A 55,228-nucleotide genomic window follows, 5' to 3' on the forward strand; every position below is an offset into this window, starting at 1 on the left:
TACGCGATGAGCTGGGCGAACAGCTGGACCTCAAGAAGCAGGGCCAGCAGCTTCTGGACACCGCCAACCAGAAATTCCAGGAAGGCCGCGAGTTCGCGGCCGCACGGTTCGCCGGCGTCGGCGAATCCGTACCGGAGGACCTTGCCGGGCGAATCACCGCCCGCTGGAAGGACCTGGCCGCCTTCGGAGCTGCCGCAGCCGTTTTCGTGTTCGCATTGCGTAAGTTGCTGAAGAAATAGCACCTTTGACGCACCGAAAACACTGAAAACGAGGGGAAGGGGGACACCATGAGGCTGATCGGTGCTGGATCACGCCCTGACCGTCCCCCTGTGGACCACGACCTCATCTTCACGGTCCCCAATGTCCTGACGGTCCTGCGCTTTATGGGCGTGCCGCTGTTCGTCTGGCTCGTCCTGGCCCAGAAGGAGTACGGCTTCGCTGTGCTGGTGCTGGTGATCATGGGCAGCACGGACTGGATCGACGGCTACATTGCCCGCCGCTTCGACCAGACCTCCAAGCTGGGCAGGATCCTGGATCCCATGGCGGACCGGGCCGCCCTCATTGCCGTGGCAGTCACTTTGGCGATTGCCGGCGTCGTGCAGTGGTGGTACCTGGCCGCGCTGGTAGTGCCGGACGCCATCCTGCTTACCGCGACGCTGTTCTACTTCCGCAGCCACCCGGACCTGCCCGTCAGCATCATTGGCAAGATCCGGACCGCCTTGCTCTTGGTCGGTACCCCGTTGCTGGTCCTGTCCAAGCTGTCCTTGCCATTCACGGATGTCTACTTCGTGGCCGCCTGGACGTTCCTCAGCCTGGGGCTGGTGGGTCACTGGATTGCGGCCTACAACTACTTCTGGGCCATCCTGCGGAAAGGCAAAGAACTGCAGAACGACGACGGCGGACGCGGCTGATGGTCTGGCTTGCGGTTTTCCTTGCGGTACTTGGCGCATTTTTCCTTGCCGTCGGTGCCCAGCGCCAAGGCAGCGCGGTCAAGGCAGATACCGGTGGGTTGGCGCTCAGCTCCAATGGTTTCCTGCGGCTGCTGCGCAATCCGCGCTGGATGTTCGGGTTGCTGCTGCTGTGCCTCGGCATGGCGTCGAACGCGATCGCGCTGGTCTCGGCACCCTTGACCGTGGTCCAGCCGATTGGCGCGATCGCGTTGGTCATCACCACGGTGGTGAACGCCAAGGACCAGGGCCTCAGTATCAACCGGGCCACTGTGGTTGCCATCAGCGCCTGTGTCACGGGATCCGCGTTGTTCGTGTTGCTGGCCGTCTTTGTTACACAGGAAAACCACCATGTGAGTGGCGAGGACGAACTCACCATCGTGTTGCTGCTGGCGTTGGCCGTTGGCATTTTTGGGACGCTGGCAGTTTTGTTCAAGCACCGCATGAGCGCTTTCGTCTACATCCTCGGCGCAGGCGTGCTCTTCGGGTTCGTCGCCGTCCTGACCCGCATCATTGGCAAGCACCTGCTGGATCCCAACGGCCTGTTCCTGCTCAACGTGCAGTGGTACACGCTCATCGCCATCGCTGCCGCCGGAGGCCTCGGCTCGTGGTTCGTGCAGAGTGCCTATTCCAGTGGTCCACCGGACCTGGTGATCGCCGGACTGACCGTGATCGACCCCATGGTGGGCATCGCGATCGGCATCGTCATCCTTGGTGAGCTTCGTCCCGATGTCCACGCCGTCATGGCAATCGCCATGGCTGCGGCGGCTGTCCTTGCTATCGTGGGGGTTATTGCCCTCAGCCGCCACCACCCGGAAGTCACCAAGCGCAAGAAGGACGCGAAGGGACCACACCGGAAGGCTTAGGGGAGTGCAAGACCTTGCGCCACCGCCTTGGCGGCCCGGCGAAACCGGCGACACCGCAGCATTGCCACCATTGATGCTGTCCGCACCGTGACCATCAGGAGTTCTCCACAGTGACCATTCCCGACACCAACAAACCCCTTACCATCCTGATCGCGGCGGACACGTACCCGCCGCACGTCAACGGCGCCGCACAGTTCGGCTACCGCCTGGCCAAGGGAATGACGGCGCGCGGTCACAACGTGCACGTGCTGGCCTGCCGGCAGGACAAGGGCAAGAGCTTCACGGAATTCCGCGACGAAGCCACAGTCCACCGCCTGCGTTCACACAGCGTCCCCACGCACGAGTACTTCCGCATCTGCTTCCCGTGGGAAATCAAGAAGGAAATCAGCCTCCTCTTCGACAAGGTCCAGCCGGACGTGGTTCACATCCAGAGCCATTACATGATCGGCGAGCACGTCCTGTACGAGGCCGTCAAGCGCGGCGTGCGAATTGTTGCCACCAACCACTTCATGCCGGAGAACCTGAACCCGTTCCTGCCCTTCCCGCAGTGGTTCAAGGACATCATTGGCCGGATCTCGTGGAAGGACATGGGCAAGGTGATGGGCCAGGCACAGGTTGTCACCACGCCCACGCCCCTGGCCGCCAAGGCCATGCACCAGCACGCCTTCCTCCGCAAGGTCCTGCCCTTGTCCAACGGCATCGATTCCGCGGCCTACGAACTGCAGCCCGGCGAGACCATGGATCCGCATCCCAACCCCACGGTCCTCTTTGCCGGCCGCCTGGCCGAGGAGAAACACGTCGATGTGCTGATCGACGCCGTAGCCAAGACGCCCCGGGAACTCAACGTCCACCTGGAAATCGTTGGCGGCGGCGAAGTCAGGCCTGCACTCGAGGCGCAGGTGGCCCGGCTGGGGCTCGGCGACAGGGTAAAGTTCCTGGGCCTGGCGAGTGACGAAGACCTGCGGGCCGCCTACATCAAGGCTGACATCTTCTGCATGCCGGGTACTGCCGAATTGCAGTCGTTGGTGACCCTGGAGGCAATGTCGGCTTCCACTCCGGTGCTCCTGGCCGATGCGATGGCCCTTCCGCACCTGGTCCGCGACGGCGAGAACGGGTACCTGTTCACGCCGAATGACAGCACCGAACTGGCAGCCAAGATCACCAAGCTCGTTGAACTGCCCGAGGACCAGCTGAACGCCATGGGCAAGGTCAGCCGCGAAATGGTTGAACCACACAGCATCAATGGAACCCTGCAGACCTTCGAGGATCTCTACCGCGGTGCCACCTACGAGGACAAAGTAGTGTGACCAAAGCACTCCTTCACAGCTATTAGTATTGCTAGAGTGCTTTGCCCGGAAATGCTGCCTAACCGCGGTGTGGACGGGCATCACGGGGCTATAGCTCAGCTGGTTAGAGCGCGGGACTCATAATCCTAAGGTCCTCGGTTCAAGTCCGAGTAGCCCTACATTCACGGGAGCCGTGGTTGACGTTATGGAACGTCGGCCACGGCTCTTTTGCTGTCCAGGGCCCTTTACGTTGCGGCGAATGTCCAGCGTGGGGTAAGTTACTCATCAGTAACATATACCCGTCGGTAACTTTTCCGCGCTCTGCCGTGGTCTTCGCGGGCCATTTCTTGAAGGAGAGAACATGTCCAACGCCGCCTTCGAACCCTCCAGCCTTCCCTACGCCGATGGCGACTTCTACGCTTTTGAACAATTGCTGACCGGCAAGGAGCAGGACCGCCTGGCGGAGGTCCGCGAATTCCTCGCACGCGAGGTCAAGCCCATAGCGGTGGACTGCTGGAACCGGGGCGAGTTCCCCATGGACCTGGTTCCCAAGCTGGCCGAGCTCGATCTGGTGAGTCCGGTGCGTCGGCAGGGGTACTCCAACCTCTTCGCCGGTATCCTCCATGCCGAAGTCACCCGCGCAGACGCCTCCATCGCCACGTTCATGGGCGTGCACGACGGCCTGTTCACGGGCTCCATTGAAGCTCTGGCTTCCCAAGAGCAGAAGGATGCGTGGTTGCCCGATATCTACTCGCTGAAGAAGATCGGGGCGTTCGGCCTGACAGAGCCCTTGGGCGGATCGGACGTTGCCGGCGGCACGCGCACCACGGCCCGCCGAGAAGGGGATAGCTGGGTACTTAACGGCGCCAAGCGCTGGATCGGCAACGCCACCTTCTCCGACTGGGTGGTCATCTACGCCAAGGATGTGGCCGACAACCAGGTGAAGGCGTTCTTGGTGGACACCTCCCTGCCGGGTTACTCCGCCAGCAAGATCGAGAACAAGATCTCGCTGCGCACCGTCCAGAATGCCGACATCACCCTGGACAACGTGGTGGTGCCGGACTTCTTCAAGCTCGCACATGCCAACAGCTTCCGGGACACCAACAAGGTCCTCAAGGTCACGCGCCTGGCCGTTGCGTGGCAGGCTGTGGGGCTGCAGCTTGCGGCCTTCGACATTGCCCGCAGCTACGCGGTGGAACGCCGGCAGTTCGGGCGCCCCTTGGCGGCCTTCCAATTGATCCAGGGCCAGCTGGTCCAGATCCTGGGTAACGCCGTGGCATCGATGGGCATGATGGTGCGCCTCGCCCAGTTGGAAGACGCGGGCGCGGCCCGGGATGAGCAATCGGCTTTGGCTAAGGCTTTCACTACGGCCCGCATGCGCGAAAGCGTTGCCCTGGGGCGCAGCATCCTGGGCGGCAATGGCATTGTCACGGACTACGGCATGGCCAAAGTGTTCGCTGACGCGGAGGCCATCTACTCCTACGAGGGAACCTACGAGATCAACACCTTGGTGGCCGGCCGTGCCATCACTGGCGTCTCGGCGATCGTCTGAACCTGCGCTGGTCCGGCATTCAGTTCAACGGCAGCAGGATGGACGGCCGGAGGTCCTTAACCATGGCCAGCGGATTGATGTAGTCCTCGCCGCGGCGAACGCCCCAGTGCAGGCAGGGTCCCGGGCAATGGCCTGGTCCGGAAGCGGCGGCCACGGTGCCGACGGCATCGCCCTTGGCCACGCGGTCTCCCGGCTTCAGCTCGCTGGACACTGGCTCGAAACTGCTGCGCAGCCCGCCGCCATGGTCGATCGTGAGGACGGGGCGGTCTACGACCACTCCTGAAAAGGTGACCACGCCATCGGCGGGGGAAGTGACCTGCGCCCCCTCGGTGGCGGCCCCGCCGTCGTGGTTTGCTCCCAGGTCCACGCCGCGGTGGCCGCTGAGCCATGGCTTGTCAGGTGGATCAAAGGTCCGCAGGACCGCCGGCTTGGGGGAGAGGGGCCAGGCCCAGCGTTCATGCGCCGGAGCCGGCGTGGCCGAGCCGGTTAGAAAGGCGGCAAGGATGAGCGAAATGAGCTTCGTGAGGGCCATGGATCAAGGCTTCCGCGCGCCGTCGCGAATGGCGATGCGCGGGGTGCCATATGTGGACAACCAGGCCCGGCCGGGCGGTCAAACAGGTGGGCCCGCTGTAGTACACTAAGTGGAGCAGTTTGCTGTGCCCTCAGGCTTGTTCAGAAGCATGTCTCATTCAGATGTGCGGGGGACTCAGATTGACTACGCGTATCCAGCCCTCCACCAGCGAAGCCTTGTGGCTTCAGGCTGCGGAGGATTGTGCCTCCTGCGGTCCGGCCATGAACCCATGCCGGATGGGAAGTGCAATGGATGCCAGGAGCCGCGCCCGTCCGGGCAGCGACTGAACAACCGTCAACTATTGGCAGGGTAAGAGCGGCCCCAAGGGCTCTCTCATGAATGACCTGCCGGAAGGAGCGTCGGCATGCCCGTCGTAACCATGCGCCAGCTGCTTGACAGCGGCGTCCACTTTGGACACCAGACCCGTCGTTGGAACCCGAAGATGAAGCGCTTCATCTTCACTGAGCGCAACGGCATCTACATCATTGACCTCCAGCAGTCGCTGTCCTACATCGACCGCGCCTACGAGTTCGTCAAGGCTACTGTCGCCCACGGCGGCACCGTCCTGTTCGTCGGCACCAAGAAGCAGGCTCAGGAAGCAATTGCCGAGCAGGCTACCCGCGTTGGCCAGCCGTACGTCAACCAGCGTTGGCTGGGCGGTATGCTCACCAACTTCCAGACCGTCGCCAAGCGTATCCAGCGCATGAAGGAACTCGAAGAGATCAACTTCGAGGACGTCGCCGGCTCCGGTTACACCAAGAAGGAGCTCCTGCTCCTCAAGCGCGAACTCACCAAGCTTGAGTCCAACCTCGGTGGTATCCGCAACCTGACCAAGGCTCCTTCAGTTCTGTGGGTTGTTGACACCAAGAAGGAACACCTTGCTGTCGACGAAGCCAAGAAGCTGAACATCCCGGTTGTTGCCATCCTGGACACCAACTGCGATCCCGACGAAGTCGACTTCCCGATCCCGGGCAACGACGACGCCATCCGCTCCGTCAACCTGCTCACCCGCGTTGTTGCCGACGCCGTTGCTGAGGGCCTCATCGCCCGCAACCAGCGCGCAACCGGCACCACCGAAGCTCCGGAAGAGCCGCTGGCCGAGTGGGAGCGCGAGCTTCTCGAAGGCAGCAAGGCAGAAGCAGCGGCCGCTGAAGCAACCGAAGCTCCTGAGGCTCCCGCCGGCGAAGCCGAAGAAGCCAAGTAAATCCGTACCTTCCCTGATGCCGGACACGGCGTCGGGGGCCAACTGACAGGATGGCGGCCCACCCGGTGGGTTGCTGTCCTGTCAGTCACGTAAACACAAAATTTCTAGACAGAGGGGTTCACATGGCGAACTACACTGCTGCTGACATCAAGGCCCTGCGTGAGCGCACCGGCGCCGGCATGATGGACGTCAAGAAGGCTCTTGACGAGGCCAACGGTGACGCCGAGAAGGCCATCGAAATCATCCGCATCAAGGGCCTCAAGGGCGCTACCAAGCGCGAAGGCCGTTCCACTGCCGAGGGCCTGGTTGCTGCCAAGGTCACCGGTGGCGTAGGCGTAATGATCGAGGTCAACTGCGAGACCGACTTCGTCGCCAAGGCTGACAAGTTCATCCAGCTGGCTGACAAGGTCCTCACCGTAGCTGTCGAGTCCGGCGCTGCCGACCTCGACACCCTGCTCGCCACCGAGGTCGACGGCAAGAAGCTTGCCGACGTCGTCATCGAAGAGGGCGCTGTCCTCGGCGAAAAGGTCGTTGTCCGCCGCATCTCCCGCGTTGAGGGAACCACGGTTGACGCGTACCTGCACAAGACCTCCAAGGACCTCCCGGCACAGGTCGGCGTTCTGTTCGCTGTTGACGGTGAAGGCGAAGCCGCTGCCACCGCCGCACACGACATCGCTGTCCACGTTGCCGCCATGGCTCCGAACTACCTCACCCGCGAGGATGTACCGGCCGAACTCGTTGAGTCCGAGCGCCGCATCGCCGAGGAAACGGCCAAGGCTGAAGGCAAGCCGGAAGCTGCACTCGCCAAGATCGTTGAAGGCCGCGTGACGGGCTTCTACAAGGGTGAAGTACTGGTTGACCAGGCATTCGCCAAGGACTCCAAGAAGACCGTTGCACAGGTCCTCGAGGAAGCCGGCGTCAAGGCAACCGCAGTAACCCGTTTCCGCGTCGGAAACTAGCAAGTCGTGAAAAGGGGTGGTCACTTCGGTGGCCGCCCCTTTTTCATGCACCCGTCCGGGTAAGTACCTGCACGGACCCACAGCACTGTAATCTAGCCAAAGTCCACCAACGGGAAGGCACCATGGAAACCGAGAACACTGCAATCCAGCCCGAGAAGACCCGCCGTCGTGTACTTCTGAAACTTTCCGGCGAGGTCATCGGCGGAGGCAAGCTCGGTGTCGACCCCGAAACCGTCCGAGCCATAGCCAAGCAGATCGCCGCCGCCGTTTCCGACGTCGAAGTAGCCATCGTGGTGGGTGGCGGCAACTTCTTCCGCGGAGCCGAACTTTCGCAGAGCGGCATGGACCGTTCCCGCGCCGACTACATGGGCATGCTCGGCACGGTCATGAACTGCCTCGCCCTCCAGGACTTCCTGGAGCAGGCCGGCGTCGAAACCCGCGTGCAAAGCGCCATCACCATGGGCCAGGTGGCCGAGGCCTACATTCCCCGCCGCGCCATCCGCCACATGGAAAAGGGCCGTGTGGTCATCTTCGGTGCAGGCGCCGGCCTGCCCTACTTCTCCACGGACACTGTTGCCGCGCAACGTGCCCTTGAAGTCCACGCCGATGTGGTCCTGATGGCCAAGAGCGGTGTGGACGGCGTCTACACCGCCGACCCCAAGAAGGACCCGGCAGCCGAAAAGCTCGATGTCCTCAGCTACGACGACGCCCTGCGCCGCGACATCCGAGTGATGGACCAGACGGCCATGACCATGTGCAAGGACAACAAGCTCTCCATGGTGGTGTTCGGCATGGAAGGCGAGGGCAACGTTACCCGTGCCATCCGCGGAGAAACGCTGGGAACGCTGGTTACTCCGTAGCAGCGGCTAGGATATTTCCAGGACCATCCGCCCCTGATGGCGGAACTTTACTGTGCATGGCAGCCCCAAGCCGGGCAGCGACTATTTGAGGAGAGAACCCCGTGATCGAAGAAACCTTGCTCGAAGCCGGCGAGAAGATGGACAAGGCGGTTGAGGTAGCCAAGGACGATTTCGCCACGATCCGTACGGGCCGGGCAAACCCCGGTCTCTACAACAAGGTGATCGTGGAGTACTACGGCACGCCTACCCCGCTGCAGCAGCTGGCCTCCTTTGCCGTGCCCGATGCCCGCACCATCCTGATCACCCCTTACGACAAGTCGGCCCTGCGCGACATCGAGAAGGCCCTGAGTGACTCCGAGGTGGGCGCCAACCCGTCCAACGACGGCAACGTCATCCGCGTGACCATCCCGGAGCTCACCAAGGAGCGCCGCAAGGAATACGTGAAGATCGTCAAGGGCAAGGGGGAGGACGCCAAGGTCTCCGTCCGCAGCATCCGCCGCAAGGCCAAGGACTCCCTGGACAAGCTCGTCAAGGACGGCGAAGCAGGCGAGGACGAGGGCGCACGTGCCGAGAAGGAACTCGATGCCCTCACCAAGCAGCACGTCGACAGCATCGACGAGCTGCTCAAGCGCAAGGAAGCCGAGCTGCTCGAGGTCTGATGAACCAGGCAGAGCCGGCGCCCGCTGGGCGGGTCCCGACACGCGACACCCGCAAGGACGCCAGGCGTTCGCGCGGGAACCCTACGCCGAAGGCGGGCCGCAACCTGCCGGCCGCCATCGGCGTCGGGCTTGCCATGCTCATCGCCGTGCTGGGGGGACTGCTGTTCCTGCCGCTCGGGTTCGTCCTCTTGGTGACGGCGTTCGCCGTGATGGGTGTCTGGGAAATTTTCCGGGCGCTTGAAGCGCAAGGCACCCGCATGCCGGTGATCCCCGTGATGGCGGGCACCTTGGGTTTGCCGGTGTCGGCGTTCTTTGGCGGGCTTGAGGGCCTGCTTTTCACCATGGTGGCCAGCTGCGTGGCGGTGTTGCTGTGGAGGTCCATCGAAAGTGCCGCGGGCGCTCCGCGCAGTGTTTTTGCCGGGGTGTTCACCCTTGCCTGGGTACCGTTCCTGATCAGTTTCGCGGCCTTGCCCCTGCATTCCAGCGGCGGTGCCACGCCCGTGGGATTCTGGCCCGACGGTATTCCTGGCGGCGCCTGGCAGATTGCCACCATGCTGCTGCTGGTGGTGGCCAATGACACCTTTGGATACATCGTGGGAGCGTCCTTCGGGAAGCACCCCATGGCTCCGAAAATCAGCCCCAAGAAATCCTGGGAAGGTTTCGCGGGGTCTGTCGTTGGAGCGATGGTCATCGGCGTGCTCGCCTGCCTCTTCATCCTGGACAAGCCGTGGTGGGTAGGCCTGGTGCTCGCCGTCGGCATGGTAGCCGCTGCGACGGCGGGAGACCTTGCCGAGTCCATGGTCAAACGCGAACTCGGCGTCAAGGACATGAGCAGTATCCTCCCAGGCCACGGCGGCGTGATGGACCGCCTGGATTCAATCGTGTTCGCAGCCCCTGTGGCCTATGTTCTGTTCGCGCTGCTCAGCGGCGTCTAGCAACCCAACGAAGGATAATTGATGGCTTTGGATATTCGACGCCAGATTCCCGCAACCTTTGACCGCGTGGAGCGGAACAAGTACGGCTACAACGCCAAGCAGGTGGACGCCTTCCTGAACCGTGCCCGTAGCTCGTTCGAGAACCCGGTTGGGGCTTCCGGGCCGGTGGCCAGCAGCGATGTACGCGATGTGGCCTTCGACCCCGTCAAGGGCGGATACGATGCCCACAGTGTGGACGCTGCCCTGGACCGTCTGGAAGATGCTTTTGCGCGCAGGGAACGGGACGAGCTGATCAACCAGCAGGGCGAGGAAGCGTGGCTGCGCCAAATCGGCAAGCTCTCGGGTGTGCTCCGCGGACGACTGCACCGCCCCGACGGGGAGCGCTTCCGCCGCCCGGCAAGGAAGAAGTCCCGGAGCTACAACGTCCAGGACGTAGATGCGTTGTGCATCGAACTCATCGGCTACCTGGAAAACGACCAGGCCCTGAGTGTCGATACCGTTCGCCGGGCCGTGTTCCGCGCAGCGAAGGGTGACGCGGGGTACGAGGAAGCCCAGGTGGATGCCTTCCTGGACCGCGTCGTTGAACTGATGGCAGCCATCGACTGAATCACGTTCCCGGTCTCTCGGGACCGGAATGCATCGGTGGATTGTTCCGCCACACCTCGTCGTACCGCCGCTTGCCGCGCAGCATTGACGTGGCGAAGAACGCCAGCGCGGCCAGGACGGCTATCGCAACCGCAAGTTGCATGGCCAGCCCGGCCACCAGCAACGCCGAACCTGCCAGCAAGGCAATCAGTGCGGCATTGACCGTGCCCATGAACACCATGCTGCTTCCGGCCACCTGGTTGAAGTCACCCCGCTTGCCCAGGAAGTAGTAGGTCCGTTTGGCGCCCGCTTCGTCGTCCGTGAAAGCAGCCATGAAATAGGGCGCAAGGCCGGGATCCATGTCAACGTAGGCCGCCCGCAACCTGTTCATGGCGATGACGTACATGAGGTCTTCCATTCCGACGCTCATCACGCGGACGTGCGTGAGCAGTCCCACCACCACGTCGATGCTAAGGATTGTCAGGGCGAACGCCCGGAAGGCATCCGAGAACTGCGTGGCGTTCCCCACCAACGCAACACTGAGCAAGCTTGCTGATGTAAACGTGAGGAACATACTGATACGGGTGAGGACCTCGCCCTGGGTGGTGCTGCGGGACGCGAGCAGGCTCCAGTGTTCCGTTGCCAGCAATTGCGCCCTGATGCTGGGTGAGGACGCGGGCTGGGTTGCGGCGGCTGGTGGTTCGGTATCGGCCGGTCCCGGCTCTTGGGACATGGCGACATTGTCCACCTTGCAGGGTCCCCGGACAACAGACTCTTGTCAGGGCCGTTCCGTGGCCACCGGCCGTTCGGGGACATGGAGCCGGGACATCACCCGGTTTACCGTCACAGGAACCCGTTTCTTGGTGGCCATGGAGACGCCGATGGTCGCAGCGAACGCAGCGGGGACGCTCCATGCGGCAGGCTGGGCAAGCCACGCGGGAGCTGCTGCAGTTCCCAGGACCGTCCCTGCCACCATGGCTCCGCCACACAGCAGGCCGCCGGTCACCATGCCGGCTATGGCTCCGGCATCGGTGAGCCCGCGCCACCAGATCCCCAGGAGCAGCACGGGGCAGATGGTTGAAGCCGTAAACGCGAACACCAGCCCTACGCTTCCGGCCAGCGCCAAAGTGTCGGTCATGAAGGCAAAAGCCAAAGGCACGACGGCGGCCAGCAGCGCCGCGAGGCGGAAACCGCGGACGCTGCCACCAAACAGGTCCTGGCTGATCACTCCGGACAGGGAGACCACAAGTCCGGACGTGGTGGACAGGAACGCAGCGAATGCTCCCGCTACCACCAGTGCCGACAGGAAATCGCCCGCAGGGCCGCCCACCAGTCTTCCCGGAAGCAGCAACACCAAGGCATCGGACTGCCCGGCCCTGGCGAGATCGGGGGCGAACGCACGGCCCAGGGCCCCGGCCAACGTGGGAAAGAGATAGAAAACGGAGAGCAGGCCGAGCACGATCAGGGTGGTGCGGCGGGCCGATTGGCCGTCGGGGTTGGTGTAGAAACGAACCAGCACATGGGGAAGTCCAAGGGTTCCAAACAGCAAGGCAACCATCAAGGAGATGTTTTGGTAGCCACTCGCTGCAGCCTGGCCGGTTGGATTCACGGGCAGGGGCGCCTGCACCGGAGTGCCGCTTCCTGCGAGCGCCAGCAGGACGAAAACAACGGGTACAGCCAGGGCGGTCAGTTTCAACCAGTATTGGAAGGCCTGGACAAACGTGATGGACCGCATGCCACCTGCCACCACCGTGAGGCACACAACCAGCACAACCGCCGTCGAACCTACCCACGACGGCAGCCCGGTGGTGATGCGGATGGTGAGGGCGGCGCCATGCAGTTGGGGCACGATATACAGCCAGCCGACCGCGACCACCACAAGGCTGGTAACCCGTCGCACCACTTTCGAATCGAGCCGCGACTCGGTGAAGTCGGGGATGGTGTAGGCGCCCGACCGGCGCAGGGGAGCGGCGACAAAGAGCAACAGCATCAGGTAACCGGCGGTGTAACCCACCGGGAACCACAAGGCATCCGTCCCGGACAGCAGGATGAGTCCGGCCACGCCCAGGAAGCTCGCCGCGGACAGGTACTCGCCACCGATGGCGGACGCGTTCCACCACGGGCGCACCGTGCGGGAGGCAACGTAGAAGTCTCCCGTGGTGCGGGAGATGCGCAACCCGTAGAAGCCGATGGCCGCCGTGGCAAGCGAGACGGCGACGAAGGCGATCAGGCCGACCGCAGGGTTCACTTGTCCTCCACCAAATCCCGGTACCGGGCCTCGTTCCGTGCAGCCGCGCGGGTGAAGAGCCAGGCGCTCAGGCCAATGACCGGATAGATGCCAAGTCCCAGCAGCAGCCAGTCGAGCGGTACACCCAACACCCGGGTGTCAGCGACTCCGGGACCATACACGAGCAAGAGGGCGAAAGCGGCGAGGATGAGCAGGAAGCCGCAGCCCACCACCAAGGCAAGGCGCAATTGGGACCGGATGAGCGAGCGGACAAAAACCTGGCCGGCGTCGGATTCCTCGGCAGCTTCGCCGGAGTACAGGGACCTGCCCGGAGCCGTCCGGGCCCCCTGCCGTGGCGCCGTCACGCGAACGCGAGTCATCCTTGCGGCCGGGGGCGGGTTGCTTGCAGCTTGTCGCGCACGGCGGGCAGGTGGCGCCGGCTGATGGGCAGTTCGGCGCCCGCAACCGTGACGCTGGGGCCGGTCGCCGAGAGTTTCAAATGCCCCACGTGGTTGAGGGCGATGAGGTAGCTGCGATGGATACGGATGAAGCCTGCCTCCGCCCACTGCTGTTCAAGGTCGCTGAGCGGCACCCGGATCAGGTAGCTGGCCTCGGATGTGTGGAGCCGGGCGTAGTCACCCTGGGCCTGGACGTAGCTGACGTCGTCCCGCCGGATCATTCGGGTGGTGCTCCCGAGGTCTACGGTGATCATTTCAGGCGCGGCAGCGCCATCCTTGATGAGTTCGCTGATCCGGTCCACGGAACGGGCCAGGCGTTCGGCCCGGAGTGGTTTGAGCAGGTAGTCGATGGCGGCGAGGTCGAAGGCCTCCAGCGCGCAGTCTTCATCGGCGGTGACGAAAACGACGGCGGGCGGGTTGTTGCTCCGGGAAATGGCGCGCGCGATGTCCAGGCCGGACAGGGCAGGCATATGGATGTCGAGGAAGACGGCGTCAACGGATTCCGTTTCCAGGGTCCGGAGGGCCTCGGCGCCGGAGGATGCACGATGGATGGCGCCAATCCGGCCGTCACGCCCCAGCAGGAAGGCCAGCTCCTCGACGGCGGGGAGTTCGTCATCAGCGACGAGCACGTTGATCATGATTAAAAGACTAGCCTCACGCGTCATGGCCCGGTTGTGACTTGGGCACGCGCATGGTGATCAGTGTGCCCTCACCGGGAGCGGTTTCAATCACCAGTCCATGATCGTCGCCGTAGACCTGCCGAAGCCGGGCATCGACGTTCCGGAGCCCCACGTGGTCCCCGTCCGTGTGTCCGGCTAGCACTGACCGCAGGTGCTCCGGGTCCATCCCGACGCCGTCGTCCTCGATGGTGACCTCAGCGAACGCGCCGGAATCGTTGGCACAGATGGTGATGTGCCCCGGTCCTTCCTTGGCCTCGAGGCCGTGCCGGACGGCATTTTCGACGAGCGGTTGCAGGCTGAGGAAGGGGATCACCGTACTGAGCACCTCCGGGGCCACCCGCAGGCTGACCTGCACCCGTTCGCCAAAGCGTGCGCGCTCCAGGAGGAGGTAGCGGTCGATGCAACGCAGCTCCTCGGCCACGGTGGTGAAGTCCCCGTGGCGCCGAAACGAGTAACGGGTGAAGTCGGCGAACTCCACCACGAGTTCGCGGGCGCGGGCGGGATCCGTATTGATGAAGGACGCGATGGCGTTCAGGGAGTTATAGATGAAGTGGGGGCTGATCTGGGCACGCAAGGCGCGGACCTCGGCCTCCATGAGCAGGGTCCGGGATGACTCTAGTTCGGCCAACTCAAGTTGGGTGCCGATCCAGTCCGCTACCTCGCTGGTGGCCCGGACCAGTCCCGCGCCGGCGCTCGGTGCCAGGGCCGCAACGGAGCCCACCACCCGGGAATCTGCACGGATGGGTGCGATCACTGCGCTGTAGCCTCCAGCGGTGTTCGCCGCCTGCGGGACAACCGCGGTCCGCCCGCTGCCCAGGACTTCCGCTGCAAGGCCCATAAGGAGGGGCCGCAGTTCCTCTGCCGCCCCGTCCCAAGCCATGACGGACTCCGTGTCGGTGATGGCGAACGCGTCGCAGGCCAGGAGGGCACGCAACTGCTTGCTGGCTTTCGCGGCTCCGACTGCCGTCAACCCGCCCCGCAAATGCTGCCCGGCGCGGGACGCCGCGTGGAGGGTGTTGTAGGTTGCCCGCTCAGCGTCGGTCCCCAGATCCCGGAATGACCGGACTACTTTCAGGCCGACACCCACCACCACGGCGACTGCCAGTACGATCACGGCGACCGCGGCAGCGGTGAAAAGCGGGGAATCGGGCATGGAGCCTAGCGTAGCCAATCCCGTGAAGGAACGACGCCGGTTGTCCGTCCCCGCCGCCGTTGGGCGCAGCATCGTGACCGCTGGGCGACAACGGTGCCCGATGTGCTGGAACGTGCCATGCTGCCCGTTCGATAGTGATTGCAGTCACATTGGCGTGCGGATGGAGTTGGAATGCGCACCGGGCTGATGTGGACACATCACAACCAGGAGGAACCCATGGGTAATGAGGCCCAACCCCAGGACGCTCCGGCGTCCGTGGACTTCCAGGAAGTCCAGCAAACGGAACGGTTCAAGACACTGCGGAAGAGGCACAGGAGCTTCGTCTTCCCGATGGCGGCAGCATTCCTGCTGTGGTACTTCGCCTACGTCCTGCTGGCCGACTATGCGGTGGGATTCATGTCCATCAAGGTCTGGGGCAATATCAACGTCGGCCTGATCCTTGGCCTGCTCCAGTTCGTCACCACGTTCGGCATCACTGCGTGGTACGTGAGCTACTCCAACCGGAAGCTGGACCCCATCGCCGCCGAAATCCGTGAAGAGATCGAAGGCCACGAGTTCGACAAGTCCAGCACCATCACCCGCGGGGGAGCCCTGTGAACACCATGGTCCCGGCAGTCGAAGTTGCTGCCCTGAAAGACACCACGCTCCTGAACATGGGCATTTTCGCCCTCTTCGTCGCGGTCACCATGGTGATCGTCTTCCGTGCCAGCCGGAACAACAAGACGGCGGCAGACTACTACGCGGCCGGCCGCTCGTTCACAGGTTCCCAGAACGGCACCGCCATCGCCGGAGACTACCTCTCCGCGGCCTCCTTCCTTGGCATCACCGGCGCCATCGCCATCAACGGCTACGACGGTTTCCTCTACTCCATCGGCTTCCTGGTGGCCTGGCTCGTGGCCCTCCTGCTGGTGGCCGAGCTGCTGCGGAATACAGGCAAGTTCACCATGGCTGACGTCCTGTCCTTCCGCCTGCGCCAACGCCCGGTCCGTATCGCTGCCGCGCTCTCCACCCTCGCGGTCTGCTTCTTCTACCTCTTGGCCCAAATGGCAGGCGCAGGGAGCCTCATTTCGCTTCTCCTGGGCATCAGCGACTGGGGCGGACAAGCGCTGGTGATCATCGTCGTCGGCGCCCTCATGATCATGTACGTCCTGATCGGCGGCATGAAGGGCACCACCTGGGTACAGATCATCAAAGCCATCCTGCTGATTGCCGGCGCCGCCGTCATGACGGCCTGGGTGCTCGCCATCTACGGGTTCAACCTTTCCAACCTGTTGGGATCCGCGGCGGAAGCGGCAAACAACCCGGCCGTCCTGAATCCGGGCCTGCAGTACGGAAAGACGGAAACGTCAAAACTCGACTTCATGTCCCTGGGGCTCGCCCTGGTCCTGGGAACAGCTGCCTTGCCCCACGTCCTGATGCGCTTCTACACGGTGCCCACGGCGAAGGAAGCCCGCAAATCGGTGGTTTGGTCCATCTGGTTGATCGGCCTGTTCTACCTTTTCACCCTGGTCCTCGGTTACGGTGCTGCTGCCTTGGTCGGTGCGGAAACCATCAAGTCGGCCCCCGGCGGCGTCAATTCGGCGGCTCCCTTGCTGGCCTTCCACCTCGGCGGACCACTCCTCCTGGGCTTCATCTCCGCCGTCGCCTTCGCCACGATCCTGGCTGTGGTGGCAGGGCTGACCATCACGGCGGCCGCCTCGTTCGCCCATGACATCTACGCGAACGTCATCTCCAAGGGGAAGGCCGACGCCACCACCGAGGTCAAGGTGGCCCGCCGCACCGTTGTGGTGATCGGCATCCTCGCCATCCTCGGCGGCATCTTCGCCAACGGCCAGAACGTGGCCTTCCTTGTGGCACTGGCCTTCGCCGTCGCGGCTTCGGCAAACCTGCCAACCATCGTGTACTCCTTGTTCTGGCGGAAGTTCACCACCCAGGGCGCGGTGTGGAGCATGTACGGCGGCCTGGCAGCGGCCATCCTGCTGATCACGTTCTCGCCCGTTGTTTCGGGTGCAAAGACCTCGATGATCCAGGGAGCGAACTTCGCGTTCTTCCCGTTGAGCAACCCTGGCATTGTCTCCATCCCGTTGGCCTTCTTCCTCGGCTGGCTGGGGACCGTCCTGGACAAGCGCAAGGAGGACGCAGCCAAGCAGGCCGAAATGGAAGTCCGCTCGCTGACCGGCGTGGGTGCCGAGAAGGCGGTGGACCACTGACCTCTTGACGGAGGTGAGCCCCCGTTGCCGCCTGGCAACGGGGGCTCCTTGGTGCACGTCACTTCTTCAGTGCCAGCCACTCCTGCAGCTGCTTCAGCGGCCACGTGGTGACGATGCGTTCCGTGGGGACGCCTGCCGCCTCCGCGCGCTCCGCGCCGTACTGGAGGAAATCCAACTGGCCCGGTGCATGGGCGTCACTGTCGATGCTGAACAGGCAGCCGGCGTCGAGGGCCATCTTGATGAGCCGTTCCGGCGGGTCCTGCCGTTCCGGACGTGAGTTGATTTCGACGGCGACGCCCCACTCGGCGCATTCCTTGAACACCTTCGCTGCGTCGAATTCGGACTCCGGCCGGGTGCCCCGGGAGCCTTGGACCAACCTGCCGGTGCAGTGTCCCAGCACATTGGTATGGGGATCCGAAATGCCGCCCAGCATCCGCGTTGTCATGGTCTGGTGATCGGACCGGAGCTTGGAATGAACGCTGGCAACCACCACGTCCAGCTGGTCCAGCATCTCGGGAGTCTGGTCCAGGGTGCCATCTTCGAGGATGTCCACCTCGATGCCCTTGAGGAGCCGGAAACCATCCTGTCCTGCGTTGATGCCGTCCACGATTGCCAGTTGTTCTTCGAGCCGCTCCGCGCTGAGCCCGTTGGCGATGGTCAGGTTGGGGGAATGGTCGGTGAGCGCTTGGTACTCCCGGCCAAGGGTTCGGGCAGCCGCCACCATCGTTTCTATGGGTGATCCGCCGTCGGACCAGTTGCTGTGGCTGTGCAGGTCGCCGCGGAGGGCAGCTGCGAGGTGGTGGCCGTTGGCCGCCAGCGGTTGTGTGCCCCGCTCCCTGAGGTCCTCCAGGTAATCGGGAACGCGGCCTTCCAGGGCCTGGGTGATGACTTCGGCGCTGCGGTTTCCTACGCCCTTGAGGCTGGTGATCCGGCCAGCCGTGACCAGCCGTGGCAGTTCGTCGGGCGGCAGGTTCCGAACGACGTCGGCCGCTTTGCGGAAGGCCTGGACCTTGAAAGTGGGTGCCAGGCTGCGTTCCAGCCAGAAGGAGATTTCATCGAGCGCCTCAACGGGGTCCATCGATCCATCATCCACGAACGGGGCGCACCATCAACAGGGCAAGGCCGATGATGCGCCCCTTCGGACCTGCCCACCCTAGTGGTGGTGGCCTGGAGTGAGCGCCGGATTCACGCCCTCCGACGGAGCCTGGCCGTGTTCTCCGTGAGGGACGGCGTGCTGGCCGGCCATTGAGGCAGCCAGTCCCGGCGTCGCCACTGAGGCAACAACGACGGCGGCTCCGAACGCGGCTGCCAGAAGCCGCCCGGTCCTTGGCTGGCCGTGGGTGCCGCCGCCGTTGGTTTGGTGTTGCCGCCGCAGCCAGCCTGCTCCAGCCAGGGCCATGAGGGTTACCCCCAGGGCAGCCAAGTGGCTGATGTCCAGTGAACGGGAGGGGGCCGTGAGGCCCACAGCCAGAACGGCGACGTGGATGGCTGCAGCTGCAGCCAGGGCCGGAAGAACCAGCCGTGGAAAGACCAGGGTGTTGCGATGCAACCCCCACAACGACCACGCCAGGAAGGCCAGCCCGGCAACCAGGGCAAGGAGGCCCCCGATCAGCGGGCCGGTCCCGGATGAAACGAGATAGCCGGCAGACAGGGCAAGGTCCACCATTCCGGCGGCCATCGCCGCGAAGTAGACGAACAGCAGCGTTGCCGCTTTGAGCGTCGAGTGGTCCTGTCCAGCCATGCTGCTTGCCGTGCCTTCCTGATGGTGTGTTTGCTGGGGCTGCATCGCGTGGATCAGGCTCGGGCTGTAGCGGCAGCCACCTTGTCCTGGGAAAGGGCAACGCCCAGCAGGACCACGGCGCTGGCCAGGTGCAGCACGTTGTCAGCACCGTTCAGGGCGATGATGTTCAGCGAGCTGCCAACCAGGAAGAGGCCGAGGATGCCCACCAGCAGGTAGACGCCGCCTACGGTGGTGTTCACGGTCTTGGACAGCGTGACGCTGTTCAGTCCGGCGTAGAGCAGGGCAGCGCCGATGGCCAGGTGGATCACGTTGTGCAGGGGGTTCACGGCGAAGATGATCAAGGTTGCACCCTCGGTGGCGAAGAACCCGGTTCCCGCGGTGACAAAGAAACCGAGCACGCCTACCAGGAGGTATACGGCTCCGAAGATGGTGGCGATCAAGCGATTGGGCGAAGTACGCATGGTCCGAACCTTTCGGTGGTGGCCGGTGTTTCCGGCCTGTTCGCGAAGCTCCGGGTGGAGCTTTCACGAGTGGTTCGGACCATGCGCCCAGGTGGATGGGTGTTGTTGGTGAATTTTTTGTTTGCTCAGGGGCGAAGCCGGATGCTGCTCATCTTGAGGTCGTTGGTCCCCTCGAAGACGTACCGGAGCTCGATGCTCTTGCCATCGCATTGCAAGGTGCCCGAGATGTCCGCTTTGTTGTTGCCATTCGTATTGTTCACGTTGACTGAGTTGTAGTTGGGCTTGCAGGAGCTGTCCAGTTCCAGGCTCGCAATTCCGTCCACGAACGATTGCTTGTCCAACTGGTCCTTGAGCTCTTGCTGGAGGTAGTCGTCATAAGCCCGCTCCGTATCTCCGGCGATGACCAGGTTGGTGAATTCATCCGCAAGGGAGCGTGCCTTGGAGGTTGCGTTTCCCACGACGTTGACCAGCACCAGGACGCCCACGACGGCCAGGACGATCACGCCCGCCACGATGCCAAGGACAATCCACAGGACTTTCCGCTTCTTTGCCGGCGGTACGGGCTGCTGGCCGTATTGGCCAGGTGGGTACTGCCCCGGCGGGTATTGGCCTTGGGAATAGGGGTTTTGGGTGCCGCCCGGGTTGGCGTATTGAGGCCCGCCGTAGGATGGGCTGCCGGGTTGGGAGCCGGCGTACGACGGCGGTTGTTGCCACTGCGGCGGCGTTCCGGGCTGTTCGGGGTAGCCGGGTTGTTGTGGAGGATACTGCCCGGGTTGGGTGGGGTTGCGAGGGATGTCGTCGCGGCCGTTCGGTTCTTGCGGGTTGCTCACTGCGTGCCCCTTTCAGCCGGGAACCTCTGGCCGGCCCCCGATGCGTCCAACTGAATCAAACAGCATCCTTGCGTTCCCGGGCAAGGGGTCCAGCCGGCGGGTTGTCAGGCCTCCGAACGCCGGCCGAGAAGCGGCTGCACGCGGTAGGGGATCATTTCGCGCATTGCCAGGGCGGTGTCCGTGCGTTCCACCCCGTCGCAGGCCAGGATCTTGCCGTTGATCCGGTAAAGGTCCTCGGCATCCAGGGCCACAACCCGCAGCAGAAGGTCCGCCGAGCCGGTGAGCCCATGGCCTTCGAGTATCTCCGGGATGTCCGCCAACTCCCGGGCCAAACTGGCGAGCTTTTGTTGCTGGACATGGACGCTGATGAAGGCGGTCAACGGATATCCCAGGGCCACCGGATTGATGCGCCGCTCGAACGACAGGAAAGCATGCTTCTTCTCGAGCTGAGCCATGCGGGCTTGGACGGTGTTGCGGGACAGGCCAAGCTTCTGGGCCAAGGCCACCACGGTGCCTCGCGGATCTTTCGCCATCGCTGAAAGGAGCCGGGTGTCAGTGCCATCCAAAGGTTGCATAATGCGCAAGATTAGCACGGGTGGAAGCCTCCAAATAGGGCATAATGCTCATTTCTGGCGTGGGTAGTTGTACCCGATGCCCGTTGTGAGTAGGGTCACAAATAACCCGGGCGAAGGCGCCAGGGGGCCGGTCTGCGGCTGGATCACAAGTCCGGCTAGGGCCGACGAACACGAGCCGGAAGGTCGCGATCACCTGTGTTGACGGATAAGGCGGGAAAGGGAGTGGACCATGTCGCTCCGGACCCGGAACAAAGTGCACATCATCCATTGCGGACTGGCGGCAATCTGCTGCAGTTGATATCTCCCGACGGTGAGCGGATCAGCCACCCCGAGTTTGACCTGTGGGTCAAGGACATCGGTGACGAACAACTCTGCGCCCTTTATGAGGACATGGCAGTTATTCGCCGCATAGACACCGAGGCGACCGCCCTGCAACGCCAAGGAGAGCTGGCCCTTTGGCCGCCGCTCCTGGGCCAGGAGGCATCGCAGATCGGTTCCAGCCGTTCCCTCCGCGATGACGATTTTGTGTTCCCCAGCTACCGCGAGAGCGGCGTGGCGTATGTCCGCGGGGCACACCTGTCCGAGATCGCCAAGGTGTGGCGCGGCAATGCATTGTACAGCTGGGACCCGCAGCGCATCAACATGGCAACTCCCCAGATCATCATCGGTTCGCAAAGCCTGCACGCTACCGGCTATGCCATGGGGGTCCAATTGGACGGAGCCAGCACGGCAGTCCTTGCCTATTTCGGAGATGGCGCAACCAGCGAGGGCGACGTCAACGAGGCCATGGTCTTCGCCGCGAGCTTCCAGGCGCCCGTCGTGTTCTTCTGCCAAAACAACCACTGGGCCATCTCGGAACCCGTACGGGTCCAGTCCCACATCCAGCTCGCTGACAGGCCCACGGGCTTCGGCATTCCAAGCATGCGGGTGGACGGCAATGACGTCCTGGCGGTCATGGCAGCAACACGCGTAGCACTGGACCGGGCACGCAAGGGCGGCGGGCCCACGTTTATCGAGGCTGTGACCTACAGGATGGGTCCGCACACGACGGCCGATGATCCCACCCGATACAGGGACGCCAACGAACTCGAGGACTGGGCGGCCAAGGATCCGATCCTCCGCCTGCGCAGGTTGCTCGAGGCCAAGGGGCTGTTCACGGAGGCTTTCGAAGCCCAGGTGAAAGCCAAGGCCGACGCCGTCGGCGCCGAACTGCGCACCAGTTGCACCACCATGCCGGACCCGGAACCCCTGGACGTGTTCAACCACGTGTACAGCACGCCGAACCCGTGGATCGAGCGGCAAAAGGACCACTACTCGCGTTACCTGAACAACTTCAACGGGACCGTCGAGGAAGGTGCCTTCTGATGTCCAAGCTCACTTTCGCCCGGGCCATCAACGCCGGCCTCCGCAAATCACTGGAAAACGACCCCAAAGTGGTCCTCATCGGTGAGGATATCGGCTCCCTTGGCGGAGTCTTCCGCGTGACGGATGGCCTGCAGAAGGACTTCGGCAAGCACCGCGTCATCGATTCTCCGCTGGCCGAGTCCGGCATCATCGGAACCGCCGTTGGCTTGGCGTACCGCGGTTACCGCCCGGTCTGCGAGATCCAGTTCGACGGTTTCATCTACCCGGCCTTCGACCAGATCGTCAGCCAGGTGGCCAAAATGCATTACCGGACCCAAGGCCGGGTCAAGATGCCCATCACCATCCGTGTTCCGTTCGGGGGCGGGATTGGGTCGCCCGAACATCACTCGGAATCGCCCGAGGCCTATTTCACCCACACCTCCGGGCTACGGGTGGTGGCCGTGTCCAATCCGCAGGACGCCTACACCATGATCCAGCAGGCCATCGCCTCCGATGATCCCGTGCTGTACTTCGAGCCCAAGCGCCGGTACCACGACAAGGGGGACGTGGACGAGGGTCTGGACCTTTCTGCTGCCTTGCCCCTTGACAAGGGAGCAGTGGTGAATCCCGGCTCGGACGTCACGCTGGTTGCCTATGGTCCTCTCGTGAAGACGGCTAAGGACGCTGCGCAGGCTGCTGCCGATGAGGGCACATCCGTGGAAGTTATCGACCTCCGTTCCCTGGCTCCCGTGGACTATCCCGTGGTTGAGGCCTCCGTTCGCAAGACCGGCCGCCTGGTCATCACGCACGAGGCCGGGCAATCGGGTGGACTGGGCGCCGAAATTGCCGCGAGCATCACGGAGCGCTGCTTCAACTACCTCGAAGCGGCCCCGGTCCGGATCACGGGCTTCGATGTTCCGTACCCTTACTCGAAGGTCGAGATGCACCACCTGCCTGATCTGGACAGGATCCTCGACGGCGTTGACCGAGCCTTGGGACGCCCCAACTCCCTGAGCGGACTGGAAGGATGAGCGCCACCATGATCAAGGAATTCAGGCTGCCGGACCTTGGCGAAGGACTGACCGAGTCGGAAATCCTCAGCTGGAAGGTGGCCGTGGGGGACACCGTGGCGCTGAACCAGGTCATCGCTGAGGTGGAAACAGCCAAGGCCGTGGTCGAGTTGCCGTCGCCGTTCGCCGGCGTCGTGGCAGCGTTGCATGAACAGCCGGGCACCGTGGTGGAGGTCGGCAAACCGATCGTTTCGTTCGAGGTGGACGACGCCGGTTCCGCCAACGGCGGCAAAGCCGCCGACGGCGGGGCAGAGTCGGCGGCCACAACTTCGGAGGCGCCCGCGAAACGCGAGCCGAACCTGGTGGGCTACGGAGCCGTCGTCGAACATGCCGGACGGCCCACCCGGCGTGCCCGCGGCCGTGCTGTGGCGCCCGCGCTGCAGGACCACGCGGCAACCGAAACGCAGGCACCTGCCGCGCCGACCGGGATCGAGCAGGCACTTCCCGCCGTCGAGCAGGCGCCGGGGGAGCGGCCGCGTTCCACTCCGCCCGTGCGGAAGTTGGCCCGTGACCTCGGGATCGACCTGGAAGAAGTGACCGGAAGTGGGCCGCGTGGCCTCATCACGCGTGAGGACATCCAGAACTTCGGCGGGAAGCCGTCCCAGGAGGCAGCTTCCTCAGCGCCCGCTCCGAGCGGCGAACGTGAAACGCGTACCCCGATCAAGGGAGTCCGCAAATTCACCGCGGCGGCCATGGTGCAGAGTGCCTTCACAGCGCCGCACGTCACGGAGTTCCTGACTGTCGACGTCACCGCCACCATGGAACTGCTGGCGCGGCTGAAGGGCAGCAAGTCGTTCGAGGGCGTGAAGCTGACTCCGCTTACGGTCGCGGCCAAAGCGGTGCTGATTGCGCTCCGAAACAACCCGACGCTGAACTCGCACTGGGATGAGGGCCGCCAGGAAATCGTGCAGTTCAATTACGTCAACCTCGGCATCGCCGCGGCTACGCCCCGTGGCCTGACGGTTCCGAACATCAAGGACGCGCACCAGCTTTCGCTTCGCGACCTCGCCATCCAACTCTCGGAGCTTACGGACACGGCCCGCGCCGGGAAGACCACTCCCGCAGACCTTTCCGGAGGGACCATTTCGATCACCAACATCGGCGTGTTCGGGATCGACGCGGGCACGCCCATTGTGAATCCGGGGGAGGCCGCAATCGTGGCCTTGGGTGCCGTCAGGAAAGCGCCGTGGGTGGTCGGCGACGAACTGGCCGTCCGTCAGGTGATGTCCCTGAGCTTGTCCTTCGACCACCGCTTGGTGGACGGCGAACAGGGGTCCCGGTTCCTTGCCGACCTTGGGTCCATACTCTCCGATCCCGCCGTGGTCATGACCATGGTCTAGGTCTGTGGCGCGTTCTGCTGTTTCGCCGGGCTCAGTCTTCCGTCGGAGTGGTGCGGTTCGAGTGGACATCGCGCCAACTGTGTTCGGGATCGAATCCGAGCACGCGGCGGGCCTTGTCGATGGACAGCATGGTTTCGTGCTCGCCCAGATCTTTAACGACTTCGACGCCGGGGAACACCTCGGCGGCGAGGCCGGCACTGTTTCGGCCCATCACGGTGTCAGCGGCGGCGATGATGAACGCTTCGAAACCGGGGTCCGCCGACTCCAGGGCACGGGCCACGGCCTGTGCGCCATCCCGGGCGTCAATGTAGCCCCAGAGGTTCCACTTGCGGAGGCTCGCGTCGGAGTCGAATGACGGGAAGGCATCGTAGTCTTCAGGGTCCATGACGTTGGAGAACCTTAACGCTGTGATGCTGAGCTCGGGATCCCACCGGGTGAACTGGACGGCCATCTGTTCTTCAAGGTGCTTCACCAGGGAGTAGGTGCTTTCCGGGCGCGCCGCGTACTCCTCATCCACCGGGATGTAGGGCGGCGGGGTGTCGAACGGCAAGCCGAGCACGGTCTCGCTGGAGGCGTAGACAACTTTCTTGATGCCTGCCCGCCTGGCCGCTTGAAAGACGTTGTACGTGGACACCATGTTGTTCTCGAACGTTGCGGCGTCGGGCACCAACCCGGGGGCCGGAATGGCTGCCAGGTGAACTACCGCATCGAGTCCGCTGTGCCGATCGTCCAGGCCGAGGATCACGTCCACTACCTGTCCGTAGTTCCGGAGGTCCACCTGGACGTACCCCGGACCCCGTTGACCCGCTTTGTCCATGTTGAGCACCTGGTGGCCGTCTTGCGTCAGTCGGCGAACCACGCTCCTGCCCAGTTTTCCGGTTCCGCCAGTGACGGCAATTTTCATGATGGTTTTCTCCTTGGTGGTCGCTGTTCTTTTCAGCCTAGGGGTCGCCGCGCACGAAAACAGCCCGCCAGCGTGGCCCTGTGAGTCCTAGGAAAACCAAGCCCCTACAAGCGTGCCAGTTCGCTTGCTTCCGTCCGCGGCGGATCAGGTAATGGGCGCTTCTGGCGCTTTCGTTCGTGCCCGGACAGTGGTGGCGCGGTTGAGTGGTAGCTGTGGCCGGTGGGTGTGGTCAGTCTGAGCGTGTGGCGTTTGCCCGGTTGAGGTTTGACGCTCCATCCCGGATCTTCTTTGGTGTGGTTGCACGCTTCGCAGAGCCCTGCCCCGTTCTCAAGGCTCGTAGTCCCACCGGCGTGCCAGGCCAGAACGTGATCGAAGTGCCGGATGGGCGCGTCGCAGTAGGGGGTGCGGCAGGTGTCATCACGGGTCTCGATAAACCGCCGCATCCCCCTGGGAAACAGCCTCGCCCGCGAATCCATGGCCAACAGTTCACCGGTGTCGGGTGCTGTGTAGAGACGTCGGAGCCAGACATCGAAATCCGAGGCGTCGCGGGTCGATTCGCCGGCAGGCTCGTTTTCTCCCACGGGGTGTTGCAAGGTCCCCTGCCCGGCTGATCCGTTCCTGGCCAGCTCCCTCGCCCAGCCTGCAGGGACGATCCCGTAGCCCTTCAACCGGGCCGGCTCGGAATCACCTTGCAACAGCGCACGGTCGGTCATCACGAGTTCTACCTGCACCCCGGCGATCCCGCCCGGCGTGCCAGTAACCCGCTCCACCAGGGTATCCGCCATGGCCTGCCCCTTGGACCGTGTGTCACCTTGGGAGCGGGCCGTGCCCGCTGCCCGGGTCAGGGCAGCATAAACAGCCACACCCTGCGCAACCGGCAACAACGCCGTCAGGTAAGTCATGGTGTCAGGTGCCGGGCGGAGGCTCACATGCCGTTCGGTGGCTGCGTGGGCTGCCCGCTGGGTTACGGACCGGGGATCACGGCGGTAAGCGGCGGCTTTCGCGGCGGCGATGATAGCTTTGTCTCCTGCGCCGTCGAAGGTTCCCGTGTCCGGGGCGAGCTCCTCATCCACCGCGCACCGGTCCTCCGCCGGCAGGCAGGCCGTTTCCTTCACCAACAGCGTCGCCCGCCACTCATTGAGCTGACCGGTTTCGAGAGCTCTGAGGGTCCGCGGCATCTCAGTAACCAACGCCTTCGCCAACCCCAATAACCGCGAACCTTTATTCGGGGACTCCCGCCGCGCCAACGCTACCTGCGCCGCGACACCCTTCCCCTGCTCCGACACGGGAACCCCCGCCGCGGCCTGCTCACGACGCTGCGCCAGATCAAACGCCACAGCCACCCTCGCCTGCGCCGCCGCCACCGCAGACTTCAAATCCTCCAAACCCCGCAACTGATCAACCAACCCAGCACTCTCACGGACGGGCTGCAAAGAACCCACAGCAGCCATCAAATCCCCAAACGAGGATGCCCAAGTGCGGAGAGAGTCGGCAGCGCGGCCAGAAGGAGAGTCGCCATTGCCGTCACTCTGCCCCGCCGAAGTCTCGTCCATGTCTTCAAGTCTTCCAGCGGCATCGGTGCGGCATCAGGCCTCATTCGCCCTATGTGGAAAACTGCCGCAGGGGAGTCACCGCATTGACGGCGCGTGCTCTCGGTAGGGTGGCTGGGCCAATCGCGGTCCTGACTAGGCCATCAGCGCAGCGAAGGCCATCTGCTCCAGGATGGGCCGGGCGGATTTGGCTGCGATCCGGCGGCCGTGTTGGCGGACCGAGTGGGGCGTCGAGTTGATCAATCCGAAGGCTGCGTGGGCCCTGACCCGTAGCTCCGCGGTGTCGGTGGCTCCGTGGACCTGCCCCAGGACATCTACCCAGGTCTCCACATAGCTGCGCTGCAGCGAACGGACTTCCGCTTGGTCGGATTCGCCCAGGCTGGAAAAATCGCGGTCCTGGACTCGGATGACGTCCGGGTTTGTGAGCGCGAAGTCGACGTGGAATGCGATCAGCCCGCGAAGTGCGGAGGCGGGATCTTCGGCCTCCGCAATGACTTGCTGCCCGCCGCTCAGCAGGTCGCGGCTCACGCTGAGCAACAATTCGGCCAGCACGGCCTGCTTGCCGGGAAAATGCCGGTAAACCGCGGGCCCGCTGACCCCGGCGGCAGACCCGAGGTCCTCAAGCGAGACCCTGCTGAACCCGTTCTCGGCAAACAGGCTGGCAGCTGCGGAGAGCAACGCGACGCGACGTTCTTCCTTGGCCTGGCTTCGCTGCGTGGTGGCGGCACGGGTGCCGTCCACATCGGAGTGGCGCGTTCCAACCACGTTTTCCTCCTTGGCGACGGCCCCGTGGAGGGGCTGTGCTGGACATCACAGTTAATAAAGACTAACCTAAATTTCAGTTACGTGGCACTAACCGAAATGGCCTGGGCGAAACAAAGCAGGCCGGGAATGGATCAGTAGTCGATGGAGACAATCGCCAGCGTGGCACGGGCCGGCACCGCCTTTGAAGCCAACGAGGCAGCCCAGCGGGAGCTAGTGAGGGAACTGGCGGAACGGCTCGAAAAAACGGCCCTCGGCGGCCCGGAGAAGTCCAGGGAGCGGCACATCGCCCGGGGCAAACTCCTGCCACGCGAGCGCATCGATTACCTTCTGGACGAGGGCAGTCCCTTTCTGGAGATCGCGCCCCTGGCCGCCAACGGCATGTACAACGACGATTCCCCGGGCGCGGGAGTTATTGCGGGAATCGGTTTGGTGCATGGGCGGCATGTCCTGGTGATCTCCAACGACGCCACGGTCAAAGGCGGCACGTACTATCCCATGACCGTCAAAAAGCACCTCCGGGCGCAGGAAATTGCCTTGGAGAACAAACTTCCCTGCATCTACCTTGTGGATTCCGGGGGAGCCTTCCTCCCGAAGCAAGATGAGGTGTTCCCGGACAAGGAGCACTTCGGCCGGATCTTCTACAACCAGGCCAGGATGTCTGCGGCGAAAATTCCGCAGATTGCCTCAGTCATGGGTTCGTGCACGGCGGGCGGAGCCTATGTTCCCGCGATGAGCGACGAGACGGTCATCGTTCGCAACCAGGGCACCATCTTCCTTGGCGGCCCACCGCTCGTGAAGGCCGCCATTGGCGAGATCGTCACAGCCGAGGAACTCGGAGGCGGTGACGTCCACGCCAAGATCTCCGGGGTGGTGGACCACTTGGCGGAGAACGACCAGCATGCCCTGGAGATCGTGCGCGACATCGTGGCGACGCTGCCCAAACCGGCGCCACCGGCATGGGACGTTCTCGACGTCGTCCTCCCGCCCGTCGTCGATCCCGCAGGGATTTACGGCGTGGTTCCAACAGACGTCAACGCCCCCTACGACGTGCGCGAGGTCATCGCCCGGCTCGTGGACGGCTCTGAGTTCCACGAGTTCAAGAAGAACTACGGCACCACCCTGGTCACAGGGTTTGCCCACCTGCATGGCCATCCCGTTGGAATCGTGGCCAACAACGGGGTGCTCTTCAGCGAATCGTCGTTGAAGGGCGCACACTTCATCGAACTGTGCGATCAGCGCGGCATTCCGCTGATCTTCCTGCAGAACCTTTCCGGCTTCATGGTGGGCAAGGACTACGAGCAGGGCGGCATCGCCAAGAACGGGGCGAAGATGGTCACTGCCGTTGCCACAGCCCGGGTTCCCAAACTGACGGTGGTCATCGGCGGCAGTTTCGGGGCAGGCAACTACTCGATGTGCGGCCGGGCCTACTCGCCCAGGTTCCTCTGTATGTGGCCTGCCGCCCGGATTTCCGTGATGGGTGGCAACCAGGCCTCCAGCGTCCTGGCCACGGTCAAGCGGGAACAATACGAGGCCCGCGGAGAGGAATGGTCCGCTGAAGAGGAAGAGGCCTTCAAGGCCCCCATCAAACAGCAATACGAGGACCAGGGAAGTCCCTACTACTCCACGGCCCGGCTTTGGGACGACGGCATCATAGACCCGGCAGACACCCGCCGGATCCTCGGCATGGCCTTGGATGTCGTGTCCCGCCAGCAATTGCCCGAGACCGCTTTCGGCCTTTTCAGGATGTGACCATGACACTGCCGGCAACCACCGCTGCACCCATGAACAAAGCAAGCACCAGGCCTTTCACCACCGTCCTTGTCGCCAACCGCGGAGAGATCGCCTGCCGGGTCATCCGAACGCTGAAGGACATGGGCATCCGTTCGGTCGCTGTGTACTCCGAGGCCGACCGGCACGCGAAGCACGTGGCGCTCGCGGACACGGCTGTTGCCATCGGGGGGACGGCCCCTTCCGAGAGCTACCTCAAGATCGACGCCATCATCGACGCCTGCCGCAAGACCGGCGCGCAAGCGGTCCACCCCGGTTACGGCTTCCTGTCCGAGAACGTGGACTTCGCCAAGGCCCTGGCAACGGCCGGCATCACATTCATCGGCCCCGGAGTCGAAGCCCTCGAAGTCATGGGGGACAAGATCCGCTCCAAGAACCATGTGATGGGTTTTGGCGTTCCATGCACACCCGGCATCGCCAAGGCCGGTCTCACGGACCAGGACCTCATCGAGGCAGCCCCGGGCGTGGGGTTCCCGTTGCTGATCAAGCCCTCCGCCGGGGGTGGCGGCAAAGGCATGCACGTGGTGGAGCGGCCTGAGGATCTCCCCGCGATCCTGGGCACGGCCCGTCGGGTAGCGGCCTCCGCGTTTGGTGACGACACGCTGTTCCTGGAGCGGTTGGTGAGCATGCCCCGGCACATCGAAGTCCAGGTCCTTGCCGACAACCACGGAAACGTCATCCACCTTGGCGAGCGCGAATGTTCGCTCCAGCGCAGGCACCAGAAGGTGATCGAGGAAGCTCCTTCGGCACTTTTCGATTCGCTTCCGGATGGGGAGGCGCAAAGGGCAAGGATCGGAGAAGCGGCCTGCAACGCGGCTCGTTCCGTAAACTACAGCGGCGCCGGCACCGTGGAATTCCTGGTCTCCGATGAGCACCCGGATGAGTTCTTTTTCATGGAGATGAACACGCGACTCCAAGTGGAGCACCCCGTGACTGAGATGGTGACGGACCTCGACTTAGTGGAATGGCAGGTGCGGATCGCCGCCGGTGAGCCGCTCACGGTGGCGCAGTCCGACGTCGTGCTTAACGGCCACGCCGTGGAGGCGCGCGTGTACGCCGAGGTGCCGGAGCGGAACTTCATGCCGTCGTTGGGACGGGTGGAGTTGCTGGATGAACGGGGCACCGACGCAGAGGTCCGGATCGACTCGGCCATGCGGGCCGGACTTGAGGTAACCGGCGACTACGATCCCATGCTCGCCAAGGTCATCGCCTGGGGTTCGGATCGCTCCGCTGCCCTGGATACCCTCGATGCCGCACTGTCCAGGTACACGCTGCTTGGGCTCGACACCAACGTCGAGTATCTGCGGCTGCTGATCAACGATCCCGAGGTTCGCGCCGGGCACCTGGATACGGGGCTGATCGAGCGGAAGCTGCCGGGCATGGCCTTCAGGCACGTGGGCGCTGACGAGCTGACGGCCGCCGGGGTGGCCCTCTGGCTGGGGCGGCGCGGTTCGCGGCAGGCCGGACATGCCTGGGCCAGCCCCGACTCCTGGCGCCTTGGCGCGCCCGCCGCGTGGACCGCGACGTTCGGCTGTCCCGATGGTGCAATCGCGACTACCTCGGTCACCGGTCAGGAGGGGCAGCTGACGGTGATGGTCGACGGCGGCCCTGACGCTGGGCGCTCGGCCACGCCCGTCGTCGTGCTGGACCATCGCGAGGACCGGCTCGAGTTGGAAATCGACGGCGTCCCGCTCACGTTCGCCTTGAGCGTCGCCAACGGCGTCCTCTACCTCGGCACCGACGGCTGGTCCTGCCGCCTTGAGGTGCTGGACCGCGCCCAACGCCTCAAGCGGATCCTGGCCGGCATCCAGCGTGAGGACGGTACCGCCGATCCCGAAGTGCGCTCGCCGATGCCCGGAACCGTCGTTTCCGTGTCTGTGGCTGACGGGGACGCAGTCCAAGAGGGCCAGGTCCTCTTGGCGGTCGAGGCCATGAAGATGGAACACCAATTGGTGGCGTCTGTGGCCGGCACGGTCCGCCTGACCAGCAAGACCGGCGACCTGGTCAAAGCAGACCAGGTCCTCGCCACCATCCACGTTGCAGGACGCCCCGAAGAACCGGCGGTCCCAACAGAACAGGCAGCCACAGACACGGCCAACACAGACAAGGCCAACACAGACAAGGCCAACACAGACAAGGAAGTCCAGCCATGAGCGCCTTTGAATTGAATGAGGAATACCAGGACCTCAGCGACTCCGTCCGGGAGTTCGCCGACGAAGTAGTGGCTCCCGTATCCGCCAAGCACGACGAAGAGCACAGCTTTCCCTACGAAGTGGTGAAGCAGATGGGGGAGATGGGCCTGTTCGGGCTGCCTTTCCCCGAGGAGTACGGCGGCATGGGCGGGGACTACTTCGCCCTCGCCCTGGCCTTGGAACAGTTGGGCCGCGTGGACCAGTCGGTGGCCATCACCCTGGAGGCAGGGGTCTCCTTGGGAGCCATGCCCGTCTTCCGCTTCGGCACGGAGGAACAGAAGCAGCAGTGGTTGCCACAACTGGCTTCCGGCCAGGCGCTCGCCGGTTTCGGGCTGACCGAGCGGGAAGCAGGCTCCGACGCCGGCGGAACGAAGACCCACGCGCACGTGGAAGACGGACAATGGGTGATCAACGGCAACAAGGAGTTCATCACCAACTCGGGCACGGACATCACCAGGCTGGTAACGGTCACTGCGGTGACCGGCAAGGAGGAGCGCCCGGACGGGAGCGTCAAGAAGGAGATTTCCACCATCCTGTTGCCAACGGATACGCCCGGTTTCAAGGCGGAGAAGCCGTACAACAAGGTTGGCTGGAACGCCTCCGACACCCACCCACTGACCCTGGACAACGTCCGTGTCCCCGAAGCCAACCTCCTGGGCCAGCGCGGCCGCGGCTACGCCAATTTCCTGTCGATCCTCGACGAAGGCCGCATCGCCATCGCGGCCTTGGGCACGGGCGCGGCCCAGGGCTGCGTGGACCTGTCGGTGAAGTATGCCAAGGAGCGCAGCGCGTTCGGGCAGAACATCGCCAAATACCAGGCCATCCAGTTCAAGATCGCGCGCATGCAGGCCCGCGCCCACACGGCACGCCTGGCCTACTACGACGCAGCCGCCCGGATGCTGGCAGGCAAGCCGTTCAAGACCGAAGCGGCCATCGCTAAGATGGTCGCAGGCGAGGCGGCCATGGACAACGCGCGGGATGCCACCCAGGTATTTGGCGGCTATGGCTTCATCAACGAATTCACCGTGGCGCGCCATTACCGCGACTCCAAGATCCTTGAGGTCGGAGAGGGCACCACGGAAGTCCAGTTGATGCTCATCGCCCGCGAGCTGGGTCTGTAACCGCAGGGGAAGGATCAAGGATGATTGACAAGGTTGTTGCCAGCGCCGCGGAAGCGGTGAAGGACATCCCGGACGGTGCTTCGCTCGCCGTGGGTGGATTCGGTTTATGCGGCATACCAGTCTCCCTCATAGATGCCCTTCACAGCCAAGGCACCACGGACCTGGAAACCGTGAGCAACAACTGCGGCGTGGACGACTGGGGCCTCGGGATCCTCCTCAAGGATGGCCGCATCCGCCGCACCATCAGCTCCTACGTGGGCGAGAACAAGGAATTCGCACGTCAATACCTCGCCGGGGAGCTGGAGGTGGTGCTGACTCCGCAGGGAACACTTGCTGAAAAGCTTCGGGCCGGCGGCGCCGGAATTCCCGCCTTTTACACCAAGGCCGGCGTGGGAACCCAAGTGTCCGAAGGCGGCCTCCCGCAAAAATACGACGCCGACGGGAACGTTGCGCTCGCGTCTTCGCCCAAGGAAGTCCGCACCTTCAACGACGCCGACTACGTCCTGGAAGAGTCCCTGACACCGGACTTCGGGTTGGTCCATGCGTGGAAGGGAGACCGCCATGGGAACCTCGTTTTCCATGCAACGGCCCTGAACTTCAACCCGCTGTGTGCCATGGCGGCGAAGACCACCATTGCGGAGGTCGAGGAACTGGTGGAGCCGGGGGAACTTGATCCGGAGCACATCCACACGCCAGGCATCTTCGTGCAGCGGGTGGTGGTGGCGCCTTCCAGCGAGAAGCGGATTGAGAAGCGGACCGTCGCCTTGCCGGCATCGGCAAGCAGTGAACAGGCAGGAGCCTAGTCATGGAATCGAACAGCCTGCAGGATATCCCGCCCCGTCCCGAAGCCGTGCGGCACGAGTACCGTCGTGCCGACGTCGAACATCACGAAGCCAAGGGCTGGACCCGCAACGAGTTGGCCGCCCGCGTAGCCAGGGAGCTGGTCAACGGCCAGTACGTGAACCTCGGTATCGGCATGCCCACGCTCATCCCCAATTACATCCCGGACGGTGTGGAGGTGATCCTTCACTCGGAAAACGGGATCCTGGGTGTCGGCCCATATCCGGAGGAGGACAAAGTCGATCCGGATCTGATCAACGCCGGCAAGGAGACCGTGACCACCAACGCAGGTGCCGCGTTCTTCGACTCGGCGACGTCTTTCGGCATGATCCGCGGTGGGCATGTGGATGTCGCTGTCCTGGGTGCCATGGAGGTGGCAGCCAACGGCGACCTCGCCAACTGGATGGTCCCGGGCAAAATGGTCAAGGGCATGGGCGGAGCCATGGACCTGGTGTTCGGGGCGAAGAAGGTCATCGTCATGATGGAGCACGTGGACCGCAACGGCCGGCCCAAAATCGTGAAGGACTGTACCCTGCCACTGACCGGCAAGGGATGCGTGGACCGCATCATCACGGACCTCGCGGTGATCGACGTGGTGAAGGACCAGGGCGAGCCGCGTTTGGTGCTCCGTGAGTTGGCGCCCAACGTGACGCTGGACGACATCCTGGCTGCCACGGGTGCCGAGCTGTTCGAAGAAGACCAGGAACTGACTGTATGAGCCGGGTTGTGGAGCAGCGGGGGCTGTATTACGACGAACTGGATGAAGGCGTGGTGTACGCCCACAAGCCGGGCAGGACGGTGACCGAAACGGACAACGTCCTGTTCACCACCCTCACCATGAATTCGCAGGCCTTGCACTTGGACGCTGCCTGGAGCGCGGGGCAGCCCTTTGGCCAACGGCTCATGAACTCGATGTTCACGCTCTCCACCATGGTTGGCCAGTCAGTGACCCAGCTGACCCAGGGCACCATCGTGGCGCAGTTGGGGCTCACGGATGTCACGTTCCCGCACCCGCTCTTTCACGGCGATACGCTGTACACGGAAACGGTGATCACCGGCAAGCGGCTCTCTTCCTCGCGTCCCGGGCAGGGGCTGGTGACCATGCAGCACACCGGACGCAACCAGGACGGCGAGGTGGTGGCAGTGGCCACCAGGACCTGCCTGATGTGGACCAAAGAGGCCCACGCCGCCCAATCGTCCGTTTCCGCACAGTAGAACTCCAAAGCAGCAAGGATTTTCATGCCCTCTTCCGACGTCGCTCCCTTCACCATGGGCCCGGCCCTGCTGTTCTGCCCGGCCGACCGGCCCGAACGGTTCGGCAAAGCTGCCGACCGTGCCGACGCCGTCATCCTGGATCTCGAAGATGCCGTGGCGCCCGGGGACAAAGAGCGGGCCCGGCGGGCGATCGTAGAGCAATTGGCGGACGGCGGCTCTCACCTGGACCCGGCCACAACCATTGTCCGGGTGAACCCGGTGGGCACCGAGGAATTCCGCCGGGACCTTGAATGCCTGGCGGAAACCCCCTACCGGACCGTCATGCTGGCCAAAGCCGAGGATGCCGCGCAGTTGGAGGCCCTGGATGGTTACCGCGTCATTGCGCTCTGCGAGACGGCAGCGGGCGTGGTCAATGCCGCGTCGATCGCCGCCGAACCGAACGTCGTGGCATTGATGTGGGGCGCCGAAGACCTCCTCGCGTCGTTGGGCGGCCTTTCCAGCAGGAACGACGACGGCGGCTACCGGGCGGTGGCGCTCCACTCGCGTTCGGCTGTGCTGCTTGCCGCTAAGGCTGCAGGCAAGGAGGCCATCGACGCCGTGTATGTGAACATCCCGGATCTTGAGGGATTGGGTGTGGAGTCGCGCGATGCCATTTCCAGCGGATTTGGTGCGAAGGCTTGCATCCATCCTTCACAGGTGGCTGCCGTACGGAAAGCCTATGCTCCTGCCCCGGAAGCCGTTGCCGCTGCCGCAGAGTTGTTGGAGGCTGCCTCCGCGGCTGGATCCGGAGTGTTCCAGTTCAAGGGCAAAATGATCGACGGCCCCATTCTTAAGCACGCCCAAGCCACACTTCGCCGCGCAGCCCTCGCGCCAGATGGCAGTTAATGACAATGTTTCCCCAAAACATTGTCATTAACTGCCATCTCGGCGGGCTGTCTGAGCGTTAGGCGCGCACCGTCGTCGCGAGTTCCGTCAGTTCAACCGTGGCGGGGCGACTGGCCGTGCTCTTGATGGTGACTGCTTGGCCGGTTTTCGCGGATTCGAGGACGGATTCCATGACCTCCAGGGCGTGGAACGCAAGTTCCCCACCAGCCCGCGGCTCCTGTCCGGAGGGTGTGGCGGCGAGGTCGGCGATGCCGAAGCCACGGCCTGAATCCACGTAGCCTGCCGATACGGGCAGCGTCTCCCAATCTGCTGCTCCCAGGGCAAACAGCTGGACATCGCCGTCGAAGTGGTTGGGATCCGGAACCACCAAGGAACCCTTTTCACCATGGATCTCGATGTTGGGGCTCTTGGTCTGGACAGCGTCGAAGCTCATGAACAACGTGGACAGTGCGCCGGAGGCATGCACCAGCACGCCGGTGACGTGGGAGTCAATGTCCACGGGTACTGTCTGGCCCTCGCGGGGTCCGGAGCCGATGGTGCGTTCGGTGCGGGTGTGGCTGGCCGCACCTATCACTGAAACCACTGGGCCCAGAAGGGTTACGAGTGCCGAGACGTAGTACGGGCCCATATCCAACAGTGGTCCGCCGCCGGGCTGGTAATAGAAGTCCGGGTTCGGATGCCACCGTTCGTGACCCGGAGTGGCCATGGTGGCGGTAGCGGAGATGGGGGCTCCGATCAGGCCATCGTCAATGGCCTTGCGGGCCGTCTGGATCCCTGTCCCCAGCACAGTATCCGGTGCACACCCCACCGTAACTCCGGCAGCTTTGGCCGCAGCGAGCACCTGCTGTGCCTCTGCGGTGGTGGCAGCCAAGGGCTTCTCGCCATACACGGCCTTACCCGCGGCAATGGCTTTCAGCGCGATGTCGGCGTGGGCGGCAGGAATGGTGAGGTTGAGGACCAGGTCCACGTCCTCGGCTGCCAACAGCCCGTCCACGGACAACGCTCGGACGCCCTCATAGGAGTCCGCGACCGACTGCGCACGTGCGTGATCGAGGTCGGCAACAGCCACCAGGTTGACCGACTCCAGGCGGCGGAAGTTGGTGAGGTACTGCTCCACGATCTTGCCGCAGCCGATGATCCCTACGTTTAACGGCTTGCCCACAGCATGCCCCTTTCAATGATGGTGCGGACGTTGGAGTCCTCAAGGACCTCCACGCGGTGGCCGGGCGTGCAGACGAAGATCCTGCCCTTGCCCCACTGCCGGGTCCAGATGGCCGGGGACGTGACTTCCCGGTTCCAAGGGTCCCATTCGCGGACCTTTTGGGTGGTGGTGGCCAGGACATCGATGTAGTCATCGGCCAAGACCCAGTACTGCTCGGTGACCAGATCGAAGTCCGCCAGGCCTGCTGTGATGGGGTGGTCCGCAGCGGCGGGAAGCATGTTTACGGTGTAGGGGACGTAGTTGTCCGACTGCTCGCCAATCAGCTCGTCCGGGTGTTTGCCCGGGTGGCAGGCAAACTGGCCACCGATGAGATGCAGGTAGTCCGAGTTGTTCCGGTATGAATCGGCGATGCCACCATGCCATCCGGCGAGCCCGGTGCCGTTCTCCACTGCAGTCCGCAGCCCCTCGAATTCGTCCCTCTCGATGGTGGACATGGTCATGCACTGTACGATCAGGTCGACGCCGGCCATGTACTCCGGGTCGGCGTAGATCTTGGGGGACTCTTCAACGCGGACCTCGAATCCCTGGGCTTTGAGGTACGGGATAAAGAGTTCGGTGGCCTCAACTGGCTGGTGTCCGTCCCAGCCGCCTCGCACCACCAGTGCGCTCTTGGTGTTCTTTGTCATGGTTTCCTTCGTTTCGGGGCGTATCCGTTGGGGTCTTAGCGGGTGGCGAAAGCAGCGTCGAACGCCGCGGCCGGCGGTTGGATCGTGGCGAGGTCGCGGACCATGGCAAGCGCTTGCGGGGCGCCGATCAGCCGGTCCATTCCGGCGTCCTCCCATTCGATGCTGGTGGGTCCTTCGTAGCCGATGGCGTTGAGGGTGCGGAAGATGGGTTCCCAGTTCACGTCGCCGTGGCCGGCCGTCACGAAGTCCCATCCGCGGCGGGGATCTGCCCAGGGCAGGTGGGATCCAAGGCGTCCGTTGCGTCCATTGAGTTGCCGTACTGATTCCTTGACGTGGACGTGGAAGATCTTGTCCGCGAAGTCCTGGAGGAACATCACTGGGTCCAGGTCCTGCCAGATGAAGTGGGAGGGGTCGAAGTTCAAGCCGAAGCCCTCCCGGTGCCCAACGGCTTCAAGGGTCCGCTTGGCAGTCCAGTAGTCGTAGGCGATCTCGGACGGGTGGACCTCCAAAGCGAAACGGACGCCTACCTCGTCAAAGACGTCCAGGATGGGATTCCACCTCTCGGCGAAGTCCTGGTATCCACGGTCGATCATTCCCTCCGAGGCCGGCGGGAACATGGCCACGCATTTCCAGATGGACGACCCCGTAAAGCCGGTGACGGTCTTGACGCCCAGCTTCGCGGCGGCGCGGGCCGTGGTTTTCATCGCTTCCGCGGCCCGCTGACGGACTCCCTCGGGGTCTCCGTCGCCCCAGACTCCGGGGGAGAGGATATCCCGGTGCCGTTCATCGATGGGGTCGTCACACACGGCCTGACCGGTGAGATGGTTGGCGATGGCATGGACGGACAGGTGGTGCTTGTCCAGGATGTCGAGCTTGTTCTGCAGGTAGGCGTCGTCCTCCACAATCCGCTGGGGGTCCAGATGGTCGCCCCAGCACGCAATCTCCAAGCCGTCGAAACCCCATTCGCCGGCTAGCCTGGCCACCTCCTCGAACGGGAGATCTGCCCACTGGCCGGTGAAAAGGGTGATGGGTCGCGTCATGGTTCTTCCTTTCAGACGTTCTGCCAGCGGCTTGCGTTGGTGGCGCTCGCCTCAACGGCGGCGAGCACCTTTTGTACCTGCAATGCATCAGCGAACGACGGCGAGGGCTGCTCGCCTGCGTGGATGGCGTTCACCAGGTCCACCACTTGATGCGTGAAGCCGTGCTCATAACCGAGGCCGTGCCCCGTGGGCCACCAGTTGGCCGTGTAGGGGTGCGACGGCTCGGTGACCATGATCTTGCGGAAGCCTGCGTCGGGTTCCAGCGCCGCTTCGTAGAACTGCAGCGAATTCATGTCCTCGAAGTCGAAGGCCAGGGATCCCTTGGTTCCGTTGAGTTCCAGTCGCATGGCGTTCTTCCGCCCCAAGGCGAACCGGGTGGCCTCGAAGATACCGATAGGGGCTGTGCCTGCCCGGTCTCCGGTGCCGGTCGCGCCCGAGGTGGTGCCGGCGTCGTGCCTTCTGCCGAATCGCGCGGTGAACAGCGCGGCGTCGTCAACCGTCACCGGGCCCTTGGGGCCATCGGCTCCGCCCTGGCCGCCGAGGCCCACAAAGTCGCCGGCCACAGGGCGCTCTTTCACGAAGGTTTCCAGCAGCGCTGAAACTCCCGTGATGTCCATGCCGGTGATCCATTGGGCGGCATCGATGCTGTGGGCACCAATGTCCCCCAGGGAACCGGATCCCGACTTCGATTTGTCCAGCCGCCACGTCAGTGGGGCATTGGCGTCGGAAAGCCAGTCCTGCAGGTATTGGGCCCGGACATGGCGGATCTCGCCCAACCGTCCCTCGTCCACCATGCGTTTGGCGAGGGCCAAGGCAGGAGTACGACGGTAGCTGAAGCCACACATGGACAGCACTCCGCGAGCAGCCGCAGCCTGTGCAACCACCGTCATCTTTTCGGCCTCGGCCACGGAGTTTGCCAGCGGCTTCTCGCACAGCACGTGCTTTCCGGCCTCCAAGGCCGCAATGGCGATCTCGCCGTGGGTATTGCCGGGGGTGCAGATATCGATCAGGTCGATGTCGTCGCGGTCGATCAACCTCCGCCAATCCGTTTCCACGGAGTCCCAGCCGTACTTTGCGGCTGCTGCCCGCACGCCTTCTTCATTCCGGCCGGCGACGGCGGTCAGTTGCGGGGCGAGGGGAAGATCGAAGAACCGCGGTGCGGTACGCCAGGCGTGGGAGTGGGCGGCGCCCATGAAGGCGTAGCCCACCATGCCCACCCGGAGGGGTCGTGTTTCTGTCACCAGAAAACCTTTCTACTTGCTGAATCCGGCCGTGAGGCCGCTGAGCAGTTGGCGGCGTCCCACGACGTAAAGCACCAGGATGGGGAGGGTGCTCAGGACAACCGAGGCCAGAACGGCGGGGATGTTGACGCTGTACTCACCCTGGAAAGTCCATAGGGCCAGCGGCAGGACCCGCAGGTTGGGGCTCTGCGTGAGCACCAGTGGCAGCAGGAAGCCGTTCCACACATGCAGTCCGTTGTAAATGGATACGGTCACGATCGCCGGACGGGTCAGTGGCAGCGCCAGCCGCCACATGGTTTGCCATTCGCTGCAGCCGTCAAGCCGCATCGATTCGAACAGCTCGTTGGGCACGTCCCTGATGAAGTTGGACAGGATGAGGACTGTCAACGGGATGGCGAACGCGATCGAAGGCAACATGATGGCCAAGAGGCTGTCGTAGAGGTTCAACCGGATGATCATCAGATAGATCGGAATGATGGTGGCCTGCAGCGGAATGGCAAGGCCCATGAGGAACATGCCGTTCACTACCTTCAGGAAGCGGCCGCGGCCACGAACTATTGCGAAGGCGGCCATGAAGGAGATCAGCACTGTTGGGATGACCGCACCCAACGTGACGATCGCGCTGTTCATGAAGTACCTGGCGAAATCGGACTCGATGACCAACTGATAGTTCTCGAAAGTGGGCGACACCGGGGGAGCCAGCGGGTTCTGGCCGAAGTAGCCCTCGGAGGTCTTCAAGCTGGTAATCACGATGTAGTAGACCGGAATGATGATGATGGCCAGCCATACCCAGCCACCCAGGCCGCCGGGTATGTTGAGCCGCCTCAGCCGTACCCCGAGGCCTTGGCGGTTGGCTGCAGGTGTGGCCGGGGAAGCCTCCGTTTGCGGTCCCTTGCGGTTTGTCAGAACTGTGCTCACGCTACATACCTTCCAGTTGGCTGCCCTGTTTGTCCTTGCCACCGAGCCGTTGGAGAACCAAGGCCAGGACCAGGCCGATGACCACAAGGATGACGGCGATCACGCTTGCGGGACCCATGAGATTGGCGCGGAAGCCGCGCAGATACATATCCAATGCCAGGATCCGCGTTGAGTTGCCGGGACCGCCGCCAGTCAGGACGAAGATCAGGTCAAAGTAGGTCAGCGACCCCACCACCATCAAGGTGGAGGACGTGATGATCGTGTACTTCAACTGGGGGAGCGTGATGTGGAAGAACTGCTTGATGGTGCCTGCTCCATCGATCTGGGCTGCCTCATACAACGACTTCGGAATCTGGCGCACGCCACCTTGGTAGATCAACGTGTGGAAGGGGACGAATTGCCAGGCGATCACGAAGATGACAAGGCCCAGCGCGAGTTGGGGAACGCCCAGCCAGTCCTGTGCCAGGAAGGGCAGGCCCAGACCCATGGCCAAACCGAAGTTCGGGTCCAGCAGAGCCTTGAATGCGATGGCCACAGCGGCCGACGAGAGCAGCAAAGGCAGGAAGTAGAGGACCGCCAAAGCGGCACGGTACTTCTGGCTCCCCGCGGTGAAGACTCCCAGCAGCAGGCTGATGGGAGTTTGGACCAGCCAGGACACGATCATGATCAGGAAGGTCAGGCCCAAGGCGTTGTAGAGGCCGGGGTCCGCAAGGACACTGAACCAGTTGTCCAGTCCGGCCACGCCGATTGCGCCGATGCCGTCCCAGTTGGCAAAGCTCAGAACGAGTACGCCTGCCAGGGGGACCAGGGCAAAGGCGACAAAGAAGACCAAAGCAGGCACGGTCAGCCATGCGAGTGCGGGATTCTTTCGCCCCTCAGTTGCGTCGACAGTCCGGTGGGCGCCCGTCCTGGCTGCTGTTGAGGTGCTCATTTGCCCAGCGTTGCATTCATGTTCTCGGCGAACTGCTGCGGAGTGATCGACTTCAGGAACAGCTGGTCGATGTTGTTCAGCAGGGCCTCCGCGGCGGTGGGGCTCAGTGCCTGGTCCCAGGACTGCTGGAAACTGGGAGCATTCTTGGCGAGGTCGTAGACAAAGTTGAGGAAGTCCTTGTCCGGTGAGGACGACAGCTTGTCCTCGATGCCGTTGACGATGGGAACCGAACCTGAGTTGATGTAGGCGTCAATAACGGTGTCGGTCATGATGCCGTCCTTGAAGAACTTCTTGGCAGTCTCCTTCTCCTTGTCGGAGGCCTTCGAAGAGATGGACATGTACTGCGCGGGGTTTCCCACGCCGCTCTTGGGGTCGCCCTTCCCGCCAGGGATGGTGGGGAACTGGACGAAGCCGAGCTTTCCGTCCTGGACAAAGTTTTGTCCGTCCTTCTTCATGGATCCGTACGTCCATGATCCGTGCAGCATCATGGCGGCCTTGCCGGTGAACAAGAGCGCCTGATCCGCCTTCGAATCTGCGGTGATGGAAGAGAATCCCTTGATGAAGCCATCGGCGGAAACCAGTTCCTGGATCTTGGTGCCCGTTTCAATCACGGCCGGGTGCTTCCAGGCGTCGGGCTTGCCCTCGAAGATGGCGTTGAACACTTCGGAGCCGCCAATGCGGTCCAGGAGGTACTCCAGCCACATCATGGAGGTCCAGCGTGACTGGCCGCCGAGCGAGAACGGTGCCACGCCCATGTCGTTGAAGGTCTTCACGAGCGACATGATGTCGTCCCACGTCTTGGGCGGTTGGACACCTGCCTTGGAGAAGAGTTCCTTGTTGTAGAACAGCACGATCGGGGCGACGTACTGGTTGGGGAGCGCATAGATCTTGCCGTTGACCGTCGCTGCTCCGAAGGAGGAGGGGAAGAACTTCTTCTTCAGGTCAGGGTTGGCCTCGAACCAAGCCGTCAGGTCTTCCACTTGGTTTGCTTCGGCGTAGGTCTTCAGGCCACCGCCACCCCAGCCGTAGACGATGGTCGGGGCCTGGCCGGCGCCAATGGCCGTCTTGATCTTTGTCTTGTAAGCATCGTTCTGGAAGTAGGTCACGGTGATCTTGTTGTCGGGGTTGGCTGCCCCGAATGCGTCCACGGCCTTTTGCATGGTGGTCTGGTTCGGCTCACCCGTGAGGAACCACATGCTGGCGCCGCCCCCTCCGCTGGTTCCGCCAGGACCTGACGTTCCGCAGGCGGTGGTTGCCATGGCCGCGAAGGGCGTGAGGGCAGCGAGGGCCAGGAACGAACGGCGGGAGGACTGGAATTGCTTCATTGCTTCTCCATGGTTACTCGGGGTGCTTGAACAAGAAGATTCCGAAAAACTTCGAAATATTTCGTGACCATGATTTAGATCACGGTCTAAACTAAAGGTGTTTTGACGGAGCGTCAAGCCCGAAAAGAACGGACAAACCAGTGGACAACGTCGCCCTACCCATACACTGGGCGTTATCCAGGCAGCCGAAATATTTCGAGACCGGGGGAACCATGAACACCAGCACGCGACCATCCAAGCTGACGCTGGCCGCAGTAGCCAAGGAAGCGGGAGTGTCCACGCCGACCGTTTCCAAGGTGGTCAACGGCCGCGAGGACGTGGCCGAGGCCACGCGTGCCCGGGTTCTGGCTGCCCTGGAGCGCACAGGCTACAAGTCACCGCTTCAGCGCAAGGGCCTTCCCACGCGACGCGCCGTGGAAGTCGTCTTCGATTCCCTCAACTCCGCGTATGCCGTGGAAGTGCTCAACGGCATCATGGAGCAGGCGGCGGCCTCCGACATGGAAGTGGTCCTCTCCGTGACCAGCCGCGAAGGATCTTCGCCATTGGCGCCGGAAGAACGCGCCCAGCGGCTGATGGCCGAGGGCCGCAGCGGAATGATCGTGGTGACCTCCGCCTACAACTCCGCGGAGTTGGAGGCCTTCCAGCGGCGGCAGATTCCCATCGCCGTCGTCGATCCGCTCAACCCGCCACCGGCGGATGTCTACAGCGTGGGCGCCAGCAACTGGGCCGGCGGGAAGGCCGCCACCACGCACTTGCTGGAGTGTGGGCACCGCCGCATCGCTTTCATTGGCGGTCCTGAAGGGGCCGAGTGCAGCCAGGCGCGCCTGCACGGGTACATGGCCGCGCTGATGGCTGAGGGAATCGCGGTGGAGGATGAATACGTCTCGACCGGCCCCTTCCGGCCATCCAACGGGGTCAAGGCCATGCAGCGCCTGCTGGCGCTGGACAACCCGCCCACTGCCATCTTCGCCGGAAGCGACAGCATCGCCCTGGGTGTGCTTGCCGAAGCACGGAGGCAGCATGTGAGGATTCCGGACGACATGAGCCTGGTGGGCTTCGATGGAACCCATCAGGCTGAGCAATCGGTGCCGCCGCTGACCTCGGTCTCGCAACCGCTGCAGGATATGGGCCGGTCAGCCCTGCGCTTCATCCTGCGGCAGATCAGCGGCGAGGACATCGATTCCCGCCGCGTGGAACTTGCCACCCATTTGGTGGTGCGTGAGTCAACGGCGCCACCGCGCGACGCCGGACGGCGCTGACCCCTTCAACTGCCTTCTCCGTTCACGGCTTCGCCGGGTTTCCGTCACGTTCTGGGCCTTTCGGTCACTTGTGGTTTGTGACCGGTGCGATCGCGGCCAGCCCTGACCATTCCTTGGCCAGTTCCAGGCCGGATGTGATCGCCCAGGTGAAGCCAGAGAAGGAGAATGACGTGCCTGATCCTCAAAACAAGGGGTCCGCGAAGCAGCCGCCGAATCGCTACCGCTTGAACGTGCCGCAGGCGGACGAAGCCGTGATTGCGTGGCTGGAACTGCAAGACAACCAGTCTCTTTCCATCCGCATGCTGATCCGGGACAGCATCGTCCGCCAAGGCTACGTGGACGTCGTCAACAGGCCCGTCGTGCAACTCCCTGCCGGGAGCGGCCGGCCAGCGGGCAGTGCCGTCGTCGAGGCTTCCGGTGCCGGAAACCCGACCCCTGCTCCGGCGTCCGCCGATCCCGGGCCGTCACAGGAAGACCCGCCCGCTGCGGCACCCGTGGACGTCAACGACATCTTCGCCCAGCTCCGGCGGTAACGGCACCGAAGTCACGCCGTCTGCACAGCCGAACCACACCCACGCACACTGAAGGGACTTTCCCATGACCATTTCCACAAATCTCACCGGCGGCATCGATGTTGGCAACGGCTACGTCAAAGGCATCATCCGGGGGCCGCTCACTTCGGGTGGCTCCGATGGCGACGAGATCGACCTTCCCAGCGGCGTGGCACTCATCACCCGGTCCAACGCACTTCCTACGCCCGACCGGGAGGCATCCGCCCGGATGGAGGGTGACTTCTACAACGAGTTGGACGTGAGCTTCGACTCGTCGCTGATCGGGGACCAGTACCGGCGCCTCTTCGGCCTCAGGGCGCTGAGTGCCCAGGGAGCTTTCGAGGAATTCGATGTCATCGGGCACAGGAGCAAGGCCCAGCAGGAGCTGAGCAAGATCCTGGTCATGGGCGTGTTCGCGGCCAAGGCCGTCCGTGACCACGTGCGCGCCAACGGCTCACTGCCGCCGGCGGAGGAAATCCTGAGCGTGCGGGCCCGCGTGGCGTTGGCCCTGCCCATCAACGAGTACCTCTCGCACCGGACCAGCTACGCCGCTGAGTTCATGAACGGTGTGCACACCGTGACGGTGCACAATTTCGAGACGCCCGTGACCGTCAAGCTGCGCTTCATGGATGTGCAGGTCATTCCGGAAGGTGCATCGGCCCAGTACGCCATCACTGCCAAAGGCGAGCCCTTGATGGAGGCGATGTTGGCCGATGTCCGCCGCCGGGGTTTGGTCCTGGAAGGCATCACCCCCGGTGACGTCCTGGCCGCACAGCACACCATCGGCATCGACATCGGAGAAGGCACCGTCAACTTCCCCGTCTTCACCGCGGGCCAGTTCAACGCCGATGCTTCCACGACGTTCAAGAAGGGTTACGGTTCAGTGCTCACCGATGCGATGAAGGCGATGCGCGATCGCGGCTTCCAAACGGGCTTTACTTCCCGCAAGCAACTCTCCGAGTATCTGCACGCCGGTCCTTCCCCGTTGAAGCTGAATTTCTATGACCGAGTGAAGGGCTTCGTCGATGAGGAAACCATGTTCTTCGCCAAGGAAGTAGCCGAGCAGTTTGGGCGGGTGTTGGCCGTCGTAGGGGCCACAACGGAGGTGGCCTACGTCTATGGCGGGGGCGCCGGGGCCGGTGCCGTGAAGGAATACCTTTACAGCGCGCTCCTCGCCAAGGCGGCCGAGATGAACAGCGAGGATTCGTTCCCCACCTTGTACTTGGATTCGAGCTACTCACGGCACCTCAACCGCGAGGGCCTCTACATCGCGGCCGAGACGGTGGAACGCAGGGCCGTCTCGGCGCCCACCAGCAAACGAAGCAGCAAGCGCCCGTTGGCGGAGGAAAGCCAGGGGTTGGTGGACGCCGCGGTGTAATGGAGGGCGGCCGCTACGGCAACCACTGCCGCCTGGAATCCAGCGACAACGGCGGTATGGCCTCGTACAACGGCACGCGCACCCAGCGGTGCCCCGATTCCCGGAACTCGGCACGACTGGAGAAGCGGTACAGGTAGGTGCGCACCCGCACCCAACGCGGGCGTCCGCCGTCGAACGGGTCCTGGCGAAGCAGCCCAAGCGTTGGAGCGTCGGCCCTCAGGAGCTTGTCCAGGAAGGCGTAGAACCAGTCCTCGTGGACGGTCCGCAGGGGCAGGAACCACATGAGCCAGTCCAGGCGGAGGTGGTAGGGCGCCCACTGCCGTGGCAGGCGCCGGACGTCGCCGGGTTTGCCCTTGAAGCCATACTCCTGCCACAGATGGTCGGCGGCGTCCGGCTGTTCTTCGAGCGTCCCCTCCACCACCACTTCGATGCGCTGCTTGGTGACGGTTCCGAAGGCACCGTAGGCGTTGACCAGCCGCCACCGGTTGAAGCTCGCATTCATGAGTTGTCTGCGGGAGAACAGGTTCCGGAGGGGACGGTAACTGAGCACCAGCAACAGTGCCGTTACGGCAAGTACGACGCCGGTCCACCACACCGTGGGTTGCGCATCCCGGTGCCACTCAAGCGGAATGAAGGGAAGGACTGCGTGGGCCACGGGGTCGCTCACTGCGGCAAACGCCAGGACAATCGCGGACCAGTTGAGCCAGGCGAAGTTGCCTGTGGCCACCAGCCACAATTGGGTGACGATGATGATTCCCGCGGCGATACTGGCCAGCGGCTGGGGTGCGAACAGGAAGAAGGGGACCACCAGCTGGGCGAAGTGGTTGCCCACGACTTCCACCTTGTGCAGCGGCCGCGGCAGCAGGTGCGCCTGGCGGCTCAAGGGTCCTGGCATGGGTTGGGTTTCATGGTGGTAGAACATGGCGGTCAGGTCCCGCCACTCCTTTCCGCCACGGATTTTGATCATGCCGGCGCCGAACTCGAGCCTGAAGACAAGCCACACGACCAGCAGCAGGATGGTGGTTGGCGGGGGAGTCTGGTCGGAGCCGAGGAAGGCGACAGTGAATCCGGCTTCGAGGAGGAGGATTTCCCAACCGAAGCCGTAGAACGTTTGCCCCACATTGACGATCGACATGTAGAGGAACCAGAGGGCCAGGAAGGCCAGCATGGGCACCCACGGCGGACCCGTCTGCGGAAGGCCGAGTACGAGGGCTGCTGAGATGGCAAGGCCGGCCCGGCAGACCCACCGCAGTAGGCCGTCCGAGTAACGCCAGCGGAAAAGGGTGGGGCGGGCCATCCTGCGGGCCATGTCCAGGAAGTCCGGAACTGGAAGCAGGCCCCTTTCGCCCAGGAGCGCCGGGAATTGGTTCAGCGTGGACAGGAAGGCGAGGAAGTACAGCGCCGCGGTTCCACGTTGCAGGACCTGCCGCGCGAACTCGTAATCCTGGGCATCGAACCAGGAGAGCCACTCCACGATTTCCACGGTACGCGCGCAGGCGGTGGGGTCAACAGAGTCCCCGGATGGCGTTCACTGTGCCGCTCAGCTGCTGGGATACTGGAAACATGCAGCCGCGAAAGATCGTCATCCTCGGGTCCACCGGTTCCATCGGCACACAGGCGATCGAGGTGGTCGACGCCGCTCCACACCTTTTCGAGGTGGTCGCACTCAGCGCCGGCGGTGGGAACCTGGAACTGATCGCGCAGCAAGCCGTCCATGTGCGCGCGCAGGCAGTGGGAGTCGCACAGGGAGATGGCGCCCGGTTGCGCCAACTGATCGCCGGATTCGCCGACGTCGCAGGCCTGGCCGCCTATGCGCCGGAAATTTATGTGGGGCCGGACGCCTCCACGCACATTGCCGCCATCCCGTGCGACGTCGTCCTCAACGGCATCACGGGCTCCATCGGGCTGGCTCCGACGCTGGCCGCCCTGGGTTCGGGTGCCACCCTGGCGCTGGCCAACAAGGAATCGTTGATTGTGGGTGGCTCTCTGGTCAAAGCGGCCGCCCGGCCGGGCCAGATCGTTCCCGTCGACTCGGAGCACTCGGCCATTGCCCAGTGCCTGCGCTCGGGCACGGCAGGCGAAGTGGACAAGCTGATTCTTACTGCTTCGGGTGGTCCCTTCCGCGGTCGGTCCCGCGAACAACTCCACGAGGTCACCCCGCAGGAGGCGCTGGCGCACCCCACCTGGGACATGGGGTTGATGGTCACCACCAACTCCGCGAGCCTGGTCAACAAGGGGTTGGAAGTGATCGAGGCACACCTGTTGTTCGACGTCCCCCTGGACCGGATCGATGTTGTGGTGCACCCACAGTCTGTGGTCCATTCCATGGTCCAGTTCGTGGACGGGTCCATCATCGCCCAGGCTTCTCCACCGGACATGCGCCTGCCGATTGCCCTCGGACTTGGCTGGCCGGACCGTGTTCCGCGGGCTGCCCAGCCGTGTGACTGGACGCAGGCCACCAGCTGGACCTTCGAGCCGTTGGACTCCATTGCGTTCCCGGCCGTTGACCTGGCCAAGGACGCCGCAAAACAGGGCAGTACCTTCCCGGCCGTGTTCAATGCCGCCAACGAGGAAGCCGTGGAAGCCTTCCACAGAGGCCGCATCCGCTTCACCGACATTGTCGATACCGTGGAGTCCGTCCTCAGCGAACATTCAGGATCCTCTGAGCTAACGGTGGAGTCCGTGTTGGATGCTGAACTGTGGGCACGCGCCCGCACCCATGATCGTTTAGCCACCAGCACCCTGTAGTCCCCAACCAGCCAGACTTGATGGAAGCAGTCCCAGCCGCATGAGTCCCGTCCTACTTTTCATCCTCGGAGTCGTTTTCGTCGCCATTGGTGTCGCCGTCTCCATAGCACTTCACGAAGTGGGCCACCTGGTTCCCGCGAAGCTCTTCAAGGTGCGCGTGACCAAGTACATGATCGGCTTTGGGCCCACTTTGTGGTCGAAGAAAAAGGGCGAAACCGAATACGGCTTCAAGGCCCTTCCCCTGGGCGGATACGTCGCCATGATCGGCATGTACCCGCCGAACAAGGAAGACGGCGGCGTCCGTCCTTCCAGCACCGGAATGTTCCAGACGCTGGCCTCGGAAGCGCGTTCCGTAGCGCACGAGGAGGTAGGTCCGGGCGATGGGAACCGGGTGTTCTACAAGCTCCCGGTCTGGAAAAAGATCATCATCATGCTCGGTGGCCCTGCCATGAACATGCTCATAGGACTCGTGCTCACCGCCGTCCTGCTGATGGGTTTCGGCACGGCACAGGCAACCACCACCATCGCAGACGTCTCCAAGTGCCAAGTCGCGGCCGGGCAGACCGTGGACCCCGACTCCGCCGATTGCAAGCCCACTCCGGCGGCCGCCGCCGGCCTCCAACCCAATGACACTGTGAAAACCTTCGACGGGAAGCAAGTCACCAGCTGGGATGAACTGACTGGATGGATCCGGGCCTCGGCAGGCAAGGATGTTCCGATCACGGTTGAACGCAACGGATCCTTGATATCCACCACAGTTACCCCAGTGCTCTCGTCCCGTCCGGTCATCGGCACTGACGGCCGCCAGGAGCAGGACGCCAGCGGTGTGCTGAAGTACCAGGAAGTCGGCTTCCTCGGCATCGGCGCCCAAAGCGCGTTGGTGCCCCAACCGGCGTCGAGCGTTTTGCCCATGGCGGGAGAGAACATCAAGCAGATTTCCGGTGTGATCTTCAACCTGCCTGCCCGCGTGGTCGGTGTGGCCAAGGCGGCGTTCAGCGAAGAGCCGCGCGACCCGAACGGTCCCATCAGCGTGGTGGGCGTCGGACGCGTGGCCGGCGAGGTCGCGGCCATGGAACAGGTGCCACTGCAGGCCCGGATCGGGACGCTGGTGGGGTTGCTTGCAGGCCTCAACTTCGCGCTGGCTGTTTTCAACCTCATCCCGCTGCTTCCGCTTGACGGTGGCCATGTAGCCGGTGCCCTGTATGAGGGAGTCCGACGCCGGGTGGCCAAGTTGCGCGGCAAACCAGACCCCGGTGCGTTCGACATCGCCAAGCTGCTGCCCGCCACGTATGTGGTGGCCGCCCTCCTGATGGCCATGGGTGCGCTGCTGATCTACGCCGACATCGTCAAGCCGGTCAACATCTTTGGCTAGGGGCCCGGTGATCTCCTTCCCGATGGCGGAACTCCGATCGGGGCGGGATAGGCTAACACCATGACTGTTTTCGCTGTTGAGTATGTTTACGTCGCCGAATCCGGCGCCCTCCGCGATGAAGCCCGCCCCGCGCACCGGGCTTGGCTCGGCGATCTGGCAGGGGAGGGCAAGCTCCTCGCGAGCGGACCCTACGGCGACGGCGCAGGCGCACTGCTGATCTTCAAGTCCCAGGACGAAGCCGAACTCAATGAGCTCCTCAAGCAGGATCCGTTCGCTGACGCGGGTGCCATCGCCGGAATCCGCACCACGGAATGGTCCCCGATCATCGGCCTCCTCTCGGACCACGCGTCCTAGTCCGGGCATCCACCACCAGATACACCCCAAACCCAAGGAGTCCACGTGACCTCGGTCAGCCTGGGAATGCCAGCAGCCCCACCGCCCGTCCTTGCCCCGCGCCGTAAGACGCGGCAGATCAAGGTTGGGTCCGTTGGTGTTGGCTCTGATTACCCCATCAGCGTGCAGTCCATGACCACCACGCCCACCACGGACATCAACGCCACCCTCCAGCAGATCGCCGAGTTGACTGCCTCCGGCTGTGACATTGTGCGTGTGGCCTGCCCGTCTGCGGACGATGCCGAGGCACTGCCGATCATCGCCCGCAAATCCCAGATCCCCGTCATCGCGGACATCCACTTCCAGCCTAAGTACGTGTTCGCCGCCATCGAGGCCGGCTGCGCTGCAGTCCGGGTGAACCCCGGGAACATCCGCAAATTCGATGACCAGGTCAAAGAAATCGCGGCCGCGGCCAAGGACCATGGCACCTCCATCCGCATCGGCGTCAACGCCGGTTCGCTGGAGCCCGGCATCCTCAAGAAGTACGGCAAGGCCACCCCGGAAGCACTCGTCGAATCGGCAGTCTGGGAAGCCTCCTTGTTCGAAGAACACGGATTCCACGACTTCAAGATCTCCGTGAAGCACAACGACCCCGTGGTCATGGTTGCTGCCTATGAGATGCTCGCCGAGAAGGGCGACTGGCCCCTGCACCTCGGCGTCACGGAGGCCGGCCCCGCGTTCCAGGGGACCATCAAGTCCGCCACCGCCTTCGGTGCTTTGCTGTCCCGAGGCATCGGCGACACCATCCGCGTCTCCCTCTCCGCACCGCCGGTGGAGGAGATCAAGGTGGGCAACCAGATCCTGCAGTCCCTGAATCTGCGCCCGCGCAAGCTGGAAATCGTGTCCTGCCCGTCGTGCGGCCGTGCCCAGGTGGATGTGTACACGCTGGCCGAGCAGGTCACGGCAGGGCTTGAAGGCATGGAGATCCCGCTGCGCGTGGCCGTCATGGGCTGCGTTGTCAACGGACCCGGCGAAGCCCGCGAAGCGGACCTTGGCGTGGCGTCAGGCAACGGCAAGGGCCAGATTTTCGTGAAGGGCGAAGTCATCAAGACCGTGCCCGAAAGCCAAATTGTTGAGACACTGATCGAAGAGGCGATGCGCATCGCCGAAGAGATGGGGGAGGCCGATGGCGAAGATGCTGTCAAAGGTAGCCCCGTGGTTAGCGTCTCGTAACGGGACCGGCCTGGGCGTCAGGGTGCTCGGCGGTGCCGACACCCTGGCCCTTCGCGCGCTCGCGAACGAAGACCCCGTATCCAACGTCTTCATCCTCGCCCACCTGGACAGCGTGGGAACAGCGGCGCCCACCAGCGGTGGCGCCAGCGTCATCGGCGTTTTCGACGACGACAGGCTGCTGGGCGCTTGTTGGGCAGGTGCCAACCTGGTCCCTGTGCAACTGGACCCTGAGTTGGTTGGCGACGTCGCTGCTGCGGCCCATCAGTCGGGTCGCCGCTATGCATCCATCTTCGGGCCTGCAGAAACAGTCCTGGCCCTCTACTCGCGGTTCGAACAGTTGGGGCACTACGCCCATGAAGTGCGTTCGCGCCAACCCCTCCTGACCATTTCAGGTCCTCCCGCCATTCCAGCCAACCCGTCACTGACGTTTGGAACCATGGCGGACTTCGAGCTCATCCTTCCGGCCTGTGCCGCCATGTTCGAGGAAGAAGTGGGCTACTCGCCGTATTTGGGCGGTCAGGATTTCTACAGTCGGCGCGTCGCAGGGCTGATCCGGCAAGGTCACTCCCTTGTTCATATCGACGCCCGCGGCACAGTGGTTTTCAAAGCCGAACTCGGCGCCGTTACCAAGGATGTGACCCAGGTCCAGGGCGTCTGGATGAATCCGGAGCTCCGAGGCAACGGCCAGAGCGCCGGCTATATGGCCGCCGTCGTCAATCTTTCCCGGACGTTCGCGCCGGTGACGAGCCTCTACGTGAACGACTACAACTCCAAGGCCCGGGCGAGCTACGACCGCGTGGGCTTCAAGCAAGTGGGAACGTTCGCCACAGTTTTGTTCTAGCGCCCTTTCCCTTCCCGGGCCCGGGAACTTGTAGTCTTATCCCGCTGACGCTTGTCAGCACATCACTCGAACTTCCTTTGGGGAACAAATGAATAAGAATGCTCTGCGCGGATTCGCCGTGTCAGGACTGTTGGTCATGGGGCTCACGGCATGTGGCGGTGCAGGTACTTCCACGGAGGCAGCGTCGGCTCCGGCCAGTGAATCGGCGACGGCGGCACCTACGCCCGCTGAGGTTCCGTTCCGGACCTTTACCAAAGCCGAGCTGGGAAGCATCGTGGGTCAAGTCCGCGACACCAACGACACGAAACTGCTGGTCATGCCCGATGACAAATTGACCGACGCCATGAAACAGGTCAGGGACCTGGTGGCCAACGCCAAGGTGGAGCCCGCAGTCTGCGCCGACTTCGTCACTGGCGGTGGGGTGCAACTCGAAGAGGGTGCCACCATCAGTATCGGTGCCTCTGCGAGTTCAACGGCAGAAACCGCGCTCCTGCTGTCTGTGTTCAGCGGCGTGGCCGAGGACAAGGTCAAAGCCGTGGGTCAGAACAAGGCCAAGGAACTGGAAGCCTGCGGAACCATTCAGATGACCATGTTGGGCACGGCTGTTGAAGCGACCACGAAGACTTTGGCTACGTCTGCAAAGACACCCGGGGCCGTTGCCTACCGCAGCGTTGCTTCGGCCGGTGGTGTGTCCCAGACCCAGCTGTTCGTATCTGCCGTTAAGAGCGGAGTTGTACTGGTAGCCCAGTCCACGGGAACGAAGGTGGCCGATACGGACCTCCCCAAACTCGAGGCCATGCTGGACCAAGCCGCAGACCTCATTAAGTAGCACCCACCGGACTGGCGGCAGGGGTTGGATCCCCCTCCGTGGAGCAACCACTGCCGCCAGCTACGTGGCTGGGTCCAACTCTCCCGTCAGGTACCGCTGGACAGTGGGGGTTACCATGCGGACGACGTCTTCTTCCGCGGCGGACGCCAGGGGTTCCAGCCGCACCACGTAGCGTGCCACCATCAGGCCGATCAACTGCGAGGCCACCAGGTTGCCCCGGAGCCTGGCCTCCTGTTCGTCGCCGGGCAGACCCGTGGCGATCCGGGAGAGGACCGTCCTGCTGACCATTTCACGGAGCAGGGCTGTCTTCGCCTTGGAACCAATGGTGCCCCGGACGAACGCCACCAGCGCGTGCTGGGCCGGCCCTTCCCAGAGCCGCACCACGTTTTTGACGATCGCCTCAGCACGGGCAGGGGGATCCAAGGCATCAACGCCGGCCAGCACAGCGGCGGGGTCCGCCGGCAACTCCACGCTGGCGGCAAACAGCTCGTCCTTGCCCTTGAAGTAGTGGTGCACCATGGCCGGGTCCACTGAGGCTTCCCTGGCCACGTGGCGCAGGCTGGTGCCATCGAATCCTTGTTCGGCGAAGAGTTTGCGGGCCGCAGTGAGAATGGCTTCCCTCGAATGGTCGCCAGCGCCTCGCCGGCCACGGCGCAGGGGCTGGAGGCTCATGCGGTCTGCCTGCGCAACGTCAGTGAGGCAAGAACCAGGACACCCACCACTATTCCTCCCATCACCAGCGTGTCTTGCCAGAGTACCTGCGTGGCTTCGGTATTTCCTGCGACCTCCTGCAGTGCGTCCACGGAGAAGGTCAAGGGGAGGAATCCGGAGATCGTATCCAGGACATCGTTCATGTGGTCCCGCGCCACGAACAATCCACACAACAGGATCTGCGGCACCACTACCACCGGCATGAACTGTACGGCTTGGAACTCGGTCCGGGCGAAAGCCGAGCACAACAGCCCCAGGGCCACGCCCAGGACGGCATTGATTACGGCGATCATCACCACAAAGCCAGGGCTGCCCTTGATGTCCAGGTTGAACACCCAGTACGCGACGGCCGTGGCCACCAACGACTGCAGGGCCGCCATGATCGAGAAAGCCAGGGCGTAGCCGAACAGCAGATCCGCTTTGTGGATGGGCGTGGTCAAAAGCCGCTCCAGCGTCCCGGACGTGCGTTCCCGCAGCATGGTGATGGAGGTAACCAGGAACATCACCACGAAGGGGAAGATCGCCAGCATCATCAGGCCAACGCGGTCGAACGTGCGCGGGAGGCCCGGAGGCAAGCTCTCATTCTCGAAAAGGAAGTACACGGCTGTCAGCAAGAGGGCCGGAACCACCAGGATGAGTGCGATGCTGCGGTGGTCGTGGCGCAACTGGCCCAGGACGCGCGTGGCCGTGGCAAGGGTCATGCGGGGATTCATGACGCCACCGTCCTTTCGGGGTGGGCCGGAGGGGCGGCAGGCTCCCGTTCGATTCCCTTGATCATGGTCAGGAAGGCGCGCTCCAGGTCTTTGCTCCGCCCGCGTTCGGCAAGTTCGTCCGGCGTCAGTTGTGCCAGCAGAAGCCCCTCGCGCAGCAACAGGAGCGAAGAGCAATGGGATGCTT

Annotated in this window: 57 protein-coding genes and 1 tRNA gene (2 of these 58 cut by a window edge); 33 read left to right on the forward strand and 25 right to left on the reverse strand. The window is 63.6% G+C overall.

The genetic code is table 11. The features are described 5' to 3' along the window. From ACFVSJ_RS02045 to ACFVSJ_RS02070, 6 genes are all read left to right on the forward strand, one after another. Positions 1–239 carry the 3' end of a phage holin family protein gene (locus ACFVSJ_RS02045; protein WP_387433772.1) on the forward strand. The gene continues 610 nt to the left of window position 1, outside the view, so the window shows 239 of its 849 coding nt (coding positions 611–849); the start codon falls outside the window, past its left edge; its stop codon occupies positions 237–239. 48 nt (positions 240–287) lie between these two features. Then, on the forward strand, positions 288–911 hold the full coding sequence (locus tag ACFVSJ_RS02050; RefSeq protein ID WP_387433774.1) for a CDP-alcohol phosphatidyltransferase family protein: 624 nt from the start codon (positions 288–290) through the stop codon (positions 909–911). Then, positions 911–1,813: a DMT family transporter gene (locus tag ACFVSJ_RS02055; RefSeq protein WP_387433777.1), complete on the forward strand. Its 903-nt coding sequence runs from the start codon at positions 911–913 to the stop codon at positions 1,811–1,813. The genes ACFVSJ_RS02050 and ACFVSJ_RS02055 overlap by 1 nt, the downstream gene beginning before the upstream one ends. A gap of 110 nt (positions 1,814–1,923) precedes the next feature. Next, complete coding sequence (locus ACFVSJ_RS02060; RefSeq protein WP_387433779.1) at positions 1,924–3,120, forward strand: glycosyltransferase; 1,197 nt, start codon at positions 1,924–1,926, stop codon at positions 3,118–3,120. An 84-nt stretch (positions 3,121–3,204) separates the two neighbouring features. Next, positions 3,205–3,278, forward strand: a tRNA-Ile gene (locus ACFVSJ_RS02065). 182 nt (positions 3,279–3,460) lie between these two features. Beyond that, a complete protein-coding gene (locus ACFVSJ_RS02070; RefSeq protein ID WP_387433782.1) occupies positions 3,461–4,651 on the forward strand; it encodes an acyl-CoA dehydrogenase family protein in 1,191 nt (396 codons plus the stop codon). A 19-nt stretch (positions 4,652–4,670) separates the two neighbouring features. Here the strand turns inward: ACFVSJ_RS02070 and ACFVSJ_RS02075 are convergent, their stop codons facing one another. Beyond that, complete coding sequence (locus ACFVSJ_RS02075; protein WP_387433785.1) at positions 4,671–5,183, reverse strand: M23 family metallopeptidase; 513 nt, start codon at positions 5,181–5,183, stop codon at positions 4,671–4,673. A 403-nt stretch (positions 5,184–5,586) separates the two neighbouring features. Here ACFVSJ_RS02075 and rpsB point away from each other — a divergent pair, with 403 nt between their 5' ends. From rpsB to ACFVSJ_RS02105, 6 genes are all read left to right on the forward strand, one after another. After that, on the forward strand, positions 5,587–6,426 hold the full coding sequence (gene rpsB, locus ACFVSJ_RS02080; protein WP_387433787.1) for a 30S ribosomal protein S2: 840 nt from the start codon (positions 5,587–5,589) through the stop codon (positions 6,424–6,426). A 122-nt stretch (positions 6,427–6,548) separates the two neighbouring features. Further along, positions 6,549–7,385, forward strand: a complete 837-nt coding sequence (tsf, locus tag ACFVSJ_RS02085) for a translation elongation factor Ts (RefSeq protein WP_387433790.1) — start codon at positions 6,549–6,551, stop codon at positions 7,383–7,385. A 122-nt stretch (positions 7,386–7,507) separates the two neighbouring features. After that, the gene (pyrH, locus tag ACFVSJ_RS02090) at positions 7,508–8,245 is read left to right on the forward strand and encodes a UMP kinase (RefSeq protein WP_387433793.1); all 738 of its coding nucleotides are present in this window, start codon (positions 7,508–7,510) and stop codon (positions 8,243–8,245) included. A gap of 101 nt (positions 8,246–8,346) precedes the next feature. Further along, positions 8,347–8,904, forward strand: a complete 558-nt coding sequence (gene frr / locus ACFVSJ_RS02095) for a ribosome recycling factor (protein WP_387433795.1) — start codon at positions 8,347–8,349, stop codon at positions 8,902–8,904. Continuing rightward, positions 8,904–9,839, forward strand: coding sequence for a phosphatidate cytidylyltransferase (locus ACFVSJ_RS02100; protein ID WP_387433798.1), 936 nt, complete (start codon positions 8,904–8,906; stop codon positions 9,837–9,839). Before frr ends, ACFVSJ_RS02100 begins: the two co-directional genes overlap by 1 nt. A gap of 21 nt (positions 9,840–9,860) precedes the next feature. Then, on the forward strand, positions 9,861–10,445 hold the full coding sequence (locus tag ACFVSJ_RS02105; RefSeq protein ID WP_387433800.1) for a DivIVA domain-containing protein: 585 nt from the start codon (positions 9,861–9,863) through the stop codon (positions 10,443–10,445). Position 10,446: 1 nt separating this feature from the next. On the opposite strand, the gene ACFVSJ_RS02110 is transcribed toward ACFVSJ_RS02105, so the two are convergent. Genes ACFVSJ_RS02110 through ACFVSJ_RS02130 form a run of 5 tightly spaced genes read right to left on the reverse strand, consistent with a single transcriptional unit; the run spans position 10,447 to position 14,942 of the window. Then, complete coding sequence (locus ACFVSJ_RS02110; RefSeq protein WP_387433802.1) at positions 10,447–11,157, reverse strand: hypothetical protein; 711 nt, start codon at positions 11,155–11,157, stop codon at positions 10,447–10,449. 45 nt (positions 11,158–11,202) lie between these two features. Continuing rightward, positions 11,203–12,672: a cation acetate symporter gene (locus ACFVSJ_RS02115; RefSeq protein WP_387433803.1), complete on the reverse strand. Its 1,470-nt coding sequence runs from the start codon at positions 12,670–12,672 to the stop codon at positions 11,203–11,205. Then, positions 12,669–13,031 carry a hypothetical protein gene (locus ACFVSJ_RS02120; protein WP_387433805.1) on the reverse strand — a complete coding sequence of 121 codons (363 nt, stop codon included), beginning with the start codon at positions 13,029–13,031 and terminating at the stop codon, positions 12,669–12,671. The genes ACFVSJ_RS02115 and ACFVSJ_RS02120 overlap by 4 nt, the downstream gene beginning before the upstream one ends. Further along, on the reverse strand, positions 13,028–13,747 hold the full coding sequence (locus tag ACFVSJ_RS02125) for a LytR/AlgR family response regulator transcription factor (protein ID WP_387433807.1): 720 nt from the start codon (positions 13,745–13,747) through the stop codon (positions 13,028–13,030). Before ACFVSJ_RS02125 ends, ACFVSJ_RS02120 begins: the two co-directional genes overlap by 4 nt. A 16-nt stretch (positions 13,748–13,763) precedes the next feature. After that, positions 13,764–14,942 (reverse strand): sensor histidine kinase, encoded by a 1,179-nt coding sequence (locus ACFVSJ_RS02130; RefSeq protein WP_387433808.1) that lies wholly within the window; start codon positions 14,940–14,942, stop codon positions 13,764–13,766. A 216-nt stretch (positions 14,943–15,158) separates the two neighbouring features. On the opposite strand from ACFVSJ_RS02130, the gene ACFVSJ_RS02135 reads away from it, so the two are divergent. Together ACFVSJ_RS02135 and ACFVSJ_RS02140 are read left to right on the forward strand one after the other, a co-directional pair. Beyond that, the gene (locus ACFVSJ_RS02135; RefSeq protein WP_387433811.1) at positions 15,159–15,539 is read left to right on the forward strand and encodes a DUF485 domain-containing protein; all 381 of its coding nucleotides are present in this window, start codon (positions 15,159–15,161) and stop codon (positions 15,537–15,539) included. 5 nt (positions 15,540–15,544) lie between these two features. After that, positions 15,545–17,152 (forward strand): cation acetate symporter, encoded by a 1,608-nt coding sequence (locus tag ACFVSJ_RS02140; protein WP_387434164.1) that lies wholly within the window; start codon positions 15,545–15,547, stop codon positions 17,150–17,152. A 58-nt stretch (positions 17,153–17,210) separates the two neighbouring features. On the opposite strand, the gene ACFVSJ_RS02145 is transcribed toward ACFVSJ_RS02140, so the two are convergent. The 5 genes from ACFVSJ_RS02145 to ACFVSJ_RS02165 form a co-directional block, all read right to left on the reverse strand. Then, complete coding sequence (locus ACFVSJ_RS02145) at positions 17,211–18,230, reverse strand: PHP domain-containing protein (RefSeq protein WP_387433814.1); 1,020 nt, start codon at positions 18,228–18,230, stop codon at positions 17,211–17,213. A gap of 75 nt (positions 18,231–18,305) precedes the next feature. Next, entirely contained in the window at positions 18,306–18,893 is a 588-nt protein-coding gene (locus ACFVSJ_RS02150; protein ID WP_387433817.1) for a hypothetical protein, read from the reverse strand. 53 nt (positions 18,894–18,946) lie between these two features. Then, positions 18,947–19,354, reverse strand: coding sequence for a DUF4383 domain-containing protein (locus ACFVSJ_RS02155; protein WP_387433819.1), 408 nt, complete (start codon positions 19,352–19,354; stop codon positions 18,947–18,949). Between the two features lie 125 nt (positions 19,355–19,479). Then, a complete protein-coding gene (locus tag ACFVSJ_RS02160) occupies positions 19,480–20,184 on the reverse strand; it encodes a hypothetical protein (RefSeq protein WP_387433822.1) in 705 nt (234 codons plus the stop codon). A gap of 104 nt (positions 20,185–20,288) precedes the next feature. Next, positions 20,289–20,759 carry an Lrp/AsnC family transcriptional regulator gene (locus ACFVSJ_RS02165; protein WP_387433824.1) on the reverse strand — a complete coding sequence of 157 codons (471 nt, stop codon included), beginning with the start codon at positions 20,757–20,759 and terminating at the stop codon, positions 20,289–20,291. A 195-nt stretch (positions 20,760–20,954) separates the two neighbouring features. Between ACFVSJ_RS02165 and pdhA the strand changes: the two genes are divergently transcribed. From pdhA to ACFVSJ_RS02180, 3 genes are read left to right on the forward strand one after another with little or no spacing between them, the layout of a single operon-like run. Then, positions 20,955–22,124 (forward strand): pyruvate dehydrogenase (acetyl-transferring) E1 component subunit alpha, encoded by a 1,170-nt coding sequence (gene pdhA, locus ACFVSJ_RS02170; RefSeq protein WP_387433826.1) that lies wholly within the window; start codon positions 20,955–20,957, stop codon positions 22,122–22,124. After that, on the forward strand, positions 22,124–23,134 hold the full coding sequence (locus ACFVSJ_RS02175) for an alpha-ketoacid dehydrogenase subunit beta (protein ID WP_387433828.1): 1,011 nt from the start codon (positions 22,124–22,126) through the stop codon (positions 23,132–23,134). Before pdhA ends, ACFVSJ_RS02175 begins: the two co-directional genes overlap by 1 nt. Continuing rightward, positions 23,131–24,513: a dihydrolipoamide acetyltransferase family protein gene (locus ACFVSJ_RS02180; RefSeq protein WP_387433831.1), complete on the forward strand. Its 1,383-nt coding sequence runs from the start codon at positions 23,131–23,133 to the stop codon at positions 24,511–24,513. Before ACFVSJ_RS02175 ends, ACFVSJ_RS02180 begins: the two co-directional genes overlap by 4 nt. Positions 24,514–24,544: 31 nt before the next feature. Here ACFVSJ_RS02180 and ACFVSJ_RS02185 read toward each other — a convergent pair whose 3' ends face one another. From ACFVSJ_RS02185 to ACFVSJ_RS02195, 3 genes are all read right to left on the reverse strand, one after another. Further along, complete coding sequence (locus tag ACFVSJ_RS02185; protein WP_387433833.1) at positions 24,545–25,417, reverse strand: NAD-dependent epimerase/dehydratase family protein; 873 nt, start codon at positions 25,415–25,417, stop codon at positions 24,545–24,547. A 104-nt stretch (positions 25,418–25,521) separates the two neighbouring features. Beyond that, entirely contained in the window at positions 25,522–26,868 is a 1,347-nt protein-coding gene (locus ACFVSJ_RS02190) for a DUF222 domain-containing protein (RefSeq protein WP_387434166.1), read from the reverse strand. A 234-nt stretch (positions 26,869–27,102) separates the two neighbouring features. Continuing rightward, entirely contained in the window at positions 27,103–27,732 is a 630-nt protein-coding gene (locus ACFVSJ_RS02195; RefSeq protein WP_387433836.1) for a TetR/AcrR family transcriptional regulator, read from the reverse strand. Positions 27,733–27,873: 141 nt separating this feature from the next. Here ACFVSJ_RS02195 and ACFVSJ_RS02200 point away from each other — a divergent pair, with 141 nt between their 5' ends. From ACFVSJ_RS02200 to ACFVSJ_RS02230, 7 genes are read left to right on the forward strand one after another with little or no spacing between them, the layout of a single operon-like run. Then, on the forward strand, positions 27,874–29,481 hold the full coding sequence (locus ACFVSJ_RS02200; protein ID WP_387433838.1) for a carboxyl transferase domain-containing protein: 1,608 nt from the start codon (positions 27,874–27,876) through the stop codon (positions 29,479–29,481). Between the two features lie 2 nt (positions 29,482–29,483). Further along, positions 29,484–31,673: a biotin carboxylase N-terminal domain-containing protein gene (locus tag ACFVSJ_RS02205; RefSeq protein WP_387433841.1), complete on the forward strand. Its 2,190-nt coding sequence runs from the start codon at positions 29,484–29,486 to the stop codon at positions 31,671–31,673. After that, positions 31,670–32,833 (forward strand): acyl-CoA dehydrogenase family protein, encoded by a 1,164-nt coding sequence (locus ACFVSJ_RS02210; RefSeq protein WP_387433844.1) that lies wholly within the window; start codon positions 31,670–31,672, stop codon positions 32,831–32,833. The genes ACFVSJ_RS02205 and ACFVSJ_RS02210 overlap by 4 nt, the downstream gene beginning before the upstream one ends. Before the next feature lie 20 nt (positions 32,834–32,853). After that, positions 32,854–33,636 carry a CoA transferase subunit A gene (locus ACFVSJ_RS02215; RefSeq protein ID WP_387433847.1) on the forward strand — a complete coding sequence of 261 codons (783 nt, stop codon included), beginning with the start codon at positions 32,854–32,856 and terminating at the stop codon, positions 33,634–33,636. Between the two features lie 2 nt (positions 33,637–33,638). Then, positions 33,639–34,391, forward strand: coding sequence for a CoA transferase subunit B (locus ACFVSJ_RS02220; protein WP_387433849.1), 753 nt, complete (start codon positions 33,639–33,641; stop codon positions 34,389–34,391). After that, positions 34,388–34,888, forward strand: a complete 501-nt coding sequence (locus ACFVSJ_RS02225) for a MaoC family dehydratase (protein ID WP_387433851.1) — start codon at positions 34,388–34,390, stop codon at positions 34,886–34,888. The genes ACFVSJ_RS02220 and ACFVSJ_RS02225 overlap by 4 nt, the downstream gene beginning before the upstream one ends. Before the next feature lie 24 nt (positions 34,889–34,912). Then, positions 34,913–35,773: an HpcH/HpaI aldolase/citrate lyase family protein gene (locus ACFVSJ_RS02230; protein WP_387433853.1), complete on the forward strand. Its 861-nt coding sequence runs from the start codon at positions 34,913–34,915 to the stop codon at positions 35,771–35,773. Positions 35,774–35,831: 58 nt separating this feature from the next. On the opposite strand, the gene ACFVSJ_RS02235 is transcribed toward ACFVSJ_RS02230, so the two are convergent. The 7 genes from ACFVSJ_RS02235 to ACFVSJ_RS02265 are packed head-to-tail and all read right to left on the reverse strand — an operon-like array spanning position 35,832 to position 43,076. Beyond that, a complete protein-coding gene (locus ACFVSJ_RS02235) occupies positions 35,832–36,935 on the reverse strand; it encodes a Gfo/Idh/MocA family protein (RefSeq protein WP_387433855.1) in 1,104 nt (367 codons plus the stop codon). Beyond that, positions 36,920–37,621: a ThuA domain-containing protein gene (locus ACFVSJ_RS02240; protein WP_387433858.1), complete on the reverse strand. Its 702-nt coding sequence runs from the start codon at positions 37,619–37,621 to the stop codon at positions 36,920–36,922. Before ACFVSJ_RS02240 ends, ACFVSJ_RS02235 begins: the two co-directional genes overlap by 16 nt. 35 nt (positions 37,622–37,656) lie before the next feature. Then, positions 37,657–38,661: a sugar phosphate isomerase/epimerase family protein gene (locus tag ACFVSJ_RS02245; protein WP_387433859.1), complete on the reverse strand. Its 1,005-nt coding sequence runs from the start codon at positions 38,659–38,661 to the stop codon at positions 37,657–37,659. Positions 38,662–38,672: 11 nt separating this feature from the next. After that, on the reverse strand, positions 38,673–39,902 hold the full coding sequence (locus tag ACFVSJ_RS02250) for a Gfo/Idh/MocA family protein (RefSeq protein WP_387433862.1): 1,230 nt from the start codon (positions 39,900–39,902) through the stop codon (positions 38,673–38,675). A gap of 12 nt (positions 39,903–39,914) precedes the next feature. Beyond that, a complete protein-coding gene (locus ACFVSJ_RS02255; RefSeq protein ID WP_387433865.1) occupies positions 39,915–40,820 on the reverse strand; it encodes a carbohydrate ABC transporter permease in 906 nt (301 codons plus the stop codon). 1 nt (position 40,821) lies between these two features. After that, positions 40,822–41,751 carry a carbohydrate ABC transporter permease gene (locus ACFVSJ_RS02260; RefSeq protein ID WP_387433868.1) on the reverse strand — a complete coding sequence of 310 codons (930 nt, stop codon included), beginning with the start codon at positions 41,749–41,751 and terminating at the stop codon, positions 40,822–40,824. Beyond that, positions 41,748–43,076: an extracellular solute-binding protein gene (locus ACFVSJ_RS02265; RefSeq protein ID WP_387433871.1), complete on the reverse strand. Its 1,329-nt coding sequence runs from the start codon at positions 43,074–43,076 to the stop codon at positions 41,748–41,750. Before ACFVSJ_RS02265 ends, ACFVSJ_RS02260 begins: the two co-directional genes overlap by 4 nt. 212 nt (positions 43,077–43,288) lie before the next feature. Between ACFVSJ_RS02265 and ACFVSJ_RS02270 the strand changes: the two genes are divergently transcribed. From ACFVSJ_RS02270 to ACFVSJ_RS02280, 3 genes are all read left to right on the forward strand, one after another. Next, the gene (locus tag ACFVSJ_RS02270) at positions 43,289–44,335 is read left to right on the forward strand and encodes a LacI family DNA-binding transcriptional regulator (RefSeq protein WP_387433873.1); all 1,047 of its coding nucleotides are present in this window, start codon (positions 43,289–43,291) and stop codon (positions 44,333–44,335) included. Between the two features lie 170 nt (positions 44,336–44,505). Continuing rightward, on the forward strand, positions 44,506–44,868 hold the full coding sequence (locus ACFVSJ_RS02275) for a hypothetical protein (protein ID WP_387433875.1): 363 nt from the start codon (positions 44,506–44,508) through the stop codon (positions 44,866–44,868). A gap of 64 nt (positions 44,869–44,932) precedes the next feature. Then, the gene (locus tag ACFVSJ_RS02280; protein ID WP_387433877.1) at positions 44,933–46,264 is read left to right on the forward strand and encodes a hypothetical protein; all 1,332 of its coding nucleotides are present in this window, start codon (positions 44,933–44,935) and stop codon (positions 46,262–46,264) included. Between the two features lie 13 nt (positions 46,265–46,277). Here ACFVSJ_RS02280 and ACFVSJ_RS02285 read toward each other — a convergent pair whose 3' ends face one another. After that, positions 46,278–47,738, reverse strand: a complete 1,461-nt coding sequence (locus tag ACFVSJ_RS02285) for a lipase maturation factor family protein (RefSeq protein WP_387433880.1) — start codon at positions 47,736–47,738, stop codon at positions 46,278–46,280. Positions 47,739–47,827: 89 nt separating this feature from the next. On the opposite strand from ACFVSJ_RS02285, the gene dxr reads away from it, so the two are divergent. The 6 genes from dxr (at position 47,828) to ACFVSJ_RS02315 (ending at position 53,620) form a co-directional block, all read left to right on the forward strand. Continuing rightward, a complete protein-coding gene (dxr, locus tag ACFVSJ_RS02290; protein ID WP_387433882.1) occupies positions 47,828–49,012 on the forward strand; it encodes a 1-deoxy-D-xylulose-5-phosphate reductoisomerase in 1,185 nt (394 codons plus the stop codon). 40 nt (positions 49,013–49,052) lie between these two features. After that, positions 49,053–50,384, forward strand: coding sequence for a M50 family metallopeptidase (locus ACFVSJ_RS02295; RefSeq protein WP_387433884.1), 1,332 nt, complete (start codon positions 49,053–49,055; stop codon positions 50,382–50,384). A 60-nt stretch (positions 50,385–50,444) separates the two neighbouring features. Then, complete coding sequence (locus ACFVSJ_RS02300; protein ID WP_387433887.1) at positions 50,445–50,738, forward strand: YciI family protein; 294 nt, start codon at positions 50,445–50,447, stop codon at positions 50,736–50,738. 45 nt (positions 50,739–50,783) lie between these two features. Continuing rightward, a complete protein-coding gene (ispG, locus tag ACFVSJ_RS02305) occupies positions 50,784–51,950 on the forward strand; it encodes a flavodoxin-dependent (E)-4-hydroxy-3-methylbut-2-enyl-diphosphate synthase (RefSeq protein WP_387433889.1) in 1,167 nt (388 codons plus the stop codon). Beyond that, the gene (locus ACFVSJ_RS02310) at positions 51,913–52,791 is read left to right on the forward strand and encodes a DUF4081 domain-containing protein (protein WP_387434168.1); all 879 of its coding nucleotides are present in this window, start codon (positions 51,913–51,915) and stop codon (positions 52,789–52,791) included. The genes ispG and ACFVSJ_RS02310 overlap by 38 nt, the downstream gene beginning before the upstream one ends. An 88-nt stretch (positions 52,792–52,879) precedes the next feature. Beyond that, positions 52,880–53,620, forward strand: a complete 741-nt coding sequence (locus tag ACFVSJ_RS02315) for a hypothetical protein (RefSeq protein ID WP_387433892.1) — start codon at positions 52,880–52,882, stop codon at positions 53,618–53,620. Between the two features lie 60 nt (positions 53,621–53,680). On the opposite strand, the gene ACFVSJ_RS02320 is transcribed toward ACFVSJ_RS02315, so the two are convergent. The 3 genes in view from ACFVSJ_RS02320 to ACFVSJ_RS02330 are tightly spaced (at most 8 nt apart) and all read right to left on the reverse strand, a layout consistent with a single transcriptional unit that may run on beyond the window. After that, a complete protein-coding gene (locus ACFVSJ_RS02320) occupies positions 53,681–54,292 on the reverse strand; it encodes a TetR family transcriptional regulator (protein WP_387433894.1) in 612 nt (203 codons plus the stop codon). Then, positions 54,289–55,032, reverse strand: coding sequence for an ABC transporter permease (locus ACFVSJ_RS02325; protein ID WP_387434171.1), 744 nt, complete (start codon positions 55,030–55,032; stop codon positions 54,289–54,291). The genes ACFVSJ_RS02320 and ACFVSJ_RS02325 overlap by 4 nt, the downstream gene beginning before the upstream one ends. Before the next feature lie 8 nt (positions 55,033–55,040). Beyond that, positions 55,041–55,228 carry the 3' portion of an ABC transporter ATP-binding protein gene (locus ACFVSJ_RS02330; RefSeq protein ID WP_387433896.1) on the reverse strand. Its footprint extends 604 nt past the window's final position, so the window shows 188 of its 792 coding nt (coding positions 605–792); its start codon lies beyond the right edge, outside the window; the stop codon is at positions 55,041–55,043.

It is taken from the genome of Paenarthrobacter sp. NPDC058040 (assembly GCF_042885775.1).
GTDB lineage: Bacteria > Actinomycetota > Actinomycetes > Actinomycetales > Micrococcaceae > Arthrobacter.

What these genes read in the sequence shown, in the direction of transcription:
- ACFVSJ_RS02050 (WP_387433774.1), top strand. Translation starts at nt 288, where the DNA reads ATGAGGCTGATCGGTGCTGGATCACGCCCTGACCGTCCCCCTGTGGAC.
- ACFVSJ_RS02055 (WP_387433777.1), top strand. Translation starts at nt 911, where the DNA reads ATGGTCTGGCTTGCGGTTTTCCTTGCGGTACTTGGCGCATTTTTCCTT.
- ACFVSJ_RS02070 (WP_387433782.1), top strand. Translation starts at nt 3,461, where the DNA reads ATGTCCAACGCCGCCTTCGAACCCTCCAGCCTTCCCTACGCCGATGGC.
- ACFVSJ_RS02075 (WP_387433785.1), bottom strand. Translation starts at nt 5,183, where the DNA reads ATGGCCCTCACGAAGCTCATTTCGCTCATCCTTGCCGCCTTTCTAACC.
- rpsB (WP_387433787.1), top strand. Translation starts at nt 5,587, where the DNA reads ATGCCCGTCGTAACCATGCGCCAGCTGCTTGACAGCGGCGTCCACTTT.
- tsf (WP_387433790.1), top strand. Translation starts at nt 6,549, where the DNA reads ATGGCGAACTACACTGCTGCTGACATCAAGGCCCTGCGTGAGCGCACC.
- pyrH (WP_387433793.1), top strand. Translation starts at nt 7,508, where the DNA reads ATGGAAACCGAGAACACTGCAATCCAGCCCGAGAAGACCCGCCGTCGT.
- ACFVSJ_RS02100 (WP_387433798.1), top strand. Translation starts at nt 8,904, where the DNA reads ATGAACCAGGCAGAGCCGGCGCCCGCTGGGCGGGTCCCGACACGCGAC.
- ACFVSJ_RS02105 (WP_387433800.1), top strand. Translation starts at nt 9,861, where the DNA reads ATGGCTTTGGATATTCGACGCCAGATTCCCGCAACCTTTGACCGCGTG.
- ACFVSJ_RS02110 (WP_387433802.1), bottom strand. Translation starts at nt 11,157, where the DNA reads ATGTCCCAAGAGCCGGGACCGGCCGATACCGAACCACCAGCCGCCGCA.
- ACFVSJ_RS02120 (WP_387433805.1), bottom strand. Translation starts at nt 13,031, where the DNA reads ATGACTCGCGTTCGCGTGACGGCGCCACGGCAGGGGGCCCGGACGGCT.
- ACFVSJ_RS02125 (WP_387433807.1), bottom strand. Translation starts at nt 13,747, where the DNA reads ATGATCAACGTGCTCGTCGCTGATGACGAACTCCCCGCCGTCGAGGAG.
- ACFVSJ_RS02130 (WP_387433808.1), bottom strand. Translation starts at nt 14,942, where the DNA reads ATGCCCGATTCCCCGCTTTTCACCGCTGCCGCGGTCGCCGTGATCGTA.
- ACFVSJ_RS02135 (WP_387433811.1), top strand. Translation starts at nt 15,159, where the DNA reads ATGGGTAATGAGGCCCAACCCCAGGACGCTCCGGCGTCCGTGGACTTC.
- ACFVSJ_RS02140 (WP_387434164.1), top strand. Translation starts at nt 15,545, where the DNA reads ATGGTCCCGGCAGTCGAAGTTGCTGCCCTGAAAGACACCACGCTCCTG.
- ACFVSJ_RS02145 (WP_387433814.1), bottom strand. Translation starts at nt 18,230, where the DNA reads ATGGACCCCGTTGAGGCGCTCGATGAAATCTCCTTCTGGCTGGAACGC.
- ACFVSJ_RS02150 (WP_387433817.1), bottom strand. Translation starts at nt 18,893, where the DNA reads ATGGCTGGACAGGACCACTCGACGCTCAAAGCGGCAACGCTGCTGTTC.
- ACFVSJ_RS02155 (WP_387433819.1), bottom strand. Translation starts at nt 19,354, where the DNA reads ATGCGTACTTCGCCCAATCGCTTGATCGCCACCATCTTCGGAGCCGTA.
- ACFVSJ_RS02165 (WP_387433824.1), bottom strand. Translation starts at nt 20,759, where the DNA reads ATGCAACCTTTGGATGGCACTGACACCCGGCTCCTTTCAGCGATGGCG.
- ACFVSJ_RS02175 (WP_387433828.1), top strand. Translation starts at nt 22,124, where the DNA reads ATGTCCAAGCTCACTTTCGCCCGGGCCATCAACGCCGGCCTCCGCAAA.
- ACFVSJ_RS02180 (WP_387433831.1), top strand. Translation starts at nt 23,131, where the DNA reads ATGAGCGCCACCATGATCAAGGAATTCAGGCTGCCGGACCTTGGCGAA.
- ACFVSJ_RS02185 (WP_387433833.1), bottom strand. Translation starts at nt 25,417, where the DNA reads ATGAAAATTGCCGTCACTGGCGGAACCGGAAAACTGGGCAGGAGCGTG.
- ACFVSJ_RS02190 (WP_387434166.1), bottom strand. Translation starts at nt 26,868, where the DNA reads ATGGCTGCTGTGGGTTCTTTGCAGCCCGTCCGTGAGAGTGCTGGGTTG.
- ACFVSJ_RS02200 (WP_387433838.1), top strand. Translation starts at nt 27,874, where the DNA reads ATGGAGACAATCGCCAGCGTGGCACGGGCCGGCACCGCCTTTGAAGCC.
- ACFVSJ_RS02205 (WP_387433841.1), top strand. Translation starts at nt 29,484, where the DNA reads ATGACACTGCCGGCAACCACCGCTGCACCCATGAACAAAGCAAGCACC.
- ACFVSJ_RS02210 (WP_387433844.1), top strand. Translation starts at nt 31,670, where the DNA reads ATGAGCGCCTTTGAATTGAATGAGGAATACCAGGACCTCAGCGACTCC.
- ACFVSJ_RS02215 (WP_387433847.1), top strand. Translation starts at nt 32,854, where the DNA reads ATGATTGACAAGGTTGTTGCCAGCGCCGCGGAAGCGGTGAAGGACATC.
- ACFVSJ_RS02220 (WP_387433849.1), top strand. Translation starts at nt 33,639, where the DNA reads ATGGAATCGAACAGCCTGCAGGATATCCCGCCCCGTCCCGAAGCCGTG.
- ACFVSJ_RS02225 (WP_387433851.1), top strand. Translation starts at nt 34,388, where the DNA reads ATGAGCCGGGTTGTGGAGCAGCGGGGGCTGTATTACGACGAACTGGAT.
- ACFVSJ_RS02230 (WP_387433853.1), top strand. Translation starts at nt 34,913, where the DNA reads ATGCCCTCTTCCGACGTCGCTCCCTTCACCATGGGCCCGGCCCTGCTG.
- ACFVSJ_RS02240 (WP_387433858.1), bottom strand. Translation starts at nt 37,621, where the DNA reads ATGACAAAGAACACCAAGAGCGCACTGGTGGTGCGAGGCGGCTGGGAC.
- ACFVSJ_RS02245 (WP_387433859.1), bottom strand. Translation starts at nt 38,661, where the DNA reads ATGACGCGACCCATCACCCTTTTCACCGGCCAGTGGGCAGATCTCCCG.
- ACFVSJ_RS02260 (WP_387433868.1), bottom strand. Translation starts at nt 41,751, where the DNA reads ATGAGCACCTCAACAGCAGCCAGGACGGGCGCCCACCGGACTGTCGAC.
- ACFVSJ_RS02265 (WP_387433871.1), bottom strand. Translation starts at nt 43,076, where the DNA reads ATGAAGCAATTCCAGTCCTCCCGCCGTTCGTTCCTGGCCCTCGCTGCC.
- ACFVSJ_RS02270 (WP_387433873.1), top strand. Translation starts at nt 43,289, where the DNA reads ATGAACACCAGCACGCGACCATCCAAGCTGACGCTGGCCGCAGTAGCC.
- ACFVSJ_RS02280 (WP_387433877.1), top strand. Translation starts at nt 44,933, where the DNA reads ATGACCATTTCCACAAATCTCACCGGCGGCATCGATGTTGGCAACGGC.
- dxr (WP_387433882.1), top strand. Translation starts at nt 47,828, where the DNA reads ATGCAGCCGCGAAAGATCGTCATCCTCGGGTCCACCGGTTCCATCGGC.
- ACFVSJ_RS02295 (WP_387433884.1), top strand. Translation starts at nt 49,053, where the DNA reads ATGAGTCCCGTCCTACTTTTCATCCTCGGAGTCGTTTTCGTCGCCATT.
- ACFVSJ_RS02300 (WP_387433887.1), top strand. Translation starts at nt 50,445, where the DNA reads ATGACTGTTTTCGCTGTTGAGTATGTTTACGTCGCCGAATCCGGCGCC.
- ACFVSJ_RS02310 (WP_387434168.1), top strand. Translation starts at nt 51,913, where the DNA reads ATGCTGTCAAAGGTAGCCCCGTGGTTAGCGTCTCGTAACGGGACCGGC.
- ACFVSJ_RS02315 (WP_387433892.1), top strand. Translation starts at nt 52,880, where the DNA reads ATGAATAAGAATGCTCTGCGCGGATTCGCCGTGTCAGGACTGTTGGTC.
- ACFVSJ_RS02320 (WP_387433894.1), bottom strand. Translation starts at nt 54,292, where the DNA reads ATGAGCCTCCAGCCCCTGCGCCGTGGCCGGCGAGGCGCTGGCGACCAT.
- ACFVSJ_RS02325 (WP_387434171.1), bottom strand. Translation starts at nt 55,032, where the DNA reads ATGACCCTTGCCACGGCCACGCGCGTCCTGGGCCAGTTGCGCCACGAC.